Consider the following 57,272-nt stretch of genomic DNA (forward strand, 5'->3'; position numbering starts at 1 on the left):
GCAGCCTCGATCTGCCTGGCTCTGGCCGAGCGGCACACCAATCTGGACGAATCCAGCACCGCCCACGCGTACGCACTGCAGGCCGAAGAGCACGCACGCGGCAGCGACGACCTGCCGCTGCACCAGGCCATCCACCAGTTCCTGCTGGAGCACCCATCGGCTGCGGGTCCGCACTGAGCACCTGAAGGGGCTTTTCCGGCTGGATAGCGCACACGCCGCAGGAAAACCACCGCCACGCCAGCCCGCATCGCGGCGGGCAGTGTCCCGCCGCCGCACCCGGGAAGGGCGCTACACGCCCTCTTCGATCAGCTCCCCGCCCGTACACCGGCGCGGTGATCAACGCTCGACGATCGCCACCACACCCATGCCGCCAGCCGTGCAGATCGACACCAGCGCGCGGCCACCGCCACGTTCGGCCAGCTGCTTGGCAGCCGTGGCGATCACCCGCGCGCCAGTGGCGGCGAACGGGTGGCCGGTGGCCAGCGACGAGCCCAGCGGATTGATCTTGTCCGGATCGATCATGCCCAGCGGCGCGTCCAGGCCGAGGCGGTTGCGGCAATAGTCCTCGCTCTCCCACGCCCGCAGCGTGCACAGCACCTGCGCGGCGAAGGCCTCGTGGATTTCGTAGATATCGAAATCCTGCAGGGTCAGGCCGTTGCGCCTGAGCATTTCCGGCACCGCCACAGTCGGGGCCATCAGCAGGCCTTCGCCGTGCACGAAGTCCACTGCCGCCACCTGCGAATCGCGCAGGTAGGCCAGCGGTTCGTGGCCATGCGCGCGCGCCCACTCCTCGCTGGCCAGCAGCACCGCTGCGGCGCCGTCGGTGAGCGGGGTCGAGTTGGCAGCCGTCAGGGTGCCGCGGCCGGAAGCCTTGTCGAACGCCGGCTTGAGCGTGGCCAGTTTTTCCAGCGAGGTATCCGGGCGCAGGATGTTGTCACGCTCCACGCCGCGGAACGGCGCGATCAGGTCGTCGAAGAAACCGCGCTCGTAGGCGGCGGCCAGCTTCTTGTGCGAGGACACCGCCCACGCGTCCTGCGAATCGCGCGAGATGTTCCACTGCTTGGCCATGTCCTCGCAGTGGTCGCCCATGCTCTTGCCGGTACGCGGCTCGGCCACGCCGGGGAACTCGGGCTTGAGCTCGGCGAACTTGAAACCGGAAGTCAGCGCGCGGAACTTGTCGCCGGTGCTCTTGGCACGGTTGGCCGCCAGCAGCCGCGCGCGCAGCTTTTTGCCATAGACGATCGGCACATCCGAGGTGGTGTCCGACCCGCCGCCGATGCCCGATTCGATCTGCCCCAGCGCGATCTTGTTGGCCACGGTGATGAGGGTGTCCAGCGAGGTGCCGCAGGCGCGCTGCAGGGTGATGCCCGGGGTCAGCGGCGACAGCCCGGACGACAGCGCCGCCTCACGGCCGAGGTTCCAGTCGCTGGGATGCTTGATCACCGCGCCCATCGCCACTTCGCCCAGTTGCTGGCCATGCAGGCCGAAACGCTCCACCAGCGCCCCCAGCGTGCGCACCGACATGCCGAGATTGCCGACATCCGAATAGGCGGTGTTCTGGCGACAGAACGGAATGCGGACACCACCGAGAATGGCGACGGGACGGGCGCTGGACATGCGGGTACCTGACATGGGAATGGGGAATGCGACATGGCCTGCTCGTGATAGCAGGCATAATGGGATTTCGAGTGTAGCTTCGAGCCCGTGACGGGCCAACCGCGGATCATGAGCAATTCCAACCCTGAGATGAATGCACTGGGCGTTGTCGCGCTGGAGCTGGCCGGTGGCCAGCAACCCGCCCATCCGGCCTTGCGCTCCGGGCAGGCCGGCGAACTGGCCGCGCTGATCGGCCGCGACCTGGCCAAACTGGTGCCGCAGGTCAGCGCGCTGGACCTGGTCTTCGCCGCCGCGCATTTCGACCCGGCCGAAGTACTGCGTCCGGGTTGGCCGATCCACCGCCGCCTGGAAGAACTGCAGATGCGCGCCCCCGGCCGCAATGCCGGCCCGCGCCTGCTGGCCTTCGGCGCCGATGCCAACGGCGATATTCCGTTGCCGCTGCAGGCCGATCCGGCGCTGACCGGTGGCGGCCTGCGGGTGCTGCCGTTCGTGCTCACCGGCGAGGATGCCGGCGCGCTGGGCGAGTGCCGCCAGGCACTGGAAGAGGTGCTGCTGGCCAACGGCATGGCGCAGCCGGATACCGCGCTGCTGGCGCAGAACGCCTTTGCGGCGCAGATCGAGCACGCCCGCTATTTCACCGTGAACGACCTGGCCGCGATGATGGCCATGCAGTACGACAACCAGGGGCTGGCCGACCTGTGGCCGCTGCTGGAAACGGCGATGTTCGCTCCCTCGGAGGAGTGCTGGCTGGAGGCGCCGCCGGAACCGCTGCTGCGCTATGCCGGTGGCGAGGCGCGGATGGCGCTGTTCGATCCGGCCGGCTGGTGCGCGCACTATGCGCACGACAAGAACGACTGCGAGCGCCTGCAGCGCGTCTATGACCAGTACCTGATGCGCCAGCGGCAGATGGCCGCGGTGCTCGAGGCCCACGGCATCGACGTGCTGTATGTGCACGTGCACGCCGGCCAGGACGCCAGGGTGCTGCTGGCGCACTGAGACAGGCGTTGCAACCGGAAAAGGGCTGCGCAGGCAGCCCTTTTCCTTGCTCGCGCGGCCCTGTCGGGCCGGATGGTTGCAGCGTGGCTGCGCTCCCGCCTTATTCGGCCTTGACGATCACCGCGCAGGCCAGACGTGCGCCGGCGTTGCCGGTGGGCTGGCTCTGGTAGTCATCGGCATCGGCGTGGACGATCAGGCCGCGACCAATGATGTCGAACGCATCACCCTTGCCCACGTTGACGCTGCTCGCCACCGGGCCGTCGACATGGGCGTTGCCCTGTGCGTCGGCGACGATGTTGGGCATGTCGCCACCGTGGTGCGCGCTGGCGGCGATGCTGCCGTGCTCGGCATTGCCCGGATTGAAGTGGCCACCGGCGCTGGTGCCGTCCGGTGCGCTGCAGTCGCCCTTCTCGTGGATGTGGAAGCCGTGCTCGCTGCCCGGCTTCAGCCCGCTGATATCGCCGCTGGCGCGCAGCAGACCATCGACCAGGCTGAAGCTGATGGTGCCGGCGACGCTGCTGCCCTCGGTCGGCTGCAGCTGGGCGGTGGCCAGCGGGGTGGCCATGGCCGGCGGCGCGGCCGGATCGGCCGCCGGGGTATCGGCCACCGGAGCGGCGGTATCGGCAGGCGTGGCCGCGGGCTGGCAGGCGCTCAGCGCCAGCGCGCTGGCGAGGAACAGGGTGCCGTGGATCAGTCGCATGGGTTACTCCTTACAGGTTGCAAACAGGACGCGGTGCATTCAACGCACCACGCGGATCACCGCGCAGGCCACGCGGGCGCCAGCCTTGCCGGCCGGCTGGCTGTGATAGTCGTCGGCATCGGCATGCACGATCAGTGCACGTCCGGCGATGTCATTGGCAGCGCCGCCGCCAAGGGTAACGCCACGCAGGTGGATATCCACATTCACCTGTCCGGCGCCATCGGCCTGCAGGTTGTCCATGTCGCCGGCGTGGTGCGCGCCATGACCGCTGCGGCCATGCGGCTGCGCGCCGGGATTGAAGTGGCCACCGGCGCTGCTGGCATCGGCCGCACTGCAGTCGCCGGTTTCATGGACGTGGAAGGCGGCCGGGCGGTTGCGCGGCAGGCCACCGATCAGCCCGCTGATATGCACGCCACCGGGTTCCGGCACCAGCGCCAGGCGGCCGCTGACCAGACTGGCCGAGGCCGGCGCCAGGTTGGCTTCGGCCAGCTGCGCGGTGCTGATGGCCGCGACCGGTGGTGGAGCCTCCGGACGTGGCGCCGGACCGCTGCCGCAGCCGGCCAGCAGGGCGCCGGCGGCAACGGCCATCAGGGGAAAACGAAGCTGCATGGGGGAATTCTCCTTGCAAGGTGCGGCAGAGCTGCCGGTATACGCCCGTGGACGTCATGAGCAGGTCCACGGAATCGGGCAACGATGCCTGCCCGGCGCGTTCCGGTCGAGCCCGGCAGGTGTATCGGGCGGACGCTCAGCGCCCCGGTCCCAGTTTGCGGGTAACGGTATTGCGGCCGAGGCCGAGCCGCGCGGCCGCTTCACCGCGGTGGCCGCGGGTGAAATCCAGCGCCACCTCCAGCAGCACCGCGTCCATGCGCTCGCGCGCCTCGGCATGCAGCCCGGTGGCGCCTTCGGTCAGCCGTTGCCGGGCCCACTGCGCCAGTGCCCGGTCCCACGGCGACGCGGCAGCCGTGCCACGCAACGGACCGCCGCGCGCCAGCACCGCCTGCACATCGGCGGCGGCAATGCTGTCGGCGGCCGCCAGCGCGGCCAGGCGCCAGCACACGTTTTCCAGTTCACGCACATTGCCCGGCCACGGATGCGCACGCAGCACCGCCAGCGCTGGCGCCGACAGCCGCTTGCAGGGCGTATCCAGCCGGCGCGCGGCATTGGCGAGGAAGGTTTCGGCCAGCTGCGAGACATCCTCCGGGCGCTCGCGCAGCGGCGGCAGCCACAGTCGCACCATGTCCAGCCGGTGCAGCAGGTCGGCGCGGAAACGGCCCTGTTCGACCAGCGCCTCGAGATTCTGGTGGGTGGCGGCGACCACACGCACATCGACGCGGATCAGCTCGCGCCCGCCAACGCGGAAGAACTCGCCCTCGGCCAGCACCCGCAGCAGCCGGGTCTGCAACGGCAGCGGCATGTCGCCGATCTCGTCGAGGAACAGCGTGCCGCCATCGGCCTGCTCGAACCGGCCGACATGCCGCTTGCTGGCGCCGGTGAACGCACCGGCCTCGTGGCCGAACAGCTCGCTCTCCAGCAGCTCGGCCGGAATGGCGGCGGTGTTGAGCGCGACGAACGGCCCCTTGGCGCGCGGCGATTCGCGATGCAGCGCGGTGGCCACCAGTTCCTTGCCGGTGCCGGTTTCGCCATTGATCAGCACCGACAGCGGCACCTGGGCAAGACGGCCGATGGCACGGAACAGCTCGCGCATGGCCGGCGCCTCGCCGACCAGCTGCGGCGGGCCGGCATCGGTCGGTGCCGCGGGCGCAGGGGTGGCCACGGACGCAAGCGGATCACGCGCCGGCAGCGCGCGCCGCGCCAGCTCCACCGCATCGTCCAGATCGAACGGCTTGGACAGGAACTCGTGCGCGCCGCCACGGAACGCCCCGGCCGTGCTGGCGACATCGGTATAGGCCGACATCACGATCACCGGCAGTTGCGGGTGCGCGGCCTTGAGCTTGTCCAGCAGCACCAGGCCGTCGTCGCCGGGCATGCGCACATCGGTGAACAGCAGGTCGGGAACCGGGCGCACAGCCAGCGCCGCGAGCACCGCCGCGGCGCTGTCGAATCCCTCCACGGCATAGCCGGCTTCACGCAGCGCGGTGGTCAGCACGAAGCGCACCGAGCGGTCGTCATCGACCACCCAGATCGTGGCGGCGGTGTTCGGCTCAGGCATCGGCGGTTTCCTGTGAGGTTTCGATGGCCGGCAGCGGCAGCAGCAGGGTGAACACCGTATGTCCGCTGCGCGAACGGTAGTTGAGCGTGCCACGATGTTCGCGCGCGACCTGCTGGGCCAGCGCCAGGCCCAGCCCGGTACCTTCGGCGCGGCCACTGACCAGCGGCAGGAACAGGTGTTCGGCCAGCTCGTCGGGCACGCCGCGGCCGTCATCGACCACTTCCAGCCGCAGCGCCAGCGGATGGACCTGTTCGACGATGCGCAAGCCATGCTCGACCCGCGTGCGCAGGGTGATGCTGCTGGCACCGGACTGGATCGCGTTGCGCACCAGGTTCAGCAGCGCCTGGGTCAGGCGGTCGGCATCGCCCGGAAATTCGGGAATGCTGGGGTCGTAGTCACGCAGCAGCCGTACCGACCAGCCGGCCTCGTTCTCGGCCAGCCGCAGCACCCGCTCCAGCGCGGCGTGGATATTGAGCGGCGTATGCGGACGGTGCGGCGTCGGCGACAGCAGCTGTTCGAGCAGGGTATTGAGCCGCTCGATTTCCGCGCCGATCAGGTCGATCAGCTCGCTTTCGTCGGCATCGCGGCCATGCGCGCGGCGGGCCAGCAGCTGCGCCGCGCCTTTCAGCCCGGCCAACGGATTGCGCAGCTCGTGCGCCAGCCCCTTCAGCGCTGCGCTGAACGCCCCCGGCAGCACCTGGGCCGGATCGGCACCCTGGAACTCGTCCACCGGATGCGCCTCCAGCAGCCAGCCGCCGGTATCGATCATGCTCAACCAGCCATCGGCAAAGCGCGGCGGCTCGCCCGGCAGTGCCAGCACCAGCCGTGGCAGATGCATCGCTTCGGCATCGGCCTGGTCCAGCTGTCCAGCGAGACGTTCGCCCTGCGCTTCCAGCGACACCAGCGGCTGCCCGAGCAACCGCCGTACGCTGACCCCGAGCCAGCGGCAGAACGCCGGATTGGCCCCCTGGATGCAGCCATCGGCATCGCTCCAGACCAGCGGGGTGGCCAGCAGCTCCAGCGGAGGGGAAAAATCGGCGTCGGTCATTGCACCAATATAGTGCAAAGCCGGCCGTTCCCGGTTCCCGCCATCGCCGTGACTGCAGGCTGCGGGCATCACCGGCACCTGCGGTTGCCGGGCGGATGTCGCCGCCACCGCGGCGGCTGTGGAAAGCCGTGACTGCAGCGGAGCAGCCGGTGCGCTGCTCTCCACGCTCGACCGGCCCTGCCCCTGCGCCCGCGGGACGGGCGAGGGGCAGGCCTTGCCACCGTTACACCTCGTAGGCCGACTCGCCATGGGTGGTCACGTCCAGCCCGGTGCGCTCGGCGTCCTCGCTGACCCGCAGGCCGACCAGCGCGCGCACCACTAGCAGGATCACCGCGGTCACCGCCGCCGACCACAGCACGGTGAAGCCGACGCTGACCGCCTGCACCCACAGCTGGTGGCCGATATCCAGATCAACCTTGGTACCGCCCAGCGACTGCGCACTGAAAACGCCGGTGAGGATGGCGCCAACAATGCCGCCCACACCATGCACACCGAATACGTCGGCGGTGTCGTCGGCCTTGAGCAGACGCTTCAGGCCGGTCACACCCCACACGCAGACCATGCCGGTGACGAAACCAATGACGATCGCACCGAGCGGGCCGACCGTGCCACAGGCCGGGGTCACGCCGACCAGACCGGCCACCGCACCGGAGGCCGCGCCCAGTGCCGAGGGATGGCCACGGGTGACCGCTTCGACCAGCGTCCAGCCCAGCACCGCCGCGGCGGTGGCCAGCACGGTGTTCAGGAAGGCCAGCGCCGCCACGGTGTCGGCGGCGGCGGCCGAGCCGGCGTTGAAGCCGAACCAGCCCACCCACAGCAGCATCGCGCCGATCCAGGTCAGCGGCAGGTTGTGCGGCTTCAACGCGGTCTGGCCATAACCAATCCGCTTGCCGACGAACCACGCCGCCACCAGCCCGGCAACGCCGGCATTGATATGCACAACGGTGCCACCGGCAAAATCGATCGCGCCCATCTCACCCAGATAGCCACCGCCCCAGACGATGTGCGCCATCGGGATATAGCTCAGGGTGAACCACAGCGCCGAGAACAGCAGCACCGCGCGGAATTTGATGCGCTCGGCAAAGGCGCCGACGATCAGCGCGGTGGTGATGCCGGCGAAGGTCGACTGGAAGGCGACGAACAGGAAGTCCGGCAGGCCTGCGATCGGCGTATTGCCCACCGACTCCGGGGTGAAGCCCTTGAGGAAGGCGAACTCGCTGAACGAGCCGAAGAACGCGTTGCCGGCACTGAATACCGCGCTGTAGCCGTAGGCCACCCACAGCAGCACCAGCGAGAACACCACCAGCACCTGGCTCAGCACCGAGAGCACATTCTTGGCGCGCACCAGTCCGCCATAGAACAGTGCCAGGCCGGGCACCACCATCATCAGCACCAGCAAGGTGGCGGTGAGCATCCACGCCACGTCGCCCTTGTCGAAACCGGGTGTGGCAGCGGCTTCTGCCGCCGTTGGCACCGCGGCCTCCACCGGCGGTGCGGCGACTTCAGTTGCGGCAGCAGGCGGTGCCTGCGCCTCCTGTGCCCAGGCACTGCTCGAGAACATGCCCAGCAGCAGCACGGTGAGCATGAAAGACAGGCACAGGCCGCCGAGCCGGGCGTTCAACCCGGTGAAAAATTCCGTTCGCATTGTCGACTCCGGTTGTGGGGGGAAACCTGCCAGCGACCCGTTGCCCCTGGCGGTCGCTGCCGCCGGAGGACGGGGCGGTGCGGGTTCTTACAGCGCGTCGGCGCCTGTTTCGCCGGTGCGGATACGCACCACCTGCTCGAGCCGGGTGACGAAGATCTTGCCGTCACCGATCTTGCCGGTGCCGGCGGCACCCTGCAGGACTTCCATCACCGCCTCCAGGTTGTCGTCGGTGACGGCGGTTTCGATGCGGATCTTGGGCAGGAAATCGACGACATATTCGGCACCGCGGTACAGCTCGGTGTGGCCCTTCTGCCGTCCGAAGCCCTTGACCTCGGTGACGGTGATGCCGGAGACGCCAGCGGCGCCCAGCGCTTCACGCACTTCGTCGAGCTTGAATGGACGGATGATCGCGGAGATTAATTTCATGCGCATGTCCCGATGTGGAGGAGACCGGCCTGCGGCTGCGGGCCGGCGTGGTGTATTCCAGCGGCCGGTGGACGGCCGCTGGCTGTTGCCCCGGACGCGGCATGGACCTGGCTGCTGCCAGCGCGGTTGCCGCTGGCCACACCCACGCGGCGGGAGGAATGGCCCCTGCCGTGCACCCGGATTCTCTTGCCCCTGCAGCTGCGTTGCCGGCGGCGGCATCGCCCTTGTGCTCCCCGGCAACAAGGGCGGCGGCGATGACGCGGATGGGAGGGGGAGGTTCCACGCCACCGCCGCCAAATAAACGCCACAAACTGCAGCGGGTGTTGCCGGCGGCCCAGCATCCCGCACTGGCCGCCGTTGCCTCAGCTGGCGTAGTACAGCTGGTATTCCAGCGGATGCGTGGCCGCACGGAACTGGGTGACTTCCTTCATCTTCAGCGCGATGTAGGCGTCGATGAAGTCATCGCTCATCACCCCGCCGGCCTTGAGGAACTCGCGATCGCGGTCCAGTGCCTCCAGCGCCTGGTCCAGCGAGGAGCAGACCTGCGGGATCAACTTCTCTTCTTCCGGCGGCAGGTCGTACAGGTCCTTGTCACTCGGCGCGCCCGGATCGATCTGGTTACGGATGCCGTCCAGGCCGGCCATCATCAGCGCGGTGAAGGTCAGGTAGCCGGACTGCAGCGCGTCCGGGAAACGCATTTCAACGCGACGCGCCTTCGGGTTGGACACCCACGGAATGCGGCACGAAGCCGAGCGGTTGCTGGCCGAGTAGGCCAGCATCACCGGCGCCTCGAAACCCGGCACCAGGCGCTTGTAGCTGTTGGTGCCGGCATTGCTGAAGGCGTTGATCGCACGGGCGTGCTTGAAGATACCGCCGATGTACCACAACGCCATCTGGCTCAGGCCGCCATAGCCGTCACCGGTGAACAGGTTGGTGCCGCCCTTGGCCAGCGACTGGTGCACGTGCATGCCGCTGCCGTTGTCGCCGACCATCGGCTTGGGCATGAAGGTCACCGTCTTGCCATCGCGGTGGGCGACGTTGCGGATGACGTACTTGGTCCGCATCAGCTCATCGGCCTTGTTCACCAGCGAGTTGAACTTCATGCCGATCTCGCACTGGCCGGCATTGGCCACCTCATGGTGGTGCACTTCGATCTCGATGCCGACGCGCTGCAGCACCTTGCACATCTCCGCACGCAGGTCGTGCAGCGAATCGGTCGGCGCGACCGGGAAGTAGCCGCCCTTCACCGTCGGCCGGTAGCCGCTGTTGGCGCCGTCGTACTTCTTGCCGGTGTTCCACGCCGCTTCTTCCGATTCGATCTTGAAGAAGGTGTTGCCCATCTCGTTGGCGAAGCGGACCGAGTCGAAGATGAAGAACTCCGGTTCCGGGCCGAAGAACGCCTGGTCGGCGATGCCGGAGGCTTTCAGGTAGGCCTCGGCGCGCTTGGCGATGCCGCGCGGGCAGCGGGCATAGCCCTGCATGGTGGCCGGGTCGAGCACGTCGCAGGTCAGCACCAGGGTCGGATCGGCATAGAACGGATCCAGATAGGCGGTTTCGGCGTCCGGCAGCAGCACCATGTCCGACTCGGCGATGCCGCGCCAGCCCGCGATCGAACTGCCGTCGAACATCTTGCCCTCCTCGAACAGCGACGGTTCGATGACCGACGCCGGGAAGGTCACGTGCTGCTCGATGCCGCGCATATCGGTGAACCGCAGGTCGATGAATTCGACCTGGTTGTCTTTGATCAGCTTCTCAATCTGTTCCAGGGACATCGGGAAAAACCTCGCAGGGAGTGACAGGGCTATTAAAGCAACTAGCGTGCCAAGTGCGAAAACTCCACAACCTGTTGTTTTCAAAGGAGGATGCCGATCCGGGGTCGCGACTGTTTGCACCTTGATGGTGCAAACACAGGGTCAGGCACCATGCAGGTGCAAACGCCGCGATGCACTATGCTGTGCCGGCCTTTTTCTCCGCACTCCCCCATGTCCGACCTGTTTTCCGCCCTGCTGCTGGGCATCCTCGAAGGCCTCACCGAATTCCTCCCCATCTCCAGCACCGGCCACCTGCTGATCTCCCAGCACTGGCTCGGCGCCCGCTCGGACTTTTTCAACATCGTCATCCAGGCCGGCGCGATCCTGGCGGTGACCCTGGCCTTCCGGCAGCGGCTGTGGTCGCTGGCCACCGGGCTGGACCAGCGCGAGAACCGCGACTACGTGATGAAGCTGGCGGTGGCGTTCCTGGTCACCGCACTGGTCGGGCTGCCGGTGCGGCTGGCCGGCTGGCAGCTACCGGAAACGGTCACCCCGATCGCCTGGGCGGTGCTGATCGGCGGCGTCTGGATGCTGGTGGCCGAACGCCTCGCCTCGCGCCTGCCCGATTGCGAGACGGTGACCTGGAAGGTCGCCATCGCCGTCGGCCTGGCCCAGGTGGTGGCCGGCGTGTTCCCCGGCACCTCGCGTTCGGCGGCGGCCATTTTCCTGGCCATGCTGCTGGGCCTGACGCGCCGGGCGGCGGCGACCGAATTCGTGTTTCTGGTCGGTATTCCCACCATGTTCGCCGCCAGTGGCTACGCGTTCCTGGAACTTGCCAGGGAAGGCCAGCTCGGCAGCGAAAGCTGGACCGATGTCGTCGTGGCCTTCACCGCGGCCGTGATCACCGGTTTCATCGTGGTGAAGTGGCTGCTGGGCTACATCAAGCGCCGTTCCTTCACGGGCTTTTCGCTATACCGCATCGCGCTGGGCATCGGCCTGTTGCTGCTGTTGCCTGCTGGAAACTGAATACGCAGGCCACCGCCAACCCCGGCGGGCCCGCCCGTCCGTTTACCGTGCCACCTCTTTCCAAAGCTCCCAAGGAGTTCACCATGAAGCGCATCCTCCTGCTGGCCCTTCCCTTCGCCCTGATGACCGCCTGCAGCAACCCGCCGGCCACCACCGGCGAAGCGGCGCCGGCCCCGGTCGCCAGCGCCCCGGCAGCTGCCAGCTTCGACGGCGCCCTGCTGACCGCCAACCAGTGGACGCTGGAAACCGCGACCGACGCCAGCGGCAAGCGCATCGACGGCCTGTTCGTGCGTGCCGACAAGCCGGTCACGCTGGACTTCAGCAACGGCCGCATCGCCGTCGGCAACACCTGCAACCACCTCGGCGGCAGCTACACGCTGGAAGGCGGCACACTGGAAGTGGGCAGCATGATATCCACGCAGATGGCCTGCGCCGAACCGGGCGTGATGGCGCTGGACAGGCTGGTCAGCGAACGTCTGCAGGGCAAGCTCGAGGTGCGCGCACTGGACGCCACCGGCCTGACCCTGGTCGCCGCCAACGGCGATGTGCTGGGCTTCCGCGGCGAACCGACCGCCGAAACCCGCTACGGCGGTGAGGGCGAGACCGTGTTCATGGAGGTCGACGCGCAGACCAGGCCGTGCCCGCATCCGCTGATGAAGGACGCCACCTGCCTGCAGGTGCGCGAAGTGAAATACGACGACCAAGGCCTGGAACAGGGCAAGCGCGGCGAGTGGGAGAACTTCTACGGCGACATCGAGGGTTACAGCCACCAGCCGGGCGTGCGCAACGTGCTGCGGCTGAAGCGTTACGAGGTCAAGAACCCGCCGGCCGACGCCTCCTCGCACGCCTATGTGCTGGACATGGTGGTCGGTTCGGAACAGGTCAAGCAGTAAGCGGCCACAGCCACCGATACGGAAAGGGCGCCTTGCGGCGCCCTTTTCTTTTGTCTGGTTGCTATCGGCCGTCTCACCCCAGCGCCGGGTTGAGCGTATAGGTGCCGTGCAGCGCCGCTTCGGCCAGCACGTGGCCCTGCATCGCACGCAGCGCATCGGCGGCGCTGAAGTCGCCCTCCACCGGCAGGCGGGGGAGGTCCAATGCGAACAGGCGGAAGAAGTAGCGGTGCAGGCGCTCGTCGTTGAACGGCGGATACGGGCCGTCATACCCGCGGTAGGTGCCGCCCATCTGCGCATCGCCGGCAAACCAGCCGGTGTAGTCGTTCAGGCCCTGGCGGGCACCGGCCGGGCCGGCCGGCTGCGCCTTGCCATGCGCGGTGAAGCCGTCGCTGCAGCTGCCGGCGGCGATCTCGCGCAGCTCCGCCGGGATATCCACCATCACCCAGTGCACGAACTCGCCGCGCACCTGGTCCAGTGGAATGCTGACATCCTCACGGCCGACCAGCTCCGGCACGGTCGGCACGTCCGGATCCACGCACAGCAGCACGAACGAACGCGTGCCTTCCGGCACCTCGCGCCATGACAGCTGCGGATTGCGGTTGCCGGCAAAGCCGTTGGCATCACCGGCGGCGAACTCGGCCGGAATCGGCTGGCCGTTTTGGAAACTCTGGCTGTCCAGTTTCATCGTTGCTCCTGCGGATCAGACTTCGGGATAACCCAGCCGCACCGCGACCGGGGTCAGCTTGGCGAACTCGCCTGCCAGCACCTGCGCGTACTTGCGCCAGTGGCCGGCATTGATGGTGGCCGGGCCGAGGCTGCGCACCGGCGGGAAACGCAGACCGAAGGCCTGCTCCAGCAAGGCGCCCATCGCCGCGGCGTCGTTGACCACCGCATCGGTGCGCACGATCAGGTGGGTGTACAGATCCTGCTCGTGCAGTTCGGCCACCTGCTCCAGCGAACGTGCCAGCCACTGTGCGGCTTCGTCCAGCGTGCTCAGCGCCAGCGGTGCCGGCGCCCCCAGTGCCAGCCACTCGACCAGCATGTCGCGCGGATCACGCAGCACGATCACCAGCCGGCCTTCGGGCAGCTGCGGGCGCAACGCCCACAGCAGCGCGTTGTCCCACCACAGCAGCCAGTCGATGACGTTGCCATCGGCGATGCCACGCGACGGCAACTGCTCGCGCCACTGCTGCACCAGCTGCTCAGGGGTGAGGCTGCCGTTGGCCAGGCGTTGCAGGGTGAGGAAGTTCTGGAAGCCGTCATCAGGCGGATTGGGGCCGAAGCGGTCACCGCGCAGCACCGGGCTGCCGGCCGCCATCACCGTCACCACCCGCTCCACACCGGAACCGGGCGCGCCCCAGACGAAGATCGGCCGCACCGGATGATCCTCGGCCACCGTGCCACGCTCGGGCCAGCTTGCCGGTGCCTTGGCCTGCTGCGGCAGCGGCAGGCGCGAGGCGGCCAGTTCGGTATGCAGGTCCAGCCAGGTCTTGACCGCGGCGGCCGGGTCGTCGGCGCGGTCCTGCACCATCCCCAGCCAGGTGCGCAGCGCCGGACTGGCGGTCGCCGGTGCGTTGTCGATCAACGCCTTCACATGCGCCACCGCCGCGGCCGGCTCGCGGGCCAGCAACGCCTCGACAACGCGCTGTTCACCGCTGGCGCGGCCCGGCTCCAGCGCGACAATGCGCCGCGCCACGGCTTCGGCGGCATCGGCCTCGTCACCCATGTCGTGCAGGCGCATGCGCGCTTCCAGTGCCGGCACATGCTCGGGCATCGCTTCGAGCCAGCGTTCGACCACCTCCACGGCTTCGGCACTGCCGACCGGCGCCACCGCCAGCCGCGCCAGCCACAGGTCGTGCAGCTGCGAATGGCGCTCCAGCGCGGCATCCAGCTCGCTGCGCGCCTCCCCGTCCCGGCCCAGCCGCTGCCAGGCGACCAGCAACAACTGCAAGGTCTGCCGATCCCCCGGCAGTTGCGCCAGCAGCGGCCGCAGATGCTCCAGTGCCTGCAACGGCTGGCCCGAGGCCAGTTCCAGCTCGCCGGCCAGACGGCGCATGCCGGGGGTGTCGCCCTGCGGGGTGGCCAGCACCTGGCGCATCGTTTCGGCGGCGCCGGCGGTATTGCCCTGACGCAGGGCCAGCTGCACCAGCAGGCCGCGCAGCGCGTGGTTGGCCGGATTCAGCTCGACCACGCGGCGGAACGCCTGCTCGGCGAAGGCCAGCATGTCCTTGCCCAGATAGGCGAAACCCAGCGCGTACAGCAGGCGCGGATCGTCCGGCAGCCGGGCGATGGCCGCCGACAGCACGCGCAGCGCGCGGTCCAGATCGCCACGGCGCAACGCCACCATGCCTTCGATTCCGCCCAATTCGGGGCTGTCCGGCTCCACCCGCGCGGCCAGCCGGCCCAGGCGCTCGGCCTCGTCGATATCCTCGCGTGCCAACGCCAGATGCGCCTGCATCAGGTAGGCGGAAAACTCGTTGGGATTGAGCGCGGTGGTCTTATCCAGCGCCTGGTTGGCGGCGTCGAGCTGGCGTTGCGCCAACAGCAGGCCGGCATGCTGCAGATGCAGATCGGCATCGTCCGGTGCCAGCGCCAGCGCCTGGTCGAGCGCCTCCTGGGCCGGCCCGTGCCGGCCTTGCTGCTGCAACGCCATCGCCAGCCAGCGATGGGCCTGCGGCTGCTGCGGCTCGGCCGCGGTCCATTCCCGCGCCAGCGATACGGCCTCGTCGGCGGCATTGCGGCGCAGGGCTTCAATGATGGTGTCTTGCATGGCGGGTCCGGCGTCGATACAAACCCGCATTGTAGCGGTGCGGCGGATCGGCCCGGTTTCAGCCGCCCACGCCCAGCGCCAGATACTGCGCCACCCAGCGCTCGGCGAAACCGTCACCGCGCAGGTTTTCCAGAAAGCCGCAGTGGCCGCCCCAGCCGGCCACCTGCAGCTGCGCCCGCGCCGGGAGCTGCCAGTCGGCGAAGCTGGTGAAGGGAATCACCGGATCATCCTGGGCCATCAGGATCGAGGCGGGCACCTGCAGCCCCGCCAGCCGCCCGCCGGCGATCGAATAGCCGTCGAAATAGGCCTGCAGCGAGCCGAAAGCGGTATGGCGTTCGACCAGCCAGCCGGTCAGCGCGCGGATGTCCCGCTTCAGCACGGTGTCGTCACAGTCGGCCAGCTCCGGGAACAGCGCGCGTTTGCGCCGCAGCGAGCGCGTCCATTTGCGGCGGAAGTACCAGTCGTACATCACCGGCCCCTGTTCGATGCTGTCCATCGTCAGCGCCGGGTCCAGCACCGGACAGACCGAGGCCACATGCCGCAGCGGCACCCCGGCGGCCGGGGCATGCAGAGCCAGCCGCAACACGAAGTTGCCGCCCAGCGAATAGCCCGCCGCCACCAGCGGCAGCGCCGGAAAGCGCCGGGCCAGATCGGCGGTGGCGTGCACCACCTCCTCGATCCGGCACGAGTGGAAGATGCCGGGATTGAGGTGGTGGGTGTTGCCATGGTCGCGGAAGTTCAGCCGCACCACGTCGAACCCCTGTTCCAGCAGGCGCGCGGCGGTCATGCGCATGTAGCTGGACTCGGTGCTGCCCTCCCATCCATGCAGCAGCAGGGCCAGGCCGATGGGGTCGCGCGGGCCGGGAATGCGGCTGTGCAGCGCCTGCAGGCGCACGCCATCGCCACCGTCGAGGATCAGCTCGCGGGACTGCGCGCCGCTGGCCGCCAGCAGCTGCTCGCCGCGTGCCAGCCGCATCCGGCTCGAGGCCAGCATCGACTGCAGGTGGGGATTGCGCAGCCAGCGCGGTGGCTGGTAGTGGGCCGCGTTCAACATGACCGGCAGATTGCGCCACGACAGGTACGGAAAACGTGGACGACCCGCATCGGCTAAATCCCTTCCATCACCGCCACGATGCGTGTCCGCGAGGTTTCGGCGATACGCCGGCGGCCTTCCAGGTCCAGGCTGCCGATCGGTTCGAGAAAATGCACCTCGGCACGCCGCGCCGGTTCGCCCAGCAGGCGCAGGAAGTTGCCGAAGAAACTCTCCCCCGGGGCGAATGCCACCGTGGTCTGCGCATCACCACGTTCGCCGTAGCGCAGCGCCACCGGCTGCACAGGCGCCCCGACTTCGACCGCCGCCTGGAAGATGCGCGCATGGAACGGGCCGACCTCGTGTCCGCCGCGGGTGCGGCCCTCCGGAAACACCGCCACCGGCCGGCCTTCCTGCAGCCGCTTGACCATCTCGTCACGCACCCCGCCCAGCGATTCGGTGCTGCCACGCTGGTGGTAGATGGTGTGTCCGCGCGAGGCCAGCCAGCCCACCAGCGGCCAGCTGGCGATCTCGCGCTTGGCGACGAAGCCGACCATCTTCTGGCTGTGGATCATGCAGATATCGACCCAGCCCACGTGATTGGCCACCAGCAGCACCGCACCGGGCAAGGGCTCGCCGTAACGCTGCAGGCGGAAACCGAAAATCCACATGAACGCCGCCGACCACCAGCGCACCACACGGTGCTCCAGCGGGTCGGCCGGAGCACCGATGCGCCCGAATGGCGGCAGCATCAGCAGCAGGATCAGCGGCAGAAACACGACGATGTGGACCAGCAGCAGCGGGACGCGGTACAGGTAGCGGAACACGCGAGCCACACCGCCATGGCGGGCGGGTCGGGCGGAAGTCATCGGTGAACGATACCGGATGCGGTCCGGCTTCCGCCAGCATGCAGGCGGCGGCGCTTTTCCATCGGGGCGCCAAGCCCGGGAAGGTGCCATCGGCTGCCGCCTGATACGGACGTTTTGGGCTTATGCTGGCTGCATGGCCATGCCGGCGCGGAGCGCTGTACGCAGGCGATACCGTTCAAGGGGAATGGGAAGATGGACCGGCAGATGCCCGCTTCGACGCACGACATGCTGCAGTTTTTCGCGGAGGCTCTGGAGCGGATCGGCAATGGCGTGATCCTGTTCGATGACACGAACCACATCCGCTATTTCAACCGTGCGATGGAGACCATTTCCGGCTGGCCGCGCGAGCAGGTGATCGGCCACAACCTGGGCGTGCTGGCACCGCCGACGATGCGTGAACGCTACGACACCACGCTGCATCCGGGGGCCGGCAACCGCATCCATGAACTGGCCGCCACGCCGCAGGACATCAAGCTGATCCGCAGGGATGGCAGCCATTGCTGGATCCGCGCCTCGCTGTCGAAACTGGGAGACGGTGACGAGGGCCTGCACATGGCGCTGATCCAGGATGTCACCCTGCAGCGCCAGCAGCAGGAGCGTGAGCGCCTGCTGTCGCTGGGCTTTGACGAAACCCGCAGCGCGGTGCTGATCTGCGACAGCCGCGGCCATATCGTGCAGCTCAACAAGGGCTTCCGCTGCCTGTTCGGATTTGCCGACGAGGAGGCCATCGGCAGCTATGTCCCGGCGCTGCTGGCACCGGACGGCTATTCGCCGACGCAGGTGGACACCTATATCGAGCGCCTCAAGGCCGGCCACTCGATCCAGAGCGACGAGCGCCTGCGCCGCAAGGATGGGCAGCCGCTGTGGTGCTCGGTCAACACCAACCCGATCTTCGACAGCTACGGCGTGATGGTGAACACCGTCGTGGTGCTGATGGACATCACCCGCACCAAGATGCATGAGGTGCTGCAGTACAAGATGCTCGATGCGATGGTGCGCGAAGTGCCCACCGCCGAGGTGTTCCGGATGATGTGCCTGGAGGTGGAGCGCATCGCCCCGCAGGTGATCGGCTCGGTGCTGCGGCTGGAGGAAGGCCGGCTGCGCACACTGGCCGCGCCGAGCCTGCCCGAAGCCTACAGCCGCCTGGTCGATGGCGTGGCCATCGGCCCTGCGACCGGCAGTTGCGGCACCGCGGCGTACACCGGCAGCACGGTGATCAGCCGCGACATCGCCACCGACCCGTATTGGGAAGGCCTGGCCGCGCAGGCGCTGGAGCACGGGCTGGCGGCCTGCTGGTCGACACCGATCAAGGCCAGCGATGGCCGGGTACTGGGCACGTTCGCCTTCTACTACCGCCAGCCGCACGATCCGGACGAGTTCCACCACCGGCTGGTGGACGTCATCGTGCACCTGTGCGCGCTGGCGCTGGAGCGCGAGGAAGCCCGCAACCATATCCGCCGGCTGGCGTTCTACGACGACCTGACCGGGCTGCCCAACCGCAGCCTGCTGCATGCCCAGGCCGACCGCGCGATCAATGCCGCCGGCCATTCCGGTGACACCCTGGCGGTGCTGTTCATCGACCTGGACCGCTTCAAGCAGGTCAACGACATGCTCGGCCATCCCGGCGGCGACGAGCTGCTGCGCATCGTCGCGCGGCGCCTGCAGGCCGAGACCGGGCCGATGGATATCGTCGGGCGCCTGTCAGGCGATGAATTCGTGGTGGTGCTGACCCCCTGCGACCAGGACAGCGCGCACGAACGTGGCACGCGCCTGCTGCAGGCGCTGTCGCAGCCATGGCGGTGGGGAGAGGTGCAGACCCACACCTCGGCCAGCATCGGCATCAGCCTGTTTCCGCACGACGGGCACGACATGGAAAGCCTGCTGCAGCACGCCGACATGGCGATGTACCAGGCCAAGCGCAGCGGTCGCGCACGGGTACGTTTCTACAGCCACGAGATGAACCGCAGCGCGCAGGAGCGGCGCGCTCTGGAATCGGCATTGCGGCAGGCACTGGAGCAGGACCAGCTGCAGCTGCACTACCAGCCGCAGGTCGACCTGGCCAGCGGGCGCCTGTACGGTGTCGAGGCGCTGGCACGCTGGCACCATCCCGAACTGGGCAGCGTGCCGCCGATACGCTTCATTCCGCTGGCCGAGGAATGTGGCCTGATCGACGAGGTCGGCCAGTGGGCGCTGGAGACCGCCTGCCGCCAGCTTGCCGCCTGGCACCGGCAGGGGCTGGATGTGCCGTCGGTGGCGGTGAACCTGTCGGCCACCAACTTCCATGATCCCGGACTGCCGGCGCGGATCGCGCGGATCCTGCAGCAGGAAGCCGTGCCGGCCTGCGGGCTGACCCTGGAAATCACCGAGGAAGTGCTGCTCAATGACGATCCCAACACCCTGCGCACCTTGCGCGAGGTGCATGCGCTGGGCGTGCGCCTGGTCGTGGACGACTTCGGCACCGGCTACTCCAGCCTGAGCTATCTGCGGCAGCTGCCGATCAGCGGCCTCAAGCTGGACCGCAGCTTCGTCCACGATATCGAACGCAATACCATCGCCAGCGCCCTGACCCAGGCAATCGCGCACATCGGCCAGAGCCTGCAGCTGGAAGTGGTGGCCGAGGGCGTGGAAAACACCGGGCAACTGCAGCTGCTGATGCAGCAGGGCTACCGCATCGTGCAGGGATTCCACTTCGCCACGCCGCTGCCGGCGGCGGCGCTGCAACACTGGCTGGACACGCAGCTGCCGGCCATCGTGCGCTCAAGCGCGGATACCGGCGCCTGAGCGTCGCAGGCCGCGCTCTCAGGCCACCGGTACCACGGCGAGGGTGAGCCGTGAAACGCACACCGGTTTGCCGGCATCGTTCTCGATGCGGATTTCCCACACCTGGGTGGTGCGGCCCACATGCAGCGCCCGCGCGGTTCCGGTGACCTGCCCGGAGCGTGCCGCGCGCAGGTGGTTGGCGTTGATCTCCAGGCCCACGCACATCTGCTGGGCGGTATCCACGCACAGATTGCCGGCACTGCTGCCCAGGGTTTCGGCCAGCACCACCGAGGCACCGCCATGCAGCAGGCCATAGGGTTGGCGGGTACGTGCGTCCACCGGCATCGTCGCCTGCAGCCAGTCCTCGCCGGCCGCGGTGAAGACGATGCCCAAGTGCTCGATCAAGGTGCCCTGGCTAAGGCGGTTGAGCGCTTCCAGCGAAACCGGGCTGCGGAAAACCATGGCGGACGTTGCTCCAGTACAAGGCGCTCCAGTCTAGGAAGCGGCTCCTCCCGCGTCGAGCGCAGAAGCGTGCCGGGCAGCTGCGGGCGTGCTTGATCTTCGGTTCGGTGGGTACTGGCCGACCGCGTAGGCAGCCCGGAGGGCGGTGTTCTGCAGGGCGCGACATGAATCGCGACGCGGTGCGGCCACACGGCCACCCTGCGGGAGCCGTTCATTGCCCGCCGAACAGGTCCGGTTGCGGCGGCGGATAGATCAACACCCCGTCCTGCAGGCGGGCGCTGTCGGCAAGCACATGGGTCTGCGCGTGGCCGGCATCGAGGATATGCATCACCTCGATGCCGCGCGCGGTGAGCACATCGGCGATCAACCGGCGATGGCAGCGCCACCACACCACCTCGGCACACAGCATCGCGGTGCGCCGCCGTGCGGCCAGTTGCAGCAGCCGCGCCAGGCCATCGGCGAACTCGGCACTCGACAGGTGGTCGGCATAGCCCTGGAAAGCGGCATTGCGCCAGGCACCGTTGGGCGAGCCCGGCTGCACCCGGCGGCGCCCGCCCAGTTGCGGCAGCCACTGGTATTCCATGCCGTCCCGGGGCAGCTGGGCGGCCATCGCCTCACTGGCGAACCACGGATGGCGACGTGAGCCGGGAAAGCGGCGCACATCGGCGACTGCCTCGATGCCGTACTCGCGCAGCAATGCCAAGAACACCTCCCAGCTGCGGGTGGAGTGGCCGATGCTCCAGACGGTGGCGAGCCCGCCCACCTCAGCGGATCTGGTGCAGTGCCGAGCCTTTGTGCACCGCCACGTGGTCGCTCGTGTCGCTGCGGATCTCGTATTGCGGATCGTCCCGGCTGCAGTGGCGGGTGTAGCCCTTCCAGTCGAAATCCTGCACATGCACGCGGGTGATATGGCCGCTGACATGGCCGGCCTCGGAATTCCAGCTGACGTGGTCGCCCACCTTGAAGGCATGGCCCATGACCGTTCTCCGGACGCGAAGGATGCCGCCATTGCAGCGCCGGCGGCGTTCAGCCGCCGTGAGCAGCACTCACAGGATCGGCACCAGCCCGGCGCCGAACGCGGTCAGCATGCGTACCAGCAGCCACTTCGGCCCGACCGCCACCTCGGGGAAATCGCCCACGGCGGTATAGCACGCGTGGAAACGCGGATCCTGCCGGCGCAGCGGAGCCGGGCACTCGGGTCCGGGCTGGAAGGCGTAGTCGGTGGCATAGCGCCACGGCCAGAAATCCAGCACCGGCAGCGCTTCGGAGGCCTTGCCCAGGCTGTAGTTCAGGCCGGACAGCACCGGCCCCTTCTGCCGCGGCGCCACCACCCAGGAGTTGTCCGGGTGGATATCGCGCAGGATGCTCTGCGCCAGCGCCTCGGCAAACACCGGGTCCTCGATGATCACCGCGCCCTCGGTGTTGTAGTTCTCGCTGCGCGGATCGAAGTTGTGGGTGCCGATCACGCCGATGCGACGGTCCACCACCAGCGACTTGGCATGCAGGCCCATGCGCGCACCGCGCCGGGTGACCGGCAGCGGCCGGTTGGTCGCGCGCGTGCTCAGGAACGATGGCCGGGTTTCGGTGCGCAGCACCTCCCGTTCCACCTCGATGCCATGGTCACCGGGACGCCGTCCGGAACCGCTGCCGCGCACGTTGCTGCCGGCGGCGCTGCCGCCCAGCACCCGGCTGCGCGAGGAACCGTCGCCGCGCTCCTCTTCCGGCTCCGGCGGCGGTTGCCAGCCGCTCACCGGCGCGTCCAGCGGGAACGGCTTGTATTCGTAGATATTGAAGCCGAGCTCGCGCAGGTTGCGGCGCTTGTACTTGTAGGACAGCGCATAGACGATCGGGTTGTCGGTCGCCGCCAGACTGTTGGTGGACACCACCACGCGCGGCGGCTCGGCCCGCTGGCGCAGACTCTTGAACAGCGCCTGCGCCGGCTCGGACAGCACCAGGTAGGGCGTCTGCAGCAGCACCTCCTGCTCGGCGCCGGCGATCAACGCATCCAGCTCCGGCTCGGGTGAGTGCGGGCCCTCGGGAGGTGCCGCCTTGCGGTCACGGCGGTGCTTGCGCGGCAGGTCGGCGACATAGCTGACCGAGCGTACCGGCAGCGCGGTATCGACAAATTCGCTGGTGATGAGCGCGGCATCGGTGGCTTCGCCGATGACCCGCTCCACGCGCTCGGGCCGGCGGAAATCCGCCGCCGGCAGGGCCGGCACGCCCTGCTCCAGCAACAGCCGGCCGACGTCGTTCAGGCGCCCGGCCTCGACGCTGCGGCGCGCCTTCCAGAACGCCTGGAAGTTGGCCGCCATCTCGCGCACTTCCGGCCCGGCCACCATCACATCGCGGTCGCGGAAGTTGTACTCGTGGTCCCAGTCGTAATAGTCGTCCTGGTAATTGCGCCCGCCGACCACGCCGATCACATCGTCGATCACCAGCAGCTTGTTGTGCATGCGCTGGTTGAAGCGGCGGAAGCAGCACAGCACGCTGCCAGCATAGTCGAAGTAGTTGAGCTTGGCCTTGCCGAAGGTCGGGTTGTAGACCCGCAGCTCGAAATTCACGTGCGCGCCAGCCAGCGCGGCGAGCATGCGCACATCGGAAATGGCCGACAGCTGGTCGATCAGCACCCGCACCTTGACCCCGCGGCGGGCGGCGGCCAGCAGTTCGTCGATCACCAGCCGCGCACTGTCGTCGGTATCGAAGATGTAGGTCTGCAGGTCGATCCGGCGGGTGGCGCTGCGGATCAGGTTCAGCCGCGCCACCAGCGACAGTTCGCCGTCATCGAGGATGGTGGCGTAATGGCGCGGTGCCTCGGGCCGGGATTCGGCCATGGCCTGCCCGCCGAGTGCGCGCAGCGGCGAATCCAGCGCGCAGCGGTCCGGACTCGCACACGCCACCGCATCCGAACGCGCCGCCACCGCGATGCTGTGGGCGCGTTCCTGCTGTTGCGGCGACAGCGAAGCGCAGCCGCCGCCCAGCAGCACGCCGGCAAGCAGCAGCAGGCGCAACAGCAGGTTCAAAGTTGTGGGGCGCCGGCAAGGCGCGCGCGCAGGATGAAGATCACTCGGTCACTCAAGGCAAACTGCCAGCTGTCCATGCCGTAGCGTCCGCGCTGGACGGTGCCCCGGCTGATGAGGTCGCAATCATAGCCGGGGCGCTCGCATTCAGCCTCCTGCAAGCGCAGCGTTTCACGGCGGCGGATGCCGCGGATGTTCAGCGTCCCTTCGATCCTGCCGCCACGCCGGGTGATGTCCGGGTCATAGGGATCGGAACTGAATTCCACCACCGGATGTTGGGCCGCATCGAAAAACTCCTCACCGCGCATCCAGCCGGTATACCGGGGCTTGCCCGGGATCTCGACATCGCGGGTGTACATGCGCAGCCGCACCTGCTGACGGCCATCGGGCAACACCATGACCTGGCCGTCGAAGTTCGGAAACACCCCTTCGATCGTTTGCCCGAAGCGGGTGCGTATCTCGAATCCGAAACGCGAATGCGCCATGTCGAACTGCAGCGACTGGCCCGCGGAGGCCGGCGCCGCCAACAGCAGCAGCGTCAGCAGTACTCCCCAGCGCGGTACCGGCATGGAGTCACGGCCACCAGAATTCGGTCAACCGGGCGATGCCCGGCTCGATCGCCGCGTCCATCGGCAGCGCCAGTACCGCCACCGATGCCGGCGGCATGCCGCGGTAATCGCCGGACTGGCCACTGTGCATCAGCGCCACCAGCTGCTCCAGGCCCGGGTTGTGGCCGACGACCAGCACCCGTTCCACTTCCCGGTGCTCCTCGAGCAACGCCGCCAGGGTGCCGGGCATGGCTTCGTAGATGCGCGCTTCCAGCCGTTGCTCGACATAGCCGGTCTGTTCCAGCACCGCCTCCAGCGTCTCGCGCGTGCGGCGCGCCGGCGAACACAGCACCCGGTCCGGAACCAGCCGCTGGTCACGCAGCCAGCATCCGGCCGCCTCGGCCTCGGCCAAGCCCTGCGGGGACAGGGCACGATCGATGTCGGCCATCCCGGTGACCGCCGGTTCGGCATGGGCATGTCGCAGCAGAATCAGTTCACGCATGGTCGGGAGTACTCCTGTCAGACCTTGTTCAACCACTTGAGCAGCGGCGCCCAGTCCTGCTGGTGCTCGCGTACCTGTGCCGAGTGATAGTCGAACAGGCTGCGCCCGAGCCCGACCATCACCACGTAACTCTGGCTGTCGCGCAATTGTGCGACCACCTCGTAGGGCCACTGCGCCAGCATCTGCCGCGCCTGCTGCGAGGTCTGCGTCCACGGCTTGACCCGGTTGAGCACCAGCCCCACCGGCAGCGCGCGCGAATGCACCCGCTGGATCTTGGCCAGGCTGTTGAGGAAGCCGACGATGGCTTCGATGTCCAGCGCCGACGGCAGCACCGGCACCACCACCGCGTCGGCCACGTCGAGAAACCGCTCCAGGTCCGCGGCGTAGGCGCCGGCGGGGGCGTCGATGATGACCTGCTGGGTGCCGTCGGGAATGCGCTTTTCCCAGTCGCGGCGGCGGTACACGTCCACCGGCAGCACCGCGCTGTCCAGTTCCGCGCGGCGCTGCGCCCAGCGCGTGCTGGAGCCTTGCGGATCGGCATCGGCGATCACCGTGGCGTTGCCGGCCAGTGCCGAATGCGCGGCCAGATGGGTGGCGACGGTGGTCTTGCCGACGCCGCCCTTGGAACCAGCCACCAGGATCGTCTTCATGCACGCCTCGTTTTCGCGGGACTGTCCGCAGCGTACACCGCCGCGCATCGCCAGAGGTAGTCGCCGGATCGACAGATCCTGCCGTGACCACCGGCCAGCTTTGATATCGTGTCGGCCCCGGAATGGAACCGCCATGAGCGAGCTGCAGGACCTCACCGCGCTGATCCGCGCCAACACGCCACTGATCGTCATCCAGACACAGGATGAGGCCCGGATTGTTGAGCTGTTCCGGCAGGCGCTGATGCATGTGTGGCGGGCGCTGCACCGCTGGACGATCACCGAGGGCCTGCGCCGCATCGACCTGGACCGCGAGGACGATCCGGTCGGTCCGCCCGATGCCAGCGCGGTGTTGCGCATGATCCAGCAGGCCGAGCAGCGCGGCATCTACCTGCTGCTCGATTTCCATCCCTACCTGGGCTACGCCAGCCACCAGCGGCTGCTGCGCGACATCCTGCAGCGCCGCCACAGCCAGCCGCATGTGATCGTGCTGGTCGGTGCCAGGGTCGAACTGCCGGCCGAGCTGGAAGCGCTGGCGACCCGCTTCAATCCGCGCCTGCCCGATGCCAACGCGCTGCTGAAGATGCTGCGCGAGGAAGCCGGCGCCTATGCCGGTGAACACGGTGGCCGGCGCGTGGAGGTGGACCAGGAAGCGGTGCAGCAGATCCTGCGCAACCTGCGCGGTCTCAGCCTCACCGACGCACGCCGCATCGCCCGCCAGCTGATCTACCACGACGGTGCGCTGCGTGCCACGGATCTGCCGCAGCTGGCGAAGCTGAAGTTCGAACTGCTCAACCGCAGCGGCCACCTGCACTACGACTACGATTCGGCGCGCTTTGCCGACGTCGCCGGCGCGCACCGGCTCAAACGCTGGATCGAGCAGCGGCGCGCGGTGCTCGTTTCCGGCAACGCTCCGCCCGGGCTGGACCCGCCCAAGGGCATGCTGCTGCTCGGCGTGCAGGGCTGCGGCAAGTCGATGCTGGCCAAGGCCACCGCCGCCGGCTTCGGCGTGCCGCTGCTGCGGCTGGACTTCGGCACGCTGTACAACAAGTACCACGGCGAAACCGAGAACAATCTGCGCGATGCGCTGGCCTCGGCCGAGCAGCTGGCACCGTGCGTTCTGTGGATCGACGAGATCGAGAAGGGGCTGGCCAGCAGCGGCGAGGACGGGGGCGTCTCGCGACGGGTGCTGGGCTACCTGCTGACCTGGATGGCCGAACGCAAGGCGCCGGTATTCATCGTCGCCACCGCCAACCAGGTGCACGAACTGCCGGCCGAACTGCTGCGCAAGGGCCGCTTCGACGAGATCTTCTTCGTCGACCTGCCCACCGCCGATACCCGTGTGGAACTGCTGCGCCTGCACCTGGGCAAGCGCGGACTGGACGCCGGCGGCTTCGCCCTGCCGGCGCTGGCCGCCGCCGCCGAGGGCTTTTCCGGCGCCGAGATCGAGCAGGCGGTGGTTGCCGGTCTGTACGCCGCGCATGCGGAAGGCAAGCCGTTGGACACCGACCTGCTGATGGCCGAGATCCGCACCACCCGGCCGCTGTCGGTGCTGATGGCCGAGCAGGTGCAGGCCCTGCGCGACTGGGCACGCGGTCGCACCGTGCCGGCGGACTGAGCCCGTCCGCGCAGTGCCCCGCTGCTGCCGCTAGGAGACGCGTCCCAGCACCCACACCCAGGCCGGCAGGGTCAGCAATGACAGCACGATGCCGTAACCGACCATCGCCGCAGCCAGGCGCGGCGCCAGCCGGTGCGAGATCGCCAGCGCCGCAGCGGTGATCATCGTCGGCATCGCGGTTTCCAGCACGTTGACGCGCAGCATGTCGCCCTGCAGGCCGAACGCCCACGACAACGGCAGCGCAACGGCCGGCAGCACCAGCAGCTTGAGCAGCAGGCCGACCGCCAACGGCGCCAGCTCGGCCCGCGACAGCCGCAGCTGGATGGTCAGGCCCACCGCCAGCATCACCAGCGGCAGCATCGCATCGGCCAGGCTGTCCAGTGCCGATGCGATCCATGCCGGCGGCGCCGCCGGCATCAGCAGCAGCGCGAACAGCAGCGCCCACAACGGTGGAAAGCGCAGGATCCGCTGCAGGATCTCGCGCCCGCCCGGCGCGGCGTCGCCGCTGTATCGCGCCAGTACATACAGACCGAAGGTGGACAGCAGCACGAAGGTGCCGAGCTGGTCGTAGACCACCGCATACGGCAGCGCCGCATCGCCCAGCAGCGCGCGCACCATCGGGTAGCCGATGAAGCTGGAGTTGCACAGCGCCACGCACAACAGCAGCACCGCATGCACCTGCCGGTCGAACCCGAACAGGCGCGTGGCCAGGCTCACCAGCACCACGCTCAGCCCCATCAGCAGCCACGGGGTGAGCACGATGCCGATCAGCGAGACATCCAGCTGCAGCTTGGGCACATAGGTGAGCACCGCGGCCGGCAGGCAGACGTACAGCACCACCTGGTTGAGCACCTCGGCGCTGTTGTCGGGCAGGGCGCGCATGCGTGCGAACAGCATGCCCAGCGCGAGCATCGCCAGGACCAGCGCGAAGGCATCAACTGCCATGGGAAAACACCGGCAACAGGATCAGCCCGTAATTATGCGCCTGCCCGGGCGATCCCGGTCACGGCCATGCCGGCGGTGCCGCCGCCCAGGCCTGCTGCACCTGCGCCAGCTGTGCGCGCTCGGCATCGCGCCACAGCGGCAGCAGGCGCGGGAACTGCGCGGCATCATTATGCGCCCGCCCGGCCGATCCCGGTCACGGCCATGCCGGCGGTGCCGCCGCCCAGGCCTGCTGCACCTGCGCCAGCTGTGCGCGCTCGGCATCGCGCCACAGTGGCAGCAGGCGCGGGAACTGCGCGGCATCGGCCCACTGCTGCGGCTCGGTGCGTACCGCCGCGGCGAACCAATGCACCGCTTCGTCCTTGCGGTCCAGCTGCCACAGCACCAGCGCCAGCGTCGGCGGCACCCAGTCGGCATGCCCGCGATTGGCCTCGGCCGCCTCCACCCACAACGCCAGCGCCGCCGCCGCATCGCCCTGCCGGTACAGGTCCCAGGCATGGTTCCAGCGGATGCCGCGGGCCTGCTGCGAGGTGCCCGAAACCGCGCCCAGCGCCTCGCCGTAGAGTTTTTTGCCCAGCTCCGCGCGTCCTTCGGCATAGGCGATGGACGCCAGCTGCACACTGGCTTCAACGCCCTTGCGGCCGCGCTCGCGCAGCTTCATCAGCTGGTCGACCAGATCCGGCTGACCGGCCGGCAACACCTCGATCGGCCTGGCGGCCACATCCGGATCGAAATAGAACTCGGCGATCTTCGGCAACGTCTGCGCCTGCGCCGTCACCACCGATGCAATCGCCAGACCGGCCGCCAGCAGCATCGTCACCATCCTGCTTCCCATTCCCATCCCTCGCTCCCCGTGTGTGCATCCTCAGGTTCGCGATGCTAACCCGAGGGGCGGCTCATGTGCGATTGCAGCAAAAAAGAGGCGGGAACCGCACTGCTACAATCGCCGCCCGCTGCCAGCCACCTCCGGGCGGCGGTGGACCGCCGTTCCTGCAATGGGCCAGCCATGACCAGTACTGCCGAACTTTCCTCGCCTGCCTCCGCCAACGACCCGCTGACCGGCGTGCGTGACACGGACTACACGCTGGAACACAAATACACGCGCACCGATGGCCGCATCTACCTGAGTGGCGTGCAGGCGCTGGTGCGTCTGCCGCTGATGCAGCAGCAGCGCGATGCCGCCGCCGGACTGGACACCGGCGGCTTCGTCAGCGGCTACCGCGGCTCGCCGCTGGGCGGCTTCGACCTGGAACTGTGGCGCGCACGCAAGCATCTGGAAGCGGCCAAGGTGAAGTTCGTGCCGGGCCTCAACGAGGATCTGGGCGCGACCATGGTGTGGGGCACGCAGCAGACCAACCTGTTCCCCGGTGCCAACGTCGATGGTGTGTTCGGCATGTGGTACGGCAAGGGCCCGGGCGTGGACCGCTGCGGCGACGTGTTCAAGCACGCCAACGCCGCCGGCACTTCGCAGCACGGCGGCGTGCTGGCACTGGCCGCCGACGACCACGCCTGCCGCAGCTCGACCCTGCCGCACGGCAGCGAAGAAGAGTTCGTCAGCGCGATGATGCCGGTGCTGAACCCGGCTGGCGTGCAGGACATTCTCGACATGGGTCTGGTCGGCTGGGCGATGAGCCGCTACACCGGCCGCTGGATCGGCTTCAAGACAATTGCCGAGACGGTGGAATCCTCGGCCTCGGTGGACGTCAATCCGTTCGCGCGGCAGATCATCCTGCCGGAGGATTTCGAGATGCCGCACGGCGGCCTCAACATCCGCTGGCCGGACCCGCCGCTGGAACAGGAAATGCGCCTGCACCGCTATGCGGTGAAGGCCGCGCAGGCGTTTGCCCGCGCCAACGGCATCGACACCGTGGTGATGGATTCGCCGCAGGCGCGGCTGGGCATCGTCACCACCGGCAAGAGCTATCTGGACGTGCTGCAGGCGCTGGAATACCTGGGCCTGGACGAGAAGGCCTGCGCCGACATCGGCATCCGCGTCTACAAGGTCGGCATGACCTGGCCGCTGGAGCCGCAGGGCATCGGCGCGTTTGCACGCGGGCTGGCAGACATCGTCGTGGTGGAGGAAAAGAAGGCCTTCATCGAGCGGCAGATGAAGGAATACTTCTACAACTGGCCGGCCAACTGGGGCGCGCGCCCGTCCATCGTCGGCAAGTACGACGAGCAGGGCGAATGGATCCTGCCGTCCACCGGCGAGCTGACCCCGGCCACCATTGCCGGCGTGATCGGCCGCCGCATCCAGCGGTTCTTCAATACCGAATCCATTGAAGAACGCCTGCGCTGGATGGACGTCAAGGAAGCCGAGATGGCCCTGCCGCGTGCGCAGTTCCCGCGCGTGCCACATTACTGCTCCGGCTGCCCGCACAACACCTCCACCAAGGTGCCGGAAGGCTCGCGGGCGCTGGCCGGCATCGGCTGCCACTACATGGTGACGTGGATGGACCGCGCCACCGACACCTTCACCCACATGGGTGGCGAAGGCGTCACCTGGGCCGGGCAAGCCGCATTCACCGACACCGAGCACGTGTTCCAGAACCTCGGTGACGGCACCTATTTCCACAGCGGCTCGCTGGCGATCCGCCAGGCCATCGCCGCCGGCGTCAACATCACCTACAAGATCCTCTACAACGACGCGGTGGCGATGACCGGCGGCCAGCCGGTGGACGGCACCCTGACCGTGCCGCAGATCGCCCAGCAGATGCGTGCCGAAGGCGTGCACACCATCGTGCTGCTGTCCGACGACATCGCCAAATGGAAACTGCGCCGGCACGAATTCCCCAGCGATGTGGAATTCCACGACCGCGCCGAGCTCGACGCGGTGCAGCAGCAGCTGCGCACGGTGAAGGGCACCAGCATCCTGATCTTCGAGCAGACCTGCGCCACCGAGAAGCGCCGCCGCCGCAAGCGCGGCAAGCTGATCGATCCGCCCAAGCGGACCATGATCAACTCGCTGGTCTGCGAAGGCTGCGGCGATTGCGGCGAGAAGAGCTTCTGCGTCTCCGTGCTGCCGAAGGAAACCGAGTTCGGCCGCAAGCGCGACATCGACCAGTCCAACTGCAACAAGGATTTCTCCTGCACGACGGGCTTCTGCCCGAGCTTCGTCACCGTGCACGGCGGCCAGCTGCGCAAGGGCAAGAAGAGTGGTTCGGCCAGCCTGCTCGACAACCTGCCGGCGCCGACCTTCCGCACCGATTTCTCGCAGCCCTGGAACATCCTGATCACCGGCGTCGGCGGCACCGGCGTGGTGACCATCGGCGCGCTGCTCGGCATGGCCGGCCACCTCGAGGGCAAGGGCGCCAGCGTGCTCGACCAGACCGGCCTGGCGCAGAAGGGCGGCGCGGTCACCACCCATATCCGTATCGCGCGCAGTCCCGAGGACATCCACGCGGTGCGCATCGCCGCCGGCGAAGCCGATCTGGTGCTGGGTTGCGACATGGTGGTGGTCAACGATTACTGGGCGCTGTCCAAGGTGCGCGGTGAACGCACGCAGGTGGTGCTCAACACCTACGAGGCGATGCCCGGCACCTTCACCACCCATCCGGACATGCAGTTCCCGGCCGCCGACATCATTGCCGGGGTCAAGCTGGCACTGGGCGGGCGCGAGCCGATCCTGCTCGACGCTACCCAGCTGGCCACCGCGCTACTGGGCGATGCGATCGCCTCCAACCTGTTCATCCTCGGCTTCGCGTGGCAGCAGGGGCTGGTGCCGCTGTCGCTGGAAGCGCTGATGCGCGCGGTCGAGCTCAACGGCGCCGCGGTGGCGATGAACCAGACCGCGTTCGCCTGGGGCCGCCTGGCCGCGATCGACCCGCAGGCCGTGCAGCAGGCCGCCGGCCTGATCCACAACGCCCCGACCGAAGCCGAGCGCAAGCCGGCCGCGCTGCGCGAGCTGCCGCCGGGCGACTGGGAAGGCAGCGAGGCCGGCGCACCGTCGGCACCGCGCAACCCGGACAACGAGCCGGACGTGCGGGGACTGCCGGCCGCCAGCCAGACCCGCGGCGAAGCCATCCATGCGTCGCTGGACGACGCCCACCTGTCGCGCTCGCTGGATGAACTGATCGCCCGCCGCGTCGCCTTCCTCACCGACTACCAGGATGCCGCCTACGCCAACCGCTACCGCACTCTGGTCGACGCGGTACGCAGTGCCGAGCAGCAGGCCATCCCCGGCAGCACCGCCTTGAGCGAAGCCACCGCGCGCTACTTCTTCAAGCTGATGGCCTACAAGGACGAATACGAAGTGGCCCGCCTGTACACCAGCGGCGATTTCCTCAAGCGCGTGAGCGAGCAGTTCGAGGGCGACTACCAGGTGCGTTTCCACCTAGCACCGCCGCTGCTGGCCAAGCGCGACGAACACGGCCAGCTGCAGAAGAAGGAATACGGCCCTTGGATGTTCAAGGCCTTCGGCCTGCTGGCCAAGCTCAAGGGCCTGCGCGGCGGTCGTTTCGACGTGTTCGGCTACACCGCCGAACGCCGTGGCGAACGCCAGCTGATTGCCGATTACGAAAAGACCCTGCAGGAACTGATCGGCAGCTTGGATGCACGCCGGCTGGGGCTGGCGGTGGAGATCGCCAGCATCCCCGAGCACATCCGCGGCTATGGTCACGTCAAGGAAGCGCACCTGCACGAAGCCAAGACCCGCGAGGCGACGCTGCTGGCAACGTGGCGCAACCCGAAGGCGCTGCATATCGTGCAGGCAGGATAAGACGAATGGGCAATCTATGGGTTGCACAAGCGATATGCAACACATACATTGCATTTCGTAGATGAAACCTATCGCTTGCATTTTGGAGAGGCAAGGCATACGTTGCCCAGATCATAAGTTCCTCGGGCGCTTGCCATGAACAACAAACGCCACGCCGTCCGCGCCGCCCACCAGCTGGGCCCATTGATGCGGGCATTCCGCAAGCAGGCTGGGCTGAGCCAAGCCCAGTTGGGTGAACGCCTCGGCATCTCCCGGCAGGCCATCACCGCGCTGGAACGCGAACCCGAAGCAGCTACCTTCGAGCGGCTGATGCGGGTATGGGCCGAGCTCGGCGTGGAGGTTTCCCTGCAACCGCGCGAGCAGGACAGGCCGGACACCGGCCTGGAGTGGTGAGCCATGAGCGAACTACGGGTATGGATGAACGGCTTGGAAGTCGCCTCCTGGCAGGAAGGCGCCCGCACCGGGTCACGGCTGACCTACCTTCCCACGTGGCTGGACTCCGAACAACCACGCCCCTTGTCGCTATCGCTGCCGTTGCTGCCGGCCGGTGAAAACCATCGTGGCCCGGAGGTGACGGATTACTTCGACAACCTGCTCCCGGACAACGGCGCCATCCGCAATCGCCTCCGCGACCGCTTCGGCATCCGCTCATCCGGCACGTTCGACCTGTTGCAGGAAATCGGTCGCGATTGCGTGGGCGCCGTGCAACTGCTTCCTCCAGGCATGGCGCCGGAAGACATCCACTCCATCGAGTGCATGCCATTGAGTGACGCCCAGATGGCGGACCGTCTGCAGGCGGTCACCAGCGCCGCGCTGCCGGGCCAGCATGTGGATAACGAGTTCCGCATCTCCATTGCCGGCGCGCAGGAAAAGACCGCCTTCCTGCGCCATCACGACCGTTGGTGCGTCCCCACCGGCAGTACGCCAAGCACGCATATCTTCAAGCTACCACTGGGGTTGGTCGGCAACCTGCGGGCCGACATGCACGCCTCGGTGGAGAACGAATGGTTGTGCATGCAGTTACTGGCCGCGTTCGGCATTCCCGTCGCCAACACTTCGATCGGCCAATTCGGCGACCAGCGTGCGCTGATTGTGGAACGCTTCGACCGCCGGCTGGCCCGCAACGGCCGCTGGTGGCTACGGCTGCCGCAGGAGGACATGTGCCAGGTGTTCGGCCTGCCCTCGTCGCGCAAGTACGAAAGCGACGGCGGCCCCGGCATCGTGCAGATCATGGAACTGCTGCGGCAATCGGAGCAGCCGCAGGATCGGGCGATCTTCTTCAAGACCCAGCTGCTGTTCTGGCTGCTGGCGGCCACCGATGGCCACGCGAAGAATTTCAGCATTCATATCGAGCCTGCCGGCAGATTCCGGCTGACGCCGATCTACGACGTGCTTTCGGTCTACCCGATCCTTGGCCGTGGCCCGAACCAGCTCGATCCGCATAACGCGGCATTGGCGATGGCGGTAGCCGGCAGGAACCGGCATCGGAGGCTCATGCGGATCCGCCGTCGCCACTGGAACGACACCGCACGCGCCTGCGGTGTCGCCGAAGGTGCGGAGCCGTGGATCGACGAGCTGTTGGAGCGCATCGAGCCGGCCATCCAGACGGTACGCGCGCTGCTGCCGCATGACTTTCCCGAGCGCGTGGCCATGCCGATCTTCGAGGGCTTGCGGCAAGCAGCCACGCGGCTGGCAGCGATGGCGCCGGACGCCTGAAGAGCGCACGGCATGCTTCGGCATACTCCAAGCGCCTCCCGGCCCATGTATTCAGCGCTGCGGCGCGAGGATCTTCGTCAACACATCCGCGCGGCCCTCGATCCGGCGCAGGTGCGGGTAGCGCAGGCCGTCGCGGTAGTCGATGCGCACGCTGCGGAAGCTGTCGGCCTGCCGCACGATCAGCTCGACCGGCACGCCGTTCTTCGCATCGGTCACCGCCTGCTTCAGGCGGGCACCGCTGTAGGCCAGGCCGTTGACCGCGACCAGCGTCACGTCCTTGGCCAATCCGGCCTTGAACGCGGGACTTTCCCAGCCGACGAACTGCAGCACGCCGTCGCTGCCCACTTTCATGCCCAGTGAATACTGCAGGTCGGTCAGGCCGTCGGCTTCGCCATCGGCGATGACCAGATTCGGTTGTTCGCTGAAATGCAGTTCCCACCCCGCTGCGTGCAGCCCGTCCGGGGCGTGGCCATCGCGCGCGTCCAGCCGCGTGCCGATGAAGGCGTCCCAGTCACCGGGCTGCAGCGCTTCCAGCGCCTGCATCACATCGGTGCGGTCGTACAAGCGGATCTGGCCCGGCTCACCACCCTGGTGGAAGCGCCGTGCGAACGTATCCAGCGACACCTTGCCCTTCGACAGGCTGCGCAGGCGTGCATCCACGCCCAGCCACAGCAGCGTGCTCTCGTTGTAGAACTCGAACGCCCGCTGCCAGTCGGCCCAGGCCTGCGGCTTGGCGTTGAAATCGAGGATGCCCTGGTGGACGGTGTCATGCAGGTCGCGCCATTGCCGACCCGGCTGGCTGGCGTAGTTGGCCTGCAGCTGCGCCAGCATCGCCATCGCGTAATCCGGCTGCCACAGGCCCGAGCGCGCGGCCAGCACCACCGCCCAGTACTGGGTCTGGCCTTCGTACATCCACAGCTCGTCGTTGTGCATCGGCGCGTTGTAGTGCGGCACCCAGGTCGGACGCGGTCGCCAGGCCTTGCCCACCCACGCGTGTGCGTATTCGTGCGGCAGCAGGTCGTTGTCCAGGAACGGTCGTTCGCCACGCAGGTAACCGTCGTGCATGCCGTTCTCGCTGGACTGCGCATGCTCAAGGCCGATGCCGCTGAACACGTCCGACACCGCCAGCAGGAAGTTGTAGCGGCTGTACGGGCGCGCACCGAACACCGCGTCGGCTTCGCGGACCAGCGCGCGGTGCGCATCCAGCACCTTGCCGTCGGCCTGCAGCGCCTGCGGATTCTCGGCGACCACATCCAGCCACACCGGCTGCCGGGTCGTGTCGTCCAGCGCGAAACGCTTGAAGTGGCGTCCGGCGAACACCGGCGAGTCGATCAGCGTCATCAGCGACACCGGCGCGTAGTGTTCGACATGACCTTCGCGACGGTCGACGTCCAGCGCGCTGCCGCTGTGCCAGCCGTCGGGTAACCGCAGCGAGGGTTTGACCTGGATACCGCGTGCATCCACACCGGCCGGATACAGCAGCACCCGGTGCCATTGCAGGTCCAGCAGATTCGGCGTCATCGCCACGCGGCCCTGGTCGGCGGCAGTCGGCGACAGGTACTGGAACTCGATCTCCAGCACGCCCACACCTTCGGGCACCTGCAGCTGGAAGGCATACATGTCGCCCGAATTGCGCGTCCACGGCAGCACTTGACCGTTGCCACGGATGACCAGCCCGGCCATCTGGTTGATCGGCCCGGTCGGGGCATGGTTGCCGGGAATCCACTGCGGATACCACAGTGTCAGCGGACCGGCCGACACCGGGATGCGCTGGCGCACGCGCTGGATGCGACGCTCGATATCACTGGCATCCACCTCCAGTTCGATCACGCCCGGATAGTGCGGTTGCACCTGCAGCGCCACCGCCCGTGCATCCACCGGCTGCGCCTGTACACCTGCCAGCGGAGCAAGGCCCAGCATCACCGCCAGCAACCAGCCACCTTTCTGCTTCAGCACCGCCTGCCCCTTGTTGGAAAGTTGTTCGGCACCCTGCCCCACCCTGCGCGCTTCACTGTGCGCGCTGCCACACCAGCGTGCGGTTGTTGGCCGGCATTGCCACGTCCTCGCGCAGCAGCAGCCCCTGTGCCCGCGCCAGCGCATCGACCGCCTCGAAGTCGCGGATGCCCGAGCGTGGATCGCGCGTCTTCAGCCAGCCGTCGAAGACCCGGTTGCTGTCGCTGCTGAAGTCACCACCGTAATTGAACGGCCCGTAGGCGATGAACAATGCGCCGGGCGCCATCAGCGCCGGTAATCCGGCAAACAGCGCCTGCACGTGTTCCCAGCCCATGATGTGCAGCGTGTTGGCGGTGAACACCGCGTCGAAGCCGGTGACGCCATCGACGACCGGCAGTGGCGGTGCCGGCTGCAGCCCGCCCTCCATCACCGCCTGCAACGTGATCGGCGGCGGCGTGTTCGGCAGCGCGGCCTCGTCCAGCCACTGGCCGATGCCCGGCAGCTGGTCGGGGTGGTCACTGGCCTGCCAGCGCAGCCACGGCATCGCCGCGGCGAAGTGCACCGCGTGCTGGCCGGTACCGCTGCCGATCTCCAGCACGTGGCGGACCTCGGCCAGATGGCGCTGCAGCACCGCCAGGATCGGCCCGGCGTTGCGGTCGCAGGATTCGGCATAGGGTTTGGGGATCATCGAAAGCACTCCGTTCACTCCGCCGATTGTGCCGCAGCACGGCTCTGTGCCTGCTCATGACCATGGTCACTTGTGCACGGGGGCCGCCGCAGCGGAGATTCGAAGACCCTGTGCGGTGCCCGGCATCGCCGATTCCGGAGCCTTAGCATCATGCAACGCCGCCAGTTCCTCACCCTTTCCGGTCTCGGCCTGGCCGGGATGATGCTGCCCAACGCCCGCCTGATCGCCGCCGAGGAGCTGCTCGCACCGGCGGACGTGGCGAAGAAGAAGGCCCTGGCCGACACCGTGCTGGCGCTGGCCAAACGGGGCGGGGCCAGCTACTGCGACGTGCGCATCGGCCGCTACCTCAACCAGGCCATCGTCACCCGCGAGGACAAGGTGCAGAACGTCACCAACCGCGAGTCGGCCGGGGTCGGCATCCGCGTGATCGTCGATGGCGCCTGGGGCTTTGCCGCCAGCAACCGCAGCACGCCGCAGGCGGTGGCCGAGGCAGTGACGCAGGCGGTGGCGATCGCCCGGGCCAATGCGAAGATCCAGAGCCGCAGCGTGCAGCTGGCGCCGACACCCGGTGTCGGCGAGGTGCAGTGGAAGACACCGATCCGCCAGAACGCGATGGCGGTGCCGGTCAAGGACAAGGTGGAGCTGCTGCTGTCGATCAACGCTGCTGCGCTCAACGCCGGTGCCGATTTCATCAACTCGCAGCTGTTCCTGGTCAACGAACAGAAGTATTTCGCCTCCTCCGACGGCTCGTGGATCGACCAGGACGTGCACCGCATCTGGCTGCCGTTCACCGCCACCGCGATCGACAAGAGCAGCGGCAAGTTCCGCACCCGCGCCGGGCTGTCTGCGCCGATGGGCATGGGCTGGGAGTTCCTCGATGGCAACGCCGCCGACAAGCACTCGCTGCCCGGCGGGGTGATCGGCTACGGCAACTCCTATGATCCGGTCGAGGACGCCATCGCCGCGGCCAGACAGGCGCGCGCCAAGCTCGGCGCACCGTCGGTGAAACCGGGCAAGTACGATCTGGTGCTGGACCCGTCCAATCTGTTTCTGACCATCCACGAGAACGTCGGCCACCCGCTGGAACTGGACCGCGTGCTCGGCTACGAGGCCAACTACGCCGGCACCAGTTTCGCCACGCTGGACAAGCGCGAGCAGCGCTATCAGTACGGCAGCGACATCGTCAATTTCTTCGCCGACAAGACCCAGCCCGGCTCGCTCGGCGCGGTCGGCTATGACGATGAAGGCGTCAGGACGCGGCGCTGGGACCTGGTCAAAGACGGCAGGCTGGTCAACTACATGGCCACCCGCGACGAGGTCCACATCCTTGGCGAGGACGCCTCGCACGGCTGCAGCTATGCCGATTCGTGGTCCTCGGTGCAGTTCCAGCGCATGGCCAACGTGTCACTGGCGCCGGGCAAGTCACCGCTGACACCCGCGCAGATGGTCAAGGACGTGGAGAACGGCATCTACATCCATGGCCGCGGCTCCTATTCGATCGACCAGCAGCGCTACAACGCCCAGTTCGGTGGCCAGCTGTACTACCAGATCAGAAATGGCGAGATCACCGGCATGGTCGAGGACGCCGCCTACCAGATCCGCACCCCGGAGTTCTGGAACGCCTGCAGCGCGATCTGCGACGAACGCGACTTCCGCCTCGGCGGCTCGTTCTTCGACGGCAAGGGCCAGCCTTCGCAGGTGTCGGCGGTCTCGCACGGTTCGGCCACCACCCGCTTCGACGGTATCAACATCATCAACACCGCACGCAGTCTCGGCTGAGTGGCGGAGAGGCAAGGCGACGAAGCGGTCACGGAAAAGCCCGGGCGCCCATGTCGAAAGTCACTACCGCCGGCGTGCGCCCGCCGCAAGAATCAAACGGTTCGCAGCGCACCGCGAAGTCCTCGTCGTTTGTTGCCGTAACGCCCGCCGTGCGGGCCGTGCCACTGGAGAGCAGCCTTGCAAAGACGTGATTTCCTCGCCCTGACCGGGCTCACCGCAGGCGGCCTGATGGTGCCGTCGATCTTCGGCAAGGCGATCGCCGCCGAGCAGCTGCTGACCACGCTCGATCCGGCGCTGAAGAAGCGCCTAGCCGATGACGCGCTCAACGCCGCCCGCGCCGCCGGTGCCACCTATTGCGATGTGCGCATCGGCCGCTACCTGCGCCAGTTCGTGATCACCCGCGAGGACAAGGTGCAGAACGTGGTCAACACCGAGTCCACCGGCACCGGCATCCGCGTGATCGTCAATGGCGCCTGGGGCTTTGCCGCCACCAACGACCTCAGCCCGGCCGGTGTGGTCAAGGCCGCGCAGCAGGCCGCGGCCATCGCCCGCGCCAACGCCAAGGTACAGACCGCGCCGGTGCAGTTCGCCAAGGCACCAGGTTACGGCGAGGTCAGCTGGCGCACGCCGATCCGCAAGAACGCGATGGAAGTGCCGCTCAAGGACAAGGCCGACCTGCTGCTGGGCGTGAACGCCGCCGCGCTCGGTGCCGGCGCCAGCTTCGTCAACTCGATGCTGTTCCTGGTCAACGAGCAGAAGTACTTCGCCTCCACCGACGGCTCCTATATCGACCAGGACGTGCACCGCATCTGGGCACCGATGACAGTCACCGCCATCGACAAGAGCAGCGGCAAGTTCCGCACCCGCGCCGGGCTGTCCTCACCGATGGGGCTGGGCTTCGAATACCTGGATGGCGATGCTTCCGGCAAGACCGTGCTGCCCAACGGCGTGACCGTCTACGGCATGTCCTACGACATGCGCGAGGACGCCATCGCCGCAGCCAAGCAGGCGCAGGAGAAGCTCAAGGCACCGTCGGTCAAGCCGGGCAAGTACGACCTGGTGCTGGATCCGTCGCACACCTGGCTGACCATCCACGAAGCGGTCGGCCACCCGCTGGAGCTGGACCGCGTGCTCGGCTACGAGGCCAACTACGCCGGCACCAGTTTCGCGACGCTGGACAAGCGCGAGCAGCGTTTCCAGTACGGCAGCGACAAGGTCACCATGTTCGCCGACAAGACCCAGCCCGGCTCGCTCGGCGCGGTCGCCTACGACGACGAAGGGGTGAAGACCAAGCGCTGGGACCTGATCAGCGACGGCAAGCTGGTCGACTACCAGACCATCCGCGACCAGGCGCACATCCTCGGCAAGACCGAGTCGGACGGCTGCTGCTATGCCGACTCGTGGTCGTCGGTGCAGTTCCAGCGCATGGCCAACGTGTCGATGGCGCCGGGCAAGACCCCGCTGTCGGTGGCCGAGCTGGTCAAGGACGTGGAAAACGGCATCTACATCATCGGTGATGGCTCGTTCTCCATCGACCAGCAGCGCTACAACGCCCAATTCGGCGGCCAGCTGTTCTACGAGATCAAGGACGGCCAGATCACCCGCATGCTTGAGGACGTGGCCTACCAGATCCGCACCCCGGAGTTCTGGAACGCCTGCAGCGCCATCGCCGACGAACGCGACTACCGCCTGGGCGGCTCGTTCTTCGACGGCAAGGGCCAGCCGGGCCAGGTGTCGGCGGTCTCGCACGGCTCGTCCACCGCCCGTTTCGACGGCATCAACGTCATCAATACCGCACGCAGCCTCGGCTGACCGTCCAAGGAGTTCTTGAGCAATGAGCATCTTCACCGAACAGGAAGCCAAGGCCATCCTGGACAAGGTCATCGCGCTGTCCAAGGCCGATGAGTGCACCGCCACGCTGGCCGGTTCCATCGAAGGCAACATCCGCTTCGCGCTGAACAATGTCTCCACCAGCGGCATCGTCAACAACGCCGAACTGTCGGTACAGGTGGCCTTCGGCAAGCGCGTGGGCACCGCCTCGATCAACGAGTTCGACGACGCCTCGCTGGAGCGCGTGGTGCGCCGCGCCGAGGACCTGGCCAAGCTGGCCCCGGAGAATCCGGAGTTCATGCCGGCCATCGCCAGGCAGACGTACACCGCCAGCCCGACCTTCAGCGCCTCCACCGCCGCGATCGATCCGGACTTCCGCGCCAAGGTCGCCGCCGATTCGATCGCACCGTGCCGCGGCCATGGCCTGATCGCCGCCGGCTTCCTCGAAGACGGCAACGGTTTTGTCGCCATCGCCAACAGCAACGGCAACTTCGCCTACCAGAAGAGCACCAGCTTCAACTACACCTGCACCGTGCGCACCGAAGACGGCCGCGGCTCGGGCTGGGTCGGCCGCAACCTCAAGGACGCAGCGGACTTCCGCGCCGACCAGGACATCGAAATCGCCAAGCGCAAGGCGCTGGAATCGGCCGAGGCCAAGGCGCTGGAGCCGGGCAAATACACGGTGATCCTGGAGCCGGCCGCCGCCGCCGGGCTGGTCAGCTTCATGATGAATTTCTTCGATGCGCGCTCGGCCGACGAAGGCCGCAGCTTCCTGTCCAAGAAGGGCGGCGGCAACAAGCTCGGCGAGCAGGTCTACGACCCGCAGGTGAACCTGTTCGCCGATCCGTGGCATCCGGACGCGCCAGTGCTGCCGTGGGATGGCGAGGGCATGCCGCGCGAGCGCATGGCCATCATCGACAACGGCAGGATCGCCAACCTCAACTACTCGCGCTACTGGGCGCAGAAGCAGGGCAAGACCGCCAATGCGCGGCCGGGCAACCTGCTGATGGGCGGCGGCAGCAAGTCCATCGCCGAACTGGTGCGTGGCACCGAGAAGGGCATCCTGGTCACCCGCACCTGGTACATCCGCATGGTCGATCCGCAGACCGTGCTGCTGACCGGCCTGACCCGCGACGGCACGTTCTACATCGAGAACGGCCAGATCAAATACCCGGTGAAGAATTTCCGCTTCAACGAATCGCCGGTGATCATGCTCAACAACATCGACGAGCTGGGCAAGCCGGTGCGCGTGGCCGGTGACGAGTCCAGTTTCGTGATGATGATCCCGCCGATGAAGCTGCGTGACTTCACCTTCACCTCGCTGTCGGATGCGGTGTAAAGGCGAGAAGTGAGAAACGAGGAGTGGGGAGTGAGTAAAAGCAACACCAGGTGCGGCGGCTTGTGCCGTTCTCTCACTCCCCACTTCCATCCACCCGCTCCTGTCTCATGAATCGCACCAAGTTCCTTCGCCTGCTGCTTGGCGCGGCCGCAGGGGCGGCGATATCGCCCGCCTTTGCGCAGGCCAGCCGTTACGACTTCTGGTTCACCCGGCTCAAATACGACTCCGGCGACTGGGACGTGGATGCGCGCATGCCGTCCAACCTGATCACCTCGCTGGTGGACTACACCACGCTGCGCGTGGACCCGAACGAACACGTCATCGCGCTGGCCGACCCGAAGATGCTGCGCGCGCCGTTCTGCTACCTGGCGGGGCACAAGCTGGTCGAGTTCAATCCCGATGAACGCCGCAACTTCGAGCGCTATGTGCGCAACGGCGGCTTCGTGTTCGTCGATGACTGCAACCACGATATCGACGGCCTGTTCGCCACCTCGTTCGAGGCGCAGATGCGTTCGATATTCGGCGCCACCGCATTGAAGAAGCTGCCCAACAACCATGCGCTGTACAACAGCTTCTTCAAGTTCCCCGAAGGCCCACCGGCCACCGGCTTCGAGCTCAACGGCTGGGGCGATGACCTGGTGCACGACTACCTCAAGGGCATCGAGATCGATGGCCGGCTGGGCGTGCTCTACAGCAACAAGGACTACGGCTGCGAATGGGACTACGACTGGCGCAACAAACGCTTTCTGGCCGAGGACAACACGAAGTTCGGCGTGAACATCGTGATGTACGCACTGACGCACTGACCCCACGGGTGACCGCATGACCGCTTCTTCCCACGATCTCGATTCCCTGCTGCCGCGTCTGGGCGAACTGCGCGGTGCGCTGGCCCAGGCCGTGGTCGGCCAGCACGCCGTGGTCGAACAACTGCTGATCGGCCTGCTGGCCGGCGGCCACTGCCTGCTGGAAGGCGCGCCCGGGCTGGGCAAGACGCTGCTGGTGCGCTCGCTCGGGCAGGCGCTGGAGCTGCAGTTCCGCCGCGTGCAGTTCACCCCCGACCTGATGCCCAGCGACATCCTCGGCACGGAACTGCTGGAAGAGGATCACGGCACCGGCAAGCGCGCGTTCCGTTTCCAGCAAGGGCCGATCTTCACCAACCTGCTGCTGGCCGACGAGCTCAACCGCACTCCGCCCAAGACCCAGGCCGCGCTGCTGGAAGCGATGCAGGAGCGCACCGTCAGCTACGCCGGAACGACTTATGCCCTGCCCTCGCCGTTCTTCGTACTGGCTACGCAGAACCCGATCGAACAGGCCGGCACCTACCCGCTGCCGGAGGCGCAGCTGGACCGCTTCCTGCTGCATGTGCGCGTCGACTACCCGAGCGAGCAGGAGGAACAGGACATCCTCGCCCAGACCACCGGCAGCCACAGCGGAGCGGTACCGAAAGTGATGGATGCCGAGGCGGTGCTGGCGCTGCAGGCGGCGGTGCGCGAGGTGCATGTCAGCACCGATCTGCTCAGCTGGATCACCCGGCTGGTGCGTGCCAGCCGCCCCGGCGACGGCGCTCCGGCGGAAGTGAACAACTGGGTCAAATGGGGTGCCGGCCCGCGCGCCGGGCAGTCGCTGGTGCTGGCGGCCAAGGCACGGGCACTGCTGCATGGCCGTTTCGCCGCCACCCGCGAGGATGTGCAGGCGCTGGCCGCGCCGGTGATGCGCCATCGCCTGCTGCTCTCGTTCGCCGCCGAGGCCGAACAGAAGAGCGCCGATGACGTGATCACCGCGCTGCTGCGCGCGGTGCCGTTCCCTGCCTGATAGCGACGGCCCGATCCCGATCCCCGCATGGCACCTCCCGTTCCACCGCTGATTCCCGCCGATGTGCGCAGCCGCCTGCGCGGCCTGCGGCTGCTGCCGGCGCGGGCCAGCGGCAGCCGCGGCATCGGCCTGCACGCCAGCCGCAGCCGTGGTGCCGGGCTGGAGTTCGCCCAGTACCGCGCCTACGAGCCGGGCGATGAACTGCGCCAGATCGACTGGAAACTGTACGCCCGCTCGGACCGCTTCTTCGTGCGCGAATCCGAGCGCGAAAGCCCGCTCACGGTATGGCTGATCCTCGATGCCAGCGCCTCGATGCGGCAGGCCGACCAGGCCCGCCGCGACTGGACCCGGCTGCACGCGGCCAAGGCGCTGGCCGGCTGCGTGGCCGAGCTGGCCCTGCAGCAGGGCGATACGTTCGGGCTTATCGCGATCAATGGTGATGGCCTGCAGCTGCTGCCCGCCGGCAACGGCCTGCGCCAACGCGACCGCCTGCACCTGCAGCTGCACGGCTTGCAGGCACGCGGGCAGTGGCCGGACAGCGGGCGGTTGGCGCCGGTGTGGGAGCGCATCGGCGCACACGACCTGGTGGTGATGATCGGCGACGGTTTCGACGAGGCCGCGATCGCACTGGCCGAGCGTCTGGCCAGCGCCGGCCGCGATGTGGTGCACCTGCAACTGCTCACCGTCGAGGAGCGCGACTTCCCGTTCCGCGACGGCCACCGTTTCCGTGATCCGGAAACCGGACAGGAGCTGCTGGGCGACGGCCCCACGGTACGTGCCGGCTATCTCGCCCGCTTCGCCGAGGCCCGGCGCACGCTCGATGCGCGGCTGCAGGCCGCCGGTATCCGCCACGACACCGCGTTCCTGGATGAACCCGTCGATGCACCGCTGCAGCGCCTGTTCGGTACACGGGGACGCGGCACATGACTGTGTTGTGGCTGTTCCCCACTGGCCTGGCGGCACTGGCCGCACTGCTGCTGCCGTTGCTGATCCACCTGGCCCGGCGTGACCAGCAGCAGTTGATCGATTTCGCCGCGCTGCGCTGGCTGGCGGCCAGGCCGCGTCCACGCCACCGCCTCCGTTTCGACGAATGGCCGCTGCTGCTGGTGCGGCTGCTGCTGCTCGCGCTGCTGGCGGTGTTGCTGGCACGCCCGGCGTTGCAGGGCCTGCGCGATGACACCCCTCGCATCGCCGTGCTGCCCGGTGTGGCGCCGGCACAGGCGCGTGCCGCCGCGGGCGATGCCGAAGCCACGTGGCTGTGGCTGGCGCCGGGCTTTCCGCGCATCGGCGATGCCACCGCCGTTCCCGATACGGGTCAACCGCTCGCCAGCCTGCTGCGTGAGCTCGATGCCACGCTGCCACCGGAAGCGCCGCTGACCGTCATCGTTCCGACCGTGGCCGATGGCTGGGATGCGCAGCGTCCGCAGCTGTCGCGCCCGCTGCAGTGGCAGGTGCTCGACACTCCGCCCGCAGCAATCACGGCCACGGAAATGGCACCACCGCGGCTGCAGGTCCGCCTTGACCCCGCCGGAAGCACTGCGCTGCCATGGCTGCACGCCATCGGCCAGGCCTGGAATCCGGATATGCCCGCCGCCAGCGCCGACGACACCCGGCCGTTCGCTGCCGGCGATGACGTGCGCGTCTGGCTTTCGTCCAAGCCGGTTCCCGAAATCCTGCAGGCGTGGACGCGTGAAGGCGGCCGGCTGCTGGTGGACGCGCGCACGCCACTGCCGGACGACGCACAGCGCCTGCCGTTGTGGCACGACGGCAACGGCACGCCGCTGATCGAACAGGTGGACAGCAGCACCGGACGCTGGCTGCGCTGGGCCGCGCCACTGCAGCCGGCATCCAACCCGGCCATGCTCGAAGCCGATTTCCCGCAACGCCTGCTGGAACTGCTGCAACCGTCGCCACTGCCTGCGCGCGCACGGTCGGCGACGATGCAGCCGCTCGGAGGCATGGCCGCCTGGCCGCAGCCCCCGCGTGAACCCACCACATGGCTGGTTGCCGCCATCGCCCTGCTGTTCCTGCTGGAGCGCTGGCTGGCCAGCGCGCCTCGGAGGCGCGCATGAGCGTGCGCGACTTGCTGCGCAGCGCGCGCCGGCGGGTACTGCTGACCGTGCTGGTCGGCGGCCTGCCGCTGGCTGCCGCCGTCGCGCTGTGGGTGCTGCGCATGGCCGGGTTGGATGCCGCCAGCGTGGCGCTCACCTTCGCCCTGCTGGGTGTGGCCGGGCTGGCGATGTGGCGCGCGCGACGCCTGGATACACGCTGGCTGATCGCCCAGCTGGACCAGCTCCCGCGTTTCGAGGACAGCGCCGACCTGCTGTTCGCCTTGCCCGAATCACTGAACCCGCTGCAGCAACGGCAGCGCGCGCGCATCGAACAACGCCTGCGGGCAACACCGCCGGACCTGCGTCCGCGCTGGCCGTGGCCACGCCTGCTGGCCTGCTTCGGTCTGGCGCTGCTGCTCGGCCTCGGCGCGGTCTGGCCGCGCGCGACGACGCCACAGGCATCTCCCGCTGGCGACACTGTTGCCGATGGCAGCCATTCAGGCGCCGCACCGGTGCTGCGCGGCACCCGTCTGCAGGTCACCCCGCCGGCCTACACCGGCCAGGCAACGGTTGCCGGCGACAGCCTGGACACCCGCGCGGTGCAGGGCAGCCGCCTGCACTGGCAGCTGCAGTTCACGCCGCAGCCGCAACAGGCATGGCTGCAGTTCCACGATGGCCGCCGGCTGCCGTTGCAGCGTGATGGCGAACACTGGCAGACCCACGAGGTGCTGCAGCGCTCCGGCCTGTACCGCATCGTCAGCGAACCGGCGCTGGCCGAGGCCATCCGCGCGTGGCGGCTGGAGGTGGTGCCGGACCGACCACCGCAGGTGAAGGTGATCGAACCGGCGCAGACGCTCAGCCAGGCCGCGCCGCGCCAGCGCCAGTGGCCGCTGCGCTTCGAGGCCAGCGACGATTTCGGCGTGCGCGCCAATGCCCTGCTGGAGATCACCAGCGCCAGGGGCAGCGGCGAGAACATCGACTTCCAGCAGCACCGCATCGCACTGAACGGCAATGGCAGCGCCACCGCGCGCCGCTTCGCCCACACCATCGATCTGGCCGCACTCGGCGTCGGCCCCGGCGATGAAGTGGTCGCGCGCCTGCTCGTACACGACAACCGCAGCCCGCAGCCGCAGTCCGCGCGCAGCGCCAGCCTGATCCTGCGCCTGCCCAGCGAACAGGACATCCAGACCAGCGATCTGGAAGGGGCGATCAAGAAGGTGATGCCGGCCTACTTCCGCAGCCAGCGGCAGATCATCATCGACGCCGAAGCGCTGCTGAAACAGCGCCGCACGCTGGATGCCGACAGCTTCGTCAAACGCGCCGATGCCATCGGCGTGGACCAGCGCATCCTGCGCCTGCGCTATGGCCAGTTCCTCGGCGAGGAGGCCGAAGGCGGTGCCAGACCGCCGCCCACCGGCGACCTGCCGACCGGCGACGCGCCCACCGCCGATGCCCATGCCGGTCATGCCGGTGAGCACGCCGATGACGACGGCCACGACCACGGCACGGCCGGCAGCGAGGGCACGCCGGTGTTCGGCAGCGCCAGCGACGTGCTGGCCGAATACGGCCACACCCACGACCACGCCGAAGCGGCGACCCTGCTCGATCCGCAGACCCGCGCCATCCTCAAGGCCGCGCTGGACCAGATGTGGCAGTCCGAAGGCCACCTGCGACAGGGCGATCCGGCGCAGGCGCTGCCGTATGCGTACAAGGCGCTGGGCCTGATCAAACAGGTGCAGCAGGCCGAGCGCATCTACCTGGCGCGTGTCGGCAGCACGCTGCCGCCGATCGACCTGGCCCGGCGCATGAGCGGCAAGCGCGAGGGGCTGGGCAACCGCCCGCTGCGGCTGCCGCAACGCGACGGCGACGCCCCCACACCCGTGACGGCATGGCGGGCACTGGCGACGGCGGAGGCGGCGGTCGATCTGGATGCGCTGTCGCAGTGGCTCGACGCCCATCCCGAGGCGGTGCCGGATGTGCTGGACATCGCCGCCGCCATCGACGAACTGCGCCAGCAACCCGGTTGCCAATCCTGCCGCGAGCGCCTGCGCGAACAGTTGTGGCCGGCCCTGCCGCGCGCTTCCGGGCCACCGTCGCGTCGCCAGGCCGCCGATGCCATGGGCCGGCGCTATCTGGATGCACTGGCCACACCACCGGAGCGCACGCGATGAACGGGCTGCCTCTCGCCCTGCTTGTCCTTGCGGTGCTGCTCGCCAGCGTGCGGCTGTGCCGGCGTCCCCGACCGCCCGGTATCCGCCTGGGGGCGTTGCTGGTGCTGCAGCTGGCGGCGGCGGTGCTGTTGTGGCTGACGCTGTTCCCGCCACCGCAGGCGGTACCCGCCGGCACCCTGCTGGTTGCCGGTGCCGGTACCCGTGCGTCGGAATTTTCGGCCATTCCCGCCAGCACCCGGCTGCGCCTGCCCGAGGCGCCGGCGCTGGCGGGGGTGCCACTGGTGCCGGATCTGGCCACCGCGCTGCGCCAGCATCCGCACACGCGTGAACTGCTGATCAGCGGCCACGGCCTCCCCGCACGCGACCGCACGAGCGCGCTGCCGCCACTGCGCTTGCATGCCGCCGCCGCGCCGCAGGGACTGGTCGAGCTGCAGGCGCCCGCGCCGCTTGCCCCGGGTGCGCGCTTCAGCGTCGGCACCCGTGTGCAGGGCCTGCCGCAGGCACGGGTGGAACTGCTCGATCCGGCCGGCCGGCGCGTCGCCATCGCCACGCCCGACAAGGACGGACGCGTGCGGCTTTCGGCCAGCGCACGCGACGCCGGCGAGGTCGTGTTCACCCTGCGCGCGCTCGATGCCCAGGGCACATTGCTCGACCGGTTGCCGGTGCCGGTACGCGTGCACGCAGTGCCCGCGCCGAACCTGCGCCTGCTGGCCGGCGCGCCCGGCCCCGAACTGAAGTACCTGCAGCGCTGGGCCGCCGATAGCGGCGCGCAGCTGCAGACCGGCATCAGTGTCGGCGGCGGTGTACAGCTGGGGGATGCACCAGCGGCACTGGATGCGGCCAGCCTGGCCAGACTCGATCTGCTGCTGCTCGACGAACGCCGGCTGGCGGCGCTGTCATCGGCGCAGCGCGCGGCCATCACCACCGCGATGCGTGCCGGGCTGGGCGTGCTGGTGCGGATGGGCGGTACGCTCGACGGCAACGCCCGGCGTGCCTTGCGCGAGTGGGGGCTGGACACGCGGGGCGGTGAACAGGCCGGTGCGGTCACGCTGCGAACTGGCGGTTCCGGCGGCAGCGATACCGCATTGAAGCTGGAACGCTTCGACCTGCGCGTTGACAGTGCCGAGGTGGTGCCGCTGCTGCATGCCGCCGACGGCAGCGCGATCGGCAGCTGGCGGGCGTTCGGCCAGGGCCGCATCGGCGTGCTGCCACTCGTCGACAGCTACACGCTGGTGCTCGCCGGCCATGCCGACGCGCATGCCGAACTGTGGAACACGGTGCTGGCAACACTGGCGCGGCCACTGCCGGCATCGCCGCTGCGCCACCTGCCCGCCTGGGCTTGGGCTGGCGAACGCAGCGCACTGTGCAACCTGCCCGACGATACCCGCATCCAAGCACCTGATGGCGGGCTGACCACGCCGGTGGCCGATCCGCAGGCCCGCAACTGCCGCGGCTGGTGGCCGCAACAGCCCGGCTGGCATCGCATCAGCGCAGGTGAAGACAGCGCCGGCGTGCTGGTCATCGACCCGGCCGACGCCAGCGCCCTGCATGCACAAACCACGGGCGAGGCCAGCGCGGCCCTGCGCGGCGGCACCGGCAGCGGCGTTGCCGCGATGGTGCCGGTGCCCGGTCCGCGCTGGCCGTGGCTGCTGGCCTTCGTGCTGGTGGCCGGCCTGCTGTGGTGGCTGGAACGCCGCCGGACCATTGAAACGCCTTCCCCGTAGCCGGGTAAGCGCAGCGCCTTCGCACAGAGCCCCGGGTGCGCTGCGCTTACCCAATGGAATGGACTCCTCCCACTGATCCGGCATCGAGGTGCCAGACTGGAGGTGTTGATCAACCAGTCCCACAGCAGGAGGAGTCCGTCATGCAGATTAATCGTGTTGCATTGGATCTGGCAAAGCAGCTGATCCAGGTGCATGCCGTGGATCTTTCGGGCAAGGTGCTGGTGCGCAAGCCGCTGCGCCGAACCCAGCTGTTGCCGTTTTTTCGTGAGCTTGTGCCGTGCGAGGTGGGCATGGAGGCCTGCAGTGGCGCTCATCACTGGGCGCGGCAGTTGCAGGCGATGGGGCATCGGGTGCGGTTGTTGCCACCGCAGTACGTGAAGCCGTTCGTGCTAGGGCAGAAGAATGACGCCAACGATGCCGCTGCCATCTGTGCAGCCATGAGCCGACCAGAGATTCCTGCAGTGACGGTCAAGACCATCGCCCAGCAAGATCGGCAGGCCCTGCATCGGATCCGCAGTGCGCGGGTGGCGCAGCGTACCGCGCTGGTCAACCAGACCCGTGGGCTGCTGGCCGAGTATGGGTTGGTGGTCGGCCGCGGCCGAGGAACCTTGCGCCAGGCAATCCCCGAGTTGCTGGAAGATGCCGAGAACGGCCTGAGCTTGGACTTTCGCCAACTGCTGGCCGAGCTGTATGACGAACTGGTCGTGCTGGATGCGCGGGTTGAGCAACTGACGGGCCGCATTGAGCAGCAGGTGCGCCAGGAACCGGACACGCAACGCTTGATGCAGATCCCCGGCATCGGCCCGTTGACCGCCAGCGCGCTGGTCGCAGCAATAGGCGATGCGACCCAGTTCCGCAATGGTCGGCAACTGGCCGCGTTCCTGGGGCTGGTACCGCGGCAGCACTCCAGTGGCGGCAAGGCACGGCTGCTGGGGATTCACAAACGCGGTGACAGCTATCTGCGCCAGTTGCTGGTGCATGGCGCACGCAGCGTACTGCGCACCGCCGCCAACAAACCCGATGATCGCAGCCGCTGGCTGGTGAATCTGTCGACCCGCAAACACCGCAACACCGCCACCGTGGCCCAGGCCAACAAGACCGCACGCATCGCCTGGGCGGTGCTGGCACGCAACGAGCCCTATCGCCCCTGAGAATGGGGCACGCGTCACTTCACCTTGAGTTTGCTCAGTGGTTGATGAGGAATTTCGGTAAGACCGTCGCGGGAAGAGCCTGAGTAGCCCGGTGGCCACAAGGCCGCTTACCCAATGAGGCACCCGCGGGCGACTGCTCCATCATGGCCAGAAGCACAGGCTTCACTCACAGGCCGAATATACGTTCGCAGTCTCTACCGGAAAAACTCAAAAGCGGCTTGGCAATCGGGAGGAGTCCATATACGGGCTACAGGGTCTTCTCCTCCACCCACTGCCGGGCATTGCCCGGCAACGCGGGCCTCACTTCTTCGCGCTGAGGATCGGCGTCAGATAGTCGGGAGTGCCCTCGATCCGCTGCAGCACCGGGTAGCGCAGGCCATCGGTGTAATCGATGCGGAGCGTGCGGTACACGTCCATCTGCTTGACCAGCAGGCGGATCGGCGCCTTGTCGTCCTTGGCCATGCGTACCGCCTCTTCCAGCTCCGCGGCGCTGTACTGCAGGTCGTTGACCGCCAGCACCTGCATGCCGCTGCCGAGGCCGGCGTTGAAGGCCGGGCTGTCCCAGCGCACCTCGCCGACCTTGCCCGACGCATCCAGCGCCATGCCCAGCGAGTAGATGAAGCTGGCGCCGCGGCCCTTCATCATCGCCTTGTAATAGGCGCCGGGTTTGTCGGTGTAGACCAGTTTCCAGCCTGAGGCTTCGATGCCACCGGTCAGGCCATGGCGGCCATCCACGCGCTCGCGCAGGAACATCGCCCAGTCACCGGTGGGCTGCACCTGCTCCAGCGTCGTGGCCACATCCTCGAAGGTGTAGGTGGACGGGCGCTGCCACTGGCCATCGTCCTGGCCGAAGAAGGCACGGGCGAAATCATCCAGGCTGCGCTTGCCCTTGCTGAGGCGGCGGATGCGTACGTCCGCTTCCAGCCACAGCATCTGCCCGCCCTGGTAGTAGTCCTCGCTCATCTGGTAGCCGCGGTACGGCTTGGGCTTGCGCCGCGCGATCACCGGATCGTTGGTGGTGTCGCCGAGCGAGCGCCACTCCAGCCCCGGACGGTTGCCGGCGTAGGTGGCCGCCACCAGCGCCAGCGCATCGCGCGAGGCATCCAGCGGCCGCAGCCCGGAACGCGCGGTCAGCACATTGCCCCAGTACTGGGTCTGGCCTTCATATACCCACAGCAGGCTGCCCTGCATCGGCACGTTGTAGTTCAGCGTGGCCAGGTCGGCCGGACGCCGGTACTTGCCGTCCCACGAATGCGTGTACTCGTGGCCGAGCAGATCGGTGCTGCCGATCTTCGCGTCCCAGCCGCTGAAGTAGTCGCGGTCCTCGCTGTTCTCGCTGGAACGCTGGTGCTCCAGGCCGATGCCACCGAGCTGGCTGGTCACCGCGAACAGGAAGTCGTAGTGGTCGTAGTGCTCGGCACCGAACAGCCGGCGCGCCTGGGTGACCAGCGCGCGGTGCTGGTCGATGTGCTCGGGCTTGGCCTCCAGATCCTTGGCGCGGTCGGCGAATACATTCAGCCGCACCGGGCGGGTGCCGGCCGGGGCCAGATCGAAGGTCCTGTGGTAGCGGCCGGCAAACACCGGCGAGTCCATCAGGATTTCCAGATTGACCGGCGCGTAATGCACGGTGTCGCCATCACGGCGCGCCACGTCCAGCGCGGACGCCGCCTGCCAGCCCTGCGGGTACCTGGCACTGGCTTCATAGCGGATCGCGTGCGCGGCATGCCCGGCCGGGTACAGCAGCATCGCGTTCCACTGCAGGTTGAGCATGTTCGGCGTCATCACCGCGCGGCCCTGCGCCGAGTCGGTGGGGCTGAGGAACTGGTACTCCATGCGCAGCTCACCCACACCCTCGGGCACCTGCACGTTGAAGGTGAACACGTCCAGCGGATCGCGCACCCAGTCCAGCCGCTGGCCGTTGCCGGTGATCACCAGCCCGGCCAGCTTCTCGATCGCGCCGCTGGCGGCATGGTTGCCCGGCAGCCAGGCCGGATAATGGAAGCGCTGCAGGCCGGCAGCCACCGGCACCGTCTGGCGGATGCTGAAGACCCGCTGGCCCAGGTCGGTGGCGTCCACCTCCAGCATGATCGTGCCCGGATAGGCGGCCTCGCTGATGCGCACGCCGCGCGCGTCGGTGTCGGGCACGTCCGGCGCGGCGTTGGCCAGACCCATGGCGGCCAGCAAGGCCATTCCCAGAGCCGCAGGGTGGAAAGCACGCATCAGCAACCTCTCAATGGTCAGAGAGGGCCATCATCTCCCAGCCGGCAGCAGCCCCGCACGGGCCGATAGGCATGCCTGCGGCGGCGCGGCGTCCGTGCCGCGGGCGCCAGCAGCTCAGGGCTGCAGTTCAAGCACCGGCACGAAGCCACCGTAGATCAGGCGCTTGCCATCGAACGGCATCGGGTTGGTGGCCGGGTCCATGCGCGGGTCGTCCATCATCTTTTTCATCGCCGCATCGCGGGTGGCCTTGTCCGGCCATTCGATCCACGAGAACACCACCGTCTCGTCCTCGCGGGCCTGCACGCAGCGGAAGAAATCGGTCTGCGTGCCGTGCGGGACATCATCGCCCCAGCACTCCACCACGCGCAGCGCGCCGTACTCCATGAACACCGCATCGCCGGTACGGGCATGGGTGATGAACTTTTCCCTGTTGGCCGTGGGCACGGCGAGCACGAAACCATCGACATACGACATGGGGCACCTCCGGGGCGATGGCGGCCACGGCAGCCGCCTTGTGTACAGGACAAATCACAGCCCAAGGGCGACACCTTGCCGCAGCAGATGTTGCGGCAGCGCCAAATAGCCGCATTCATCGCAACGGCCTGCACCGGCGTTCATCCGCCGCGATCACCGGCTCAGCATTCATCCAGCGCCGCGAACGCGCTGGCCAGGTGGTCGATGAACAAGCGCACCGACGGCAGCAGGCCGCGCCGCGACGGGAACACCGCGTGGATGATCTCCTGCGGCGGCGCCCAGTCCGGCGCCACCCGCACCAGCCGGTCATCATCAAGCGCCTCGCGCACGATCATCGTCGGCAGCTGCGCCACGCCCACGCCGGCATAGGCCGCCTCGCGCAACGCCATCATCCCGCGGGTGATCAGCCGCGGTTGGTGCGGCACCTGCGCCGTGGCGCCGTCCGGGCCGATCAGCCGCCACACGTGTTCGCCCTGCGGCACGCCCAGCGCCACGCTCGGCAGCAGGGGCAGGTCGGCCGGGCCATGGGCCATGCCGCAGCGCTCCACCAGCGCCGGCGCGGCGACCAGACACTGGCTGCGTTCGGCGAGCACCCTGAGCACCAGCTCGCTGTCCTCCAGCGGCGGCGGGCGCACGCGGATGGCGAGATCGAAACCTTCGGCAATCACATCCACACGCCGGTCGGTGGCGTCCAGATGCACCTGCACGTCCGGGCAACGCGCCATGAAGTCGGCCACCATCGCCGCCACGCGGAAATCCAGCAGCATCGTCGGACAGCTCAGCCGCACCACGCCACGCGGCTGCGAGCGCGTCAGTTCGATCGATTCGGCCGCCGCTTCGGCTTCCACCAGCATCGCCCGGCAGTGCGCGTAGAACGTCTGCCCGACCTCGGTCACCGAGAAGTGCCGGGTGGAGCGCTGGATCAGCCGCACCCCCAGCCGTTCCTCCAGCAGCGCGATGCGCCGGCTCAGCTTGGACTTGGGCTCGCCCAGCGCGCGCCCGGCCGGCGCGAAGCCGCCGTGCTCGACCACCTTGGCGAAGTAGTACAGGTCGTTCAGGTCCTGCATGTCGCTATCCATCGTTCACCAGATAGGACTATGAGAGCACTTTTCGCCGACTACCGCCCCCATCGTCCCGAATCCATCATCTGTCCCAACGCAGCGCACCCCGCGCCGCCCAAGGAGCAGACCCATGAAGAAGATCAGCGGCCTCTACAGCGCCCCCCGCCCGCACTGGGTCGGCGACGGCTTCCCGGTCCGTTCGCTGTTCTCCTACAACACCCATGGCCGCCAGCTCAGCCCGTTCCTGCTGCTGGACCACGCCGGCCCGGCCGAGTTCAGCCCGACCGACGGCCGCCGTGGCGTCGGCCAGCACCCGCACCGCGGCTTCGAGACCGTCACCATCGTCTATGACGGCGAAGTGGCGCACCGCGATTCCACCGGTGCCGGTGGCGAGATCGGCCCGGGCGACGTGCAGTGGATGACCGCCGCCTCGGGGATCCTGCACGAGGAGTTCCACTCCGAAGCCTTCAGCCGCCGCGGCGGCACGCTGGAAATGGTGCAGCTGTGGGTCAACCTGCCGGCCGCCGACAAGATGGCCGCACCGGGCTACCAGAACATCACCAATGCCGACATCCCGGTGGTGCCGCTGGCCGAGGGCGCCGGCAAGGTACGCGTGATCGCCGGGCAGTTCGGCGGCCAGCGCGGCCCGGCCCGCACCCACACCCCGATGGACGTGTGGGACCTGCGCCTGGGGCGCGATCAGCACACCACGCTGGACTTCGCCGAAGGCCACACCGTGGCGATGGTGGTGCTGCACGGCACCGTGCTGTTCAACGGCCAGCAGGTCGCCCGTGAAGGCCAGCTGGTGCTGTTCGACCGTGCCGCCGGCCAGGTCGAACTGGAAGCCAACGCCGACGCCACCGTGCTGGTGCTGGCTGGCGAGCCGATCGACGAGCCCATCGCCGGCTATGGCCCGTTCGTGATGAACACGCAGGAGGAAATCCGCCAGGCGATGGAGGACTTCAACTCCGGCCGCTTCGGCCAGATCCCCGCGTAACCGCTTGCGCCCCTCTCCCCGCGGGGTGAGAGGGGCCGTTTGCGAACCACCGGTTCGCTGCCCTGCGAACGCCCTTGCGCCAGCGCAAGGGCCGGAGCTGGGAACAGGAGGTGCGGGCAGACGAAGCCGGCACCCGTAACCAACCCGTGCATCCCGACGTTCAGCGATGCACCCCAACCGAACCCTCAACCGCCCCTACGGGGCACCTTCTCCCGCGGGGAGAAGGAATTACCGGAGCTTTCCCATGAGCAAACCTTACGTCCGTTTGAACAAAGACGATGTCGCCGTCCTGCTGGTCGACCACCAGACCGGCCTGCTGTCGCTGGTGCGCGACATCGACCCGGACAAGTTCAAGAACAACGTGCTGGCGCTGGCCGACATCGCCAGGTACTTCCAGCTGCCGACCATCCTGACCACCAGCTTCGAGGAAGGCCCCAACGGCCCGCTGGTGCCGGAGCTGAAGGAACTGTTCCCGGACGCGCCGTACATCGCCCGCCCCGGCCAGATCAACGCCTGGGACAACGAGGACTTCGTCACCGCGGTCAAGGCCACCGGCAAGAAGCAGCTGCTGGTCGCCGGCGTGGTCACCGAAGTGTGCGTGTCCTTCCCGGTGCTGTCGGCGCTGGCCGAAGACTTCGACGTGTTCGTCGTCGCCGACGCCTCGGGCACCTTCAACGAGATGACCCAGAAAGCCGCCTGGAGCCGCATGGAACAGGCCGGCGCGCAGCTGATGACCTGGTTCGGCGTGGCCTGCGAACTGCACCGCGACTGGCGCAACGACGTGGAAGGCCTCGGCACCCTGTTCGCCAACCACATCCCCGACTACCGCAACCTGATCAACAGCCACAGCAAGTTCACCAGCGGCAAGTAAGCCGCCGCGCTGCACTGTGAACCGACCGTCGCGCCGCAAGGTGCGACGGTTTTTTTATGCCTGCGCTCAGTTACCGACCGCAGCCGGAGGCTGGCAGCGGTGACGGGGTGGGTAAGTGAACCCGACTCCGTTACTTCGAAGCTCAGAAATCCGAGCCAAGGCTTCCACACGCTGCGCGTGCGGGTTCCTTTGACCAGCCATTCGGCTGTTGAAGAGCGTTTGTCTTGGCAAAAGTGACCCACGGAGCGCAGCGACGAACGGCGAAGCCGGCCCGAAGGGCGAGCACCACAGGTGCGAGTCAAACCGCTTCCGCCGGACGCCTGCCGATGCGATGACGCCGCATCGGTCCCCTGTGCTTCTCGCGGATCAAAGCGGCGCGAGAACTCGCATCGCTCAAACATCTCGCGCCTTTTCCTTTGATCCGCTGCGATGCTCGGCACGCTTTCACGGCTAGGGAAAGTCAGCGGCGAAAGCGAAAAACAGCACTGCAAAAGCGCGACTTCAGCCATGCCGCTTTGCTCCGTGAACAGTTGACCCAACAGCTTCAGATCGGTGGGTCGCACCTCACCTGACCTATCAGCACGTAGTTGATGCGCTGTTTCTCGACCAGCGGGCCGTGACGGCTTCGGTCCGTTTGTTCTTACCGCCCTGTTGCCTCGGGCGCACCAGTCCCCGGTAGCTCTACCTGGGTTCGAAGTATCACTTTCCCTACGCCCATATGCGGCGGGCACTGGTCGCAAGGTGCACGGGCTTGAAATAAGCCGCCGCGTGAACGAATCTTCACGAAGTCCGATTCCGCAGGAATCACAGGGGGACACATGGAATGTGTTGTATCCGCACGCCGCGCCGTGCGCTGGATCGTGATAACCGGGATGTTGTGCAGCACCACCGTCCACGCACAGACGGTGCGCTCGGCGGTGGGTACGCAGCAGCGGACTTATATTCCGCCGGCCCGGCAGCCGTTCAACTCGATGGCGCGCGACACCACGCCGTTCAACTGCGAGCAGTACCGCCACCACCCGCATCCGGGCATGGCCGGCTACTGCCAGGGCATCGAGAACATGACCCTGCAAAGCGAAGCGCGCCGCCAAGGCCGCCCCGCACCCTCCTCTTCCATCATCGAATTACCGCCACTGGGCTCGGAACCGGCCAAGACGCTGGGCTATGCCTGCGTCGGCGGCCAGGCGTTCAAACGCCTCAAGAACGGCTGGGAGCAGGTGTCGGCCGCAACCGGTGGCTGGCAGCGGTGTCGGGGTGGGTGAGTAGTCCATTTCACAACTG

49 protein-coding genes (1 of these 49 running past the window's edge) are annotated in these 57,272 nt (G+C 68.0%); 22 read left to right on the forward strand and 27 right to left on the reverse strand.

Translation table 11 applies throughout. The features are described 5' to 3' along the window. A protein-coding gene (locus tag ACSBPQ_RS15015) for a hypothetical protein (RefSeq protein WP_442682878.1) crosses the window boundary here: on the forward strand, positions 1-177 show its 3' portion. It extends 267 nt beyond the left edge of the window; the window shows 177 of its 444 coding nt (coding positions 268-444); its start codon lies beyond the left edge, outside the window; it ends in the stop codon at positions 175-177. Positions 178-336: 159 nt separating this feature from the next. On the opposite strand, the gene ACSBPQ_RS15020 is transcribed toward ACSBPQ_RS15015, so the two are convergent. Next, positions 337-1,617 (reverse strand): acetyl-CoA C-acetyltransferase, encoded by a 1,281-nt coding sequence (locus tag ACSBPQ_RS15020; protein ID WP_442682879.1) that lies wholly within the window; start codon positions 1,615-1,617, stop codon positions 337-339. A 108-nt stretch (positions 1,618-1,725) separates the two neighbouring features. On the opposite strand from ACSBPQ_RS15020, the gene ACSBPQ_RS15025 reads away from it, so the two are divergent. Continuing rightward, entirely contained in the window at positions 1,726-2,613 is an 888-nt protein-coding gene (locus tag ACSBPQ_RS15025) for a hypothetical protein (RefSeq protein WP_442682880.1), read from the forward strand. A gap of 100 nt (positions 2,614-2,713) precedes the next feature. On the opposite strand, the gene ACSBPQ_RS15030 is transcribed toward ACSBPQ_RS15025, so the two are convergent. The 7 genes from ACSBPQ_RS15030 to glnA form a co-directional block, all read right to left on the reverse strand. Then, entirely contained in the window at positions 2,714-3,313 is a 600-nt protein-coding gene (locus ACSBPQ_RS15030) for a superoxide dismutase family protein (protein WP_442682881.1), read from the reverse strand. A gap of 39 nt (positions 3,314-3,352) precedes the next feature. After that, positions 3,353-3,922, reverse strand: a complete 570-nt coding sequence (locus ACSBPQ_RS15035; RefSeq protein ID WP_442682882.1) for a superoxide dismutase family protein — start codon at positions 3,920-3,922, stop codon at positions 3,353-3,355. Positions 3,923-4,058: 136 nt separating this feature from the next. Beyond that, positions 4,059-5,483 (reverse strand): nitrogen regulation protein NR(I), encoded by a 1,425-nt coding sequence (gene ntrC, locus ACSBPQ_RS15040; protein WP_442682883.1) that lies wholly within the window; start codon positions 5,481-5,483, stop codon positions 4,059-4,061. Continuing rightward, positions 5,476-6,531: a two-component system sensor histidine kinase NtrB gene (locus tag ACSBPQ_RS15045; protein ID WP_442682884.1), complete on the reverse strand. Its 1,056-nt coding sequence runs from the start codon at positions 6,529-6,531 to the stop codon at positions 5,476-5,478. The genes ntrC and ACSBPQ_RS15045 overlap by 8 nt, the downstream gene beginning before the upstream one ends. A 223-nt stretch (positions 6,532-6,754) precedes the next feature. Next, complete coding sequence (locus tag ACSBPQ_RS15050) at positions 6,755-8,176, reverse strand: ammonium transporter (protein ID WP_442682885.1); 1,422 nt, start codon at positions 8,174-8,176, stop codon at positions 6,755-6,757. A gap of 87 nt (positions 8,177-8,263) precedes the next feature. Next, entirely contained in the window at positions 8,264-8,602 is a 339-nt protein-coding gene (locus tag ACSBPQ_RS15055) for a P-II family nitrogen regulator (RefSeq protein WP_442682886.1), read from the reverse strand. A 362-nt stretch (positions 8,603-8,964) separates the two neighbouring features. After that, a complete protein-coding gene (glnA, locus tag ACSBPQ_RS15060) occupies positions 8,965-10,374 on the reverse strand; it encodes a type I glutamate--ammonia ligase (RefSeq protein WP_442682887.1) in 1,410 nt (469 codons plus the stop codon). Positions 10,375-10,584: 210 nt separating this feature from the next. Between glnA and ACSBPQ_RS15065 the strand changes: the two genes are divergently transcribed. Together ACSBPQ_RS15065 and ACSBPQ_RS15070 are read left to right on the forward strand one after the other, a co-directional pair. After that, positions 10,585-11,379, forward strand: a complete 795-nt coding sequence (locus ACSBPQ_RS15065) for an undecaprenyl-diphosphate phosphatase (RefSeq protein WP_442682888.1) — start codon at positions 10,585-10,587, stop codon at positions 11,377-11,379. 83 nt (positions 11,380-11,462) lie between these two features. Beyond that, positions 11,463-12,272: a DUF4377 domain-containing protein gene (locus ACSBPQ_RS15070; RefSeq protein ID WP_442682889.1), complete on the forward strand. Its 810-nt coding sequence runs from the start codon at positions 11,463-11,465 to the stop codon at positions 12,270-12,272. 73 nt (positions 12,273-12,345) lie between these two features. Here ACSBPQ_RS15070 and ACSBPQ_RS15075 read toward each other — a convergent pair whose 3' ends face one another. The 4 genes from ACSBPQ_RS15075 to ACSBPQ_RS15090 are packed head-to-tail and all read right to left on the reverse strand — an operon-like array spanning position 12,346 to position 16,941. Beyond that, positions 12,346-12,957 carry a YbhB/YbcL family Raf kinase inhibitor-like protein gene (locus ACSBPQ_RS15075; RefSeq protein WP_442682890.1) on the reverse strand — a complete coding sequence of 204 codons (612 nt, stop codon included), beginning with the start codon at positions 12,955-12,957 and terminating at the stop codon, positions 12,346-12,348. Positions 12,958-12,972: 15 nt separating this feature from the next. Further along, complete coding sequence (locus tag ACSBPQ_RS15080) at positions 12,973-15,042, reverse strand: tetratricopeptide repeat protein (RefSeq protein WP_442682891.1); 2,070 nt, start codon at positions 15,040-15,042, stop codon at positions 12,973-12,975. A 58-nt stretch (positions 15,043-15,100) separates the two neighbouring features. Next, positions 15,101-16,093, reverse strand: a complete 993-nt coding sequence (locus tag ACSBPQ_RS15085) for a YheT family hydrolase (protein ID WP_442684606.1) — start codon at positions 16,091-16,093, stop codon at positions 15,101-15,103. A gap of 56 nt (positions 16,094-16,149) precedes the next feature. Beyond that, positions 16,150-16,941 carry a lysophospholipid acyltransferase family protein gene (locus ACSBPQ_RS15090; RefSeq protein ID WP_442682892.1) on the reverse strand — a complete coding sequence of 264 codons (792 nt, stop codon included), beginning with the start codon at positions 16,939-16,941 and terminating at the stop codon, positions 16,150-16,152. A 204-nt stretch (positions 16,942-17,145) separates the two neighbouring features. On the opposite strand from ACSBPQ_RS15090, the gene ACSBPQ_RS15095 reads away from it, so the two are divergent. Next, positions 17,146-19,722, forward strand: coding sequence for a sensor domain-containing protein (locus tag ACSBPQ_RS15095; RefSeq protein ID WP_442682893.1), 2,577 nt, complete (start codon positions 17,146-17,148; stop codon positions 19,720-19,722). 18 nt (positions 19,723-19,740) lie between these two features. On the opposite strand, the gene ACSBPQ_RS15100 is transcribed toward ACSBPQ_RS15095, so the two are convergent. From ACSBPQ_RS15100 to ACSBPQ_RS15130, 7 genes are all read right to left on the reverse strand, one after another. Next, positions 19,741-20,163 carry a hotdog fold thioesterase gene (locus ACSBPQ_RS15100; protein WP_442682894.1) on the reverse strand — a complete coding sequence of 141 codons (423 nt, stop codon included), beginning with the start codon at positions 20,161-20,163 and terminating at the stop codon, positions 19,741-19,743. 211 nt (positions 20,164-20,374) lie between these two features. Further along, positions 20,375-20,926, reverse strand: a complete 552-nt coding sequence (locus ACSBPQ_RS15105) for a DUF488 domain-containing protein (RefSeq protein ID WP_442682895.1) — start codon at positions 20,924-20,926, stop codon at positions 20,375-20,377. A gap of 1 nt (position 20,927) precedes the next feature. Then, positions 20,928-21,140, reverse strand: a complete 213-nt coding sequence (locus ACSBPQ_RS15110) for a DUF2945 domain-containing protein (protein ID WP_442682896.1) — start codon at positions 21,138-21,140, stop codon at positions 20,928-20,930. Positions 21,141-21,209: 69 nt separating this feature from the next. Continuing rightward, positions 21,210-23,183 carry a phospholipase D family protein gene (locus tag ACSBPQ_RS15115; RefSeq protein WP_442682897.1) on the reverse strand — a complete coding sequence of 658 codons (1,974 nt, stop codon included), beginning with the start codon at positions 23,181-23,183 and terminating at the stop codon, positions 21,210-21,212. Beyond that, on the reverse strand, positions 23,180-23,749 hold the full coding sequence (locus tag ACSBPQ_RS15120) for a YceI family protein (RefSeq protein ID WP_442682898.1): 570 nt from the start codon (positions 23,747-23,749) through the stop codon (positions 23,180-23,182). The genes ACSBPQ_RS15115 and ACSBPQ_RS15120 overlap by 4 nt, the downstream gene beginning before the upstream one ends. A gap of 4 nt (positions 23,750-23,753) precedes the next feature. After that, positions 23,754-24,230 (reverse strand): SixA phosphatase family protein, encoded by a 477-nt coding sequence (locus ACSBPQ_RS15125; RefSeq protein WP_442682899.1) that lies wholly within the window; start codon positions 24,228-24,230, stop codon positions 23,754-23,756. A 17-nt stretch (positions 24,231-24,247) separates the two neighbouring features. Next, entirely contained in the window at positions 24,248-24,880 is a 633-nt protein-coding gene (locus tag ACSBPQ_RS15130; RefSeq protein WP_442682900.1) for a nucleotide-binding protein, read from the reverse strand. A gap of 133 nt (positions 24,881-25,013) precedes the next feature. On the opposite strand from ACSBPQ_RS15130, the gene ACSBPQ_RS15135 reads away from it, so the two are divergent. Then, entirely contained in the window at positions 25,014-26,495 is a 1,482-nt protein-coding gene (locus ACSBPQ_RS15135) for an AAA family ATPase (protein WP_442682901.1), read from the forward strand. Between the two features lie 30 nt (positions 26,496-26,525). On the opposite strand, the gene ACSBPQ_RS15140 is transcribed toward ACSBPQ_RS15135, so the two are convergent. Further along, on the reverse strand, positions 26,526-27,440 hold the full coding sequence (locus tag ACSBPQ_RS15140) for an AEC family transporter (RefSeq protein WP_442682902.1): 915 nt from the start codon (positions 27,438-27,440) through the stop codon (positions 26,526-26,528). Positions 27,441-27,633: 193 nt separating this feature from the next. Then, positions 27,634-28,251, reverse strand: coding sequence for a tetratricopeptide repeat protein (locus tag ACSBPQ_RS15145; protein ID WP_442682903.1), 618 nt, complete (start codon positions 28,249-28,251; stop codon positions 27,634-27,636). A 192-nt stretch (positions 28,252-28,443) separates the two neighbouring features. On the opposite strand from ACSBPQ_RS15145, the gene ACSBPQ_RS15150 reads away from it, so the two are divergent. The 3 genes from ACSBPQ_RS15150 to ACSBPQ_RS15160 all read left to right on the forward strand — a co-directional run bounded on the left by ACSBPQ_RS15150 (position 28,444) and on the right by ACSBPQ_RS15160 (position 33,870). Further along, positions 28,444-32,154, forward strand: coding sequence for an indolepyruvate ferredoxin oxidoreductase family protein (locus tag ACSBPQ_RS15150; RefSeq protein ID WP_442682904.1), 3,711 nt, complete (start codon positions 28,444-28,446; stop codon positions 32,152-32,154). A 135-nt stretch (positions 32,155-32,289) separates the two neighbouring features. Continuing rightward, the gene (locus ACSBPQ_RS15155; protein ID WP_442682905.1) at positions 32,290-32,547 is read left to right on the forward strand and encodes a helix-turn-helix domain-containing protein; all 258 of its coding nucleotides are present in this window, start codon (positions 32,290-32,292) and stop codon (positions 32,545-32,547) included. Positions 32,548-32,550: 3 nt separating this feature from the next. Beyond that, complete coding sequence (locus ACSBPQ_RS15160; RefSeq protein WP_442682906.1) at positions 32,551-33,870, forward strand: type II toxin-antitoxin system HipA family toxin; 1,320 nt, start codon at positions 32,551-32,553, stop codon at positions 33,868-33,870. Positions 33,871-33,921: 51 nt separating this feature from the next. On the opposite strand, the gene ACSBPQ_RS15165 is transcribed toward ACSBPQ_RS15160, so the two are convergent. Then, on the reverse strand, positions 33,922-35,826 hold the full coding sequence (locus ACSBPQ_RS15165) for a M61 family metallopeptidase (RefSeq protein ID WP_442682907.1): 1,905 nt from the start codon (positions 35,824-35,826) through the stop codon (positions 33,922-33,924). Between the two features lie 52 nt (positions 35,827-35,878). Continuing rightward, positions 35,879-36,511 (reverse strand): DUF938 domain-containing protein, encoded by a 633-nt coding sequence (locus ACSBPQ_RS15170; RefSeq protein WP_442682908.1) that lies wholly within the window; start codon positions 36,509-36,511, stop codon positions 35,879-35,881. A gap of 150 nt (positions 36,512-36,661) precedes the next feature. Between ACSBPQ_RS15170 and ACSBPQ_RS15175 the strand changes: the two genes are divergently transcribed. From ACSBPQ_RS15175 to ACSBPQ_RS15220, 10 genes are all read left to right on the forward strand, one after another. Next, positions 36,662-38,290, forward strand: a complete 1,629-nt coding sequence (locus tag ACSBPQ_RS15175; RefSeq protein WP_442682909.1) for a TldD/PmbA family protein — start codon at positions 36,662-36,664, stop codon at positions 38,288-38,290. A 177-nt stretch (positions 38,291-38,467) separates the two neighbouring features. Beyond that, positions 38,468-40,102 (forward strand): TldD/PmbA family protein, encoded by a 1,635-nt coding sequence (locus ACSBPQ_RS15180; RefSeq protein ID WP_442682910.1) that lies wholly within the window; start codon positions 38,468-38,470, stop codon positions 40,100-40,102. A gap of 22 nt (positions 40,103-40,124) precedes the next feature. After that, positions 40,125-41,459 carry a TldD/PmbA family protein gene (locus ACSBPQ_RS15185; RefSeq protein WP_442682911.1) on the forward strand — a complete coding sequence of 445 codons (1,335 nt, stop codon included), beginning with the start codon at positions 40,125-40,127 and terminating at the stop codon, positions 41,457-41,459. A 107-nt stretch (positions 41,460-41,566) separates the two neighbouring features. Then, positions 41,567-42,265, forward strand: coding sequence for a DUF4159 domain-containing protein (locus ACSBPQ_RS15190; protein WP_442682912.1), 699 nt, complete (start codon positions 41,567-41,569; stop codon positions 42,263-42,265). Between the two features lie 16 nt (positions 42,266-42,281). After that, on the forward strand, positions 42,282-43,271 hold the full coding sequence (locus ACSBPQ_RS15195; protein ID WP_442682913.1) for an AAA family ATPase: 990 nt from the start codon (positions 42,282-42,284) through the stop codon (positions 43,269-43,271). Between the two features lie 27 nt (positions 43,272-43,298). Next, positions 43,299-44,198 (forward strand): DUF58 domain-containing protein, encoded by a 900-nt coding sequence (locus ACSBPQ_RS15200; protein WP_442682914.1) that lies wholly within the window; start codon positions 43,299-43,301, stop codon positions 44,196-44,198. Beyond that, entirely contained in the window at positions 44,195-45,343 is a 1,149-nt protein-coding gene (locus tag ACSBPQ_RS15205) for a BatA domain-containing protein (RefSeq protein WP_442682915.1), read from the forward strand. Before ACSBPQ_RS15200 ends, ACSBPQ_RS15205 begins: the two co-directional genes overlap by 4 nt. Next, positions 45,340-47,493: a hypothetical protein gene (locus ACSBPQ_RS15210; protein WP_442682916.1), complete on the forward strand. Its 2,154-nt coding sequence runs from the start codon at positions 45,340-45,342 to the stop codon at positions 47,491-47,493. Before ACSBPQ_RS15205 ends, ACSBPQ_RS15210 begins: the two co-directional genes overlap by 4 nt. Continuing rightward, entirely contained in the window at positions 47,490-49,217 is a 1,728-nt protein-coding gene (locus tag ACSBPQ_RS15215; RefSeq protein ID WP_442682917.1) for a carboxypeptidase regulatory-like domain-containing protein, read from the forward strand. The genes ACSBPQ_RS15210 and ACSBPQ_RS15215 overlap by 4 nt, the downstream gene beginning before the upstream one ends. 140 nt (positions 49,218-49,357) lie before the next feature. Further along, positions 49,358-50,368 carry an IS110 family transposase gene (locus ACSBPQ_RS15220; protein ID WP_442682525.1) on the forward strand — a complete coding sequence of 337 codons (1,011 nt, stop codon included), beginning with the start codon at positions 49,358-49,360 and terminating at the stop codon, positions 50,366-50,368. Positions 50,369-50,668: 300 nt separating this feature from the next. Here the strand turns inward: ACSBPQ_RS15220 and ACSBPQ_RS15225 are convergent, their stop codons facing one another. The 3 genes from ACSBPQ_RS15225 to ACSBPQ_RS15235 form a co-directional block, all read right to left on the reverse strand. Further along, entirely contained in the window at positions 50,669-52,588 is a 1,920-nt protein-coding gene (locus ACSBPQ_RS15225) for a M61 family metallopeptidase (RefSeq protein ID WP_442682918.1), read from the reverse strand. 114 nt (positions 52,589-52,702) lie between these two features. Next, positions 52,703-53,062, reverse strand: a complete 360-nt coding sequence (locus ACSBPQ_RS15230) for a DUF1428 domain-containing protein (protein ID WP_442682919.1) — start codon at positions 53,060-53,062, stop codon at positions 52,703-52,705. Between the two features lie 161 nt (positions 53,063-53,223). Further along, positions 53,224-54,129, reverse strand: a complete 906-nt coding sequence (locus ACSBPQ_RS15235; protein ID WP_442682920.1) for a LysR family transcriptional regulator — start codon at positions 54,127-54,129, stop codon at positions 53,224-53,226. Between the two features lie 124 nt (positions 54,130-54,253). Here ACSBPQ_RS15235 and ACSBPQ_RS15240 point away from each other — a divergent pair, with 124 nt between their 5' ends. Together ACSBPQ_RS15240 and ycaC are read left to right on the forward strand one after the other, a co-directional pair. After that, on the forward strand, positions 54,254-55,120 hold the full coding sequence (locus ACSBPQ_RS15240; protein WP_442682921.1) for a pirin family protein: 867 nt from the start codon (positions 54,254-54,256) through the stop codon (positions 55,118-55,120). A 244-nt stretch (positions 55,121-55,364) separates the two neighbouring features. Next, the gene (ycaC, locus tag ACSBPQ_RS15245) at positions 55,365-55,991 is read left to right on the forward strand and encodes an isochorismate family cysteine hydrolase YcaC (protein WP_442682922.1); all 627 of its coding nucleotides are present in this window, start codon (positions 55,365-55,367) and stop codon (positions 55,989-55,991) included. Here ycaC and ACSBPQ_RS15250 read toward each other — a convergent pair. Continuing rightward, complete coding sequence (locus tag ACSBPQ_RS15250) at positions 55,943-56,500, reverse strand: hypothetical protein (protein WP_442682923.1); 558 nt, start codon at positions 56,498-56,500, stop codon at positions 55,943-55,945. The two genes, ycaC and ACSBPQ_RS15250, sit on opposite strands and share 49 nt — an antisense overlap. Before the next feature lie 363 nt (positions 56,501-56,863). Here ACSBPQ_RS15250 and ACSBPQ_RS15255 point away from each other — a divergent pair, with 363 nt between their 5' ends. After that, complete coding sequence (locus tag ACSBPQ_RS15255; protein WP_442682924.1) at positions 56,864-57,253, forward strand: hypothetical protein; 390 nt, start codon at positions 56,864-56,866, stop codon at positions 57,251-57,253. The last annotated feature ends 19 nt before the right edge of the window (positions 57,254-57,272 follow it).

It is taken from the genome of Stenotrophomonas sp. JC08 (assembly GCF_052180205.1).
Lineage (GTDB): Bacteria > Pseudomonadota > Gammaproteobacteria > Xanthomonadales > Xanthomonadaceae > Stenotrophomonas.

Coding starts and splice junctions, on each gene's coding strand:
- ACSBPQ_RS15205 (WP_442682915.1), top strand. CDS start 44,195: ATGACTGTGTTGTGGCTGTTCCCCACTGGCCTGGCGGCACTGGCCGCA.
- ACSBPQ_RS15175 (WP_442682909.1), top strand. CDS start 36,662: ATGCAACGCCGCCAGTTCCTCACCCTTTCCGGTCTCGGCCTGGCCGGG.
- ACSBPQ_RS15035 (WP_442682882.1), bottom strand. CDS start 3,922: ATGCAGCTTCGTTTTCCCCTGATGGCCGTTGCCGCCGGCGCCCTGCTG.
- ACSBPQ_RS15190 (WP_442682912.1), top strand. CDS start 41,567: ATGAATCGCACCAAGTTCCTTCGCCTGCTGCTTGGCGCGGCCGCAGGG.
- ACSBPQ_RS15210 (WP_442682916.1), top strand. CDS start 45,340: ATGAGCGTGCGCGACTTGCTGCGCAGCGCGCGCCGGCGGGTACTGCTG.
- ACSBPQ_RS15140 (WP_442682902.1), bottom strand. CDS start 27,440: ATGGCAGTTGATGCCTTCGCGCTGGTCCTGGCGATGCTCGCGCTGGGC.
- ACSBPQ_RS15025 (WP_442682880.1), top strand. CDS start 1,726: ATGAGCAATTCCAACCCTGAGATGAATGCACTGGGCGTTGTCGCGCTG.
- ACSBPQ_RS15020 (WP_442682879.1), bottom strand. CDS start 1,617: ATGTCCAGCGCCCGTCCCGTCGCCATTCTCGGTGGTGTCCGCATTCCG.
- ACSBPQ_RS15135 (WP_442682901.1), top strand. CDS start 25,014: ATGAGCGAGCTGCAGGACCTCACCGCGCTGATCCGCGCCAACACGCCA.
- ACSBPQ_RS15155 (WP_442682905.1), top strand. CDS start 32,290: ATGAACAACAAACGCCACGCCGTCCGCGCCGCCCACCAGCTGGGCCCA.
- ACSBPQ_RS15250 (WP_442682923.1), bottom strand. CDS start 56,500: ATGGCTGAAGTCGCGCTTTTGCAGTGCTGTTTTTCGCTTTCGCCGCTG.
- ACSBPQ_RS15160 (WP_442682906.1), top strand. CDS start 32,551: ATGAGCGAACTACGGGTATGGATGAACGGCTTGGAAGTCGCCTCCTGG.
- ycaC (WP_442682922.1), top strand. CDS start 55,365: ATGAGCAAACCTTACGTCCGTTTGAACAAAGACGATGTCGCCGTCCTG.
- ACSBPQ_RS15045 (WP_442682884.1), bottom strand. CDS start 6,531: ATGACCGACGCCGATTTTTCCCCTCCGCTGGAGCTGCTGGCCACCCCG.
- ACSBPQ_RS15145 (WP_442682903.1), bottom strand. CDS start 28,251: ATGCTGCTGGCGGCCGGTCTGGCGATTGCATCGGTGGTGACGGCGCAG.
- ACSBPQ_RS15195 (WP_442682913.1), top strand. CDS start 42,282: ATGACCGCTTCTTCCCACGATCTCGATTCCCTGCTGCCGCGTCTGGGC.
- glnA (WP_442682887.1), bottom strand. CDS start 10,374: ATGTCCCTGGAACAGATTGAGAAGCTGATCAAAGACAACCAGGTCGAA.
- ACSBPQ_RS15030 (WP_442682881.1), bottom strand. CDS start 3,313: ATGCGACTGATCCACGGCACCCTGTTCCTCGCCAGCGCGCTGGCGCTG.
- ACSBPQ_RS15220 (WP_442682525.1), top strand. CDS start 49,358: ATGCAGATTAATCGTGTTGCATTGGATCTGGCAAAGCAGCTGATCCAG.
- ACSBPQ_RS15150 (WP_442682904.1), top strand. CDS start 28,444: ATGACCAGTACTGCCGAACTTTCCTCGCCTGCCTCCGCCAACGACCCG.
- ACSBPQ_RS15055 (WP_442682886.1), bottom strand. CDS start 8,602: ATGAAATTAATCTCCGCGATCATCCGTCCATTCAAGCTCGACGAAGTG.
- ACSBPQ_RS15170 (WP_442682908.1), bottom strand. CDS start 36,511: ATGATCCCCAAACCCTATGCCGAATCCTGCGACCGCAACGCCGGGCCG.
- ACSBPQ_RS15125 (WP_442682899.1), bottom strand. CDS start 24,230: ATGCGTGAACTGATTCTGCTGCGACATGCCCATGCCGAACCGGCGGTC.
- ACSBPQ_RS15100 (WP_442682894.1), bottom strand. CDS start 20,163: ATGGTTTTCCGCAGCCCGGTTTCGCTGGAAGCGCTCAACCGCCTTAGC.
- ACSBPQ_RS15065 (WP_442682888.1), top strand. CDS start 10,585: ATGTCCGACCTGTTTTCCGCCCTGCTGCTGGGCATCCTCGAAGGCCTC.
- ACSBPQ_RS15200 (WP_442682914.1), top strand. CDS start 43,299: ATGGCACCTCCCGTTCCACCGCTGATTCCCGCCGATGTGCGCAGCCGC.
- ACSBPQ_RS15185 (WP_442682911.1), top strand. CDS start 40,125: ATGAGCATCTTCACCGAACAGGAAGCCAAGGCCATCCTGGACAAGGTC.
- ACSBPQ_RS15095 (WP_442682893.1), top strand. CDS start 17,146: ATGCCCGCTTCGACGCACGACATGCTGCAGTTTTTCGCGGAGGCTCTG.
- ACSBPQ_RS15240 (WP_442682921.1), top strand. CDS start 54,254: ATGAAGAAGATCAGCGGCCTCTACAGCGCCCCCCGCCCGCACTGGGTC.
- ACSBPQ_RS15090 (WP_442682892.1), bottom strand. CDS start 16,941: ATGACTTCCGCCCGACCCGCCCGCCATGGCGGTGTGGCTCGCGTGTTC.
- ACSBPQ_RS15130 (WP_442682900.1), bottom strand. CDS start 24,880: ATGAAGACGATCCTGGTGGCTGGTTCCAAGGGCGGCGTCGGCAAGACC.
- ACSBPQ_RS15120 (WP_442682898.1), bottom strand. CDS start 23,749: ATGCCGGTACCGCGCTGGGGAGTACTGCTGACGCTGCTGCTGTTGGCG.
- ACSBPQ_RS15070 (WP_442682889.1), top strand. CDS start 11,463: ATGAAGCGCATCCTCCTGCTGGCCCTTCCCTTCGCCCTGATGACCGCC.
- ACSBPQ_RS15080 (WP_442682891.1), bottom strand. CDS start 15,042: ATGCAAGACACCATCATTGAAGCCCTGCGCCGCAATGCCGCCGACGAG.
- ACSBPQ_RS15110 (WP_442682896.1), bottom strand. CDS start 21,140: ATGGGCCATGCCTTCAAGGTGGGCGACCACGTCAGCTGGAATTCCGAG.
- ACSBPQ_RS15255 (WP_442682924.1), top strand. CDS start 56,864: ATGTTGTGCAGCACCACCGTCCACGCACAGACGGTGCGCTCGGCGGTG.
- ACSBPQ_RS15215 (WP_442682917.1), top strand. CDS start 47,490: ATGAACGGGCTGCCTCTCGCCCTGCTTGTCCTTGCGGTGCTGCTCGCC.
- ACSBPQ_RS15230 (WP_442682919.1), bottom strand. CDS start 53,062: ATGTCGTATGTCGATGGTTTCGTGCTCGCCGTGCCCACGGCCAACAGG.
- ACSBPQ_RS15225 (WP_442682918.1), bottom strand. CDS start 52,588: ATGCGTGCTTTCCACCCTGCGGCTCTGGGAATGGCCTTGCTGGCCGCC.
- ntrC (WP_442682883.1), bottom strand. CDS start 5,483: ATGCCTGAGCCGAACACCGCCGCCACGATCTGGGTGGTCGATGACGAC.
- ACSBPQ_RS15075 (WP_442682890.1), bottom strand. CDS start 12,957: ATGAAACTGGACAGCCAGAGTTTCCAAAACGGCCAGCCGATTCCGGCC.
- ACSBPQ_RS15050 (WP_442682885.1), bottom strand. CDS start 8,176: ATGCGAACGGAATTTTTCACCGGGTTGAACGCCCGGCTCGGCGGCCTG.
- ACSBPQ_RS15235 (WP_442682920.1), bottom strand. CDS start 54,129: ATGCAGGACCTGAACGACCTGTACTACTTCGCCAAGGTGGTCGAGCAC.